This window comes from Streptomyces sp. NPDC058470, from assembly GCF_042721055.1.
GTDB lineage: Bacteria > Actinomycetota > Actinomycetes > Streptomycetales > Streptomycetaceae > Streptomyces.
In genome coordinates this window covers 1-56,834 of sequence record NZ_JBHXMF010000003.1, presented here as the reverse complement: position 1 = coordinate 56,834, position 56,834 = coordinate 1, and the positions used below count along the sequence as shown (strand labels likewise).

The window sequence follows — 56,834 nt, the reverse complement described above, 5'->3', positions numbered from 1 at the left end:
TCCAAGTCGGTCCTCACGGATCAGCTGGAGGCCGTGGAGCGCGTCTCGGCCAGTCGCGGTCAGGACGCCCCCGACCTCGCGCTCCTCACCGACGGTCTGCGCGCCGAGCGTGAGCAGGGCATCACGATCGACGTCGCCTACCGCTACTTCGCCACCGCACGCCGCCGGTTCATCCTGGCCGACACCCCCGGGCACGTGCAGTACACGCGGAACATGGTCACCGGCGCCTCCACCGCCGACCTGGCCGTCGTCCTCGTGGACGCCCGCAACGGCGTCATCGAGCAGACCCGCCGACACGCCGCCGTCGCCGCCCTGCTGCGCGTGCCACACGTCGTCCTCGCCGTCAACAAAATGGACCTCGTCGAGTACAAGGAGTCCGTCTTCGCGGCGATCGCCAAGGAGTTCACGGCATACGCCTCCGAGCTGGGCGTCCCCGAGATCACCGCGATCCCGATCTCGGCGCTCGCCGGTGACAACGTGGTGGAGCCCTCCGCGAACATGAACTGGTACGGCGGTCCGACGGTCCTTGAGCACCTGGAGACGGTCCCGGTCAGCCACGACCTGGCGAGCTGCCACGCCCGGCTGCCCGTGCAGTACGTGATCCGCCCGCAGACCGCCGAGCATCCGGACTACCGGGGTTACGCGGGTCAGATCGCGTCCGGTACCTTCCGCGTCGGCTCCCCCGTCACGGTTCTGCCGTCCGGGCGTACGTCGACGATCGCCGGGATCGATCTGCTGGGCACGCCGGTCGACGTGGCCTGGACCCCGCAGTCGGTGACCCTCCTCCTCGATGACGACGTCGACATCTCGCGCGGCGACCTGATCGTGCCGACCACGGACGCGCCGCCGATCACCCAGGACGTCGAGGCGACGGTCTGCCATGTCGCCGACGCGCCCCTGGTCGTCGGCCATCGCGTGCTGCTCAAGCACGGCACCCGCACGGTCAAGGCGATCGTCAAGGACATCCCGTCCCGGCTGACCCTCGACGACCTGTCCCTGCACCCGCACCCCGGACAACTCGTCGCCAACGACATCGGCCGCGTGAAGATCCGTACCGCCGAACCGCTGCCTCTCGACTCGTACGCCGACTCGCGGCGCACCGGCGCGTTCATCCTGATCGACCCGGCCGACGGCACCACGCTGACCGCGGGCATGGTCGGCGAGTCGTTCGCCTCGCCGGAGCCGGTCAAGTCCGAGACCGACGACGACGGTTGGGACTTCTGACATGAGCCTCAGAGACTTCTACTCCACGTTCGCGAAGGAGGGCGGCCGCGTCGGCAGCGGCGCCCTCGGCAGCGGGCAGGGCGGAGTCGCGCGATGTGCGCGATGACGTACGCGCACCGCTTGCGCGCCCCGTCCCCCCACCCGACGTCGCGGACGCGACGAAGACCTGTCGACCTTCCCGGCCACGCACCGAACCCGTGACCGCCGGGCCAACGAGGGGAATACCTCCCGTGCCTGCCATCCGCTCAGCTTCAGTGAAGCGCGGCCTCGCCCTGCTAGCCGCCTTGCCCCTGCTCACCCTGGCCGCCTGCGGCTACGGTTCCGACTCCAAGGACGCGGGAACCTCGAAGGTCGCCGCCGGCGCCGAGAAGATCGACGGTCTCGACTCCGTGAAGATCGGCTACTTCGGCAACCTGACCCACGCGACCGCGCTGGTGGGCAACCAGAAGGGCTTCTTCCAGAAGGAGCTCGGTGCCACGAAGGCCGAGTACGCAATCTTCAACGCAGGTCCCTCCGAGATCGAGGCGCTGAACTCGGGCTCCATCGACATCGGTTGGATCGGCCCCTCGCCGTCCATCAACGGCTACACCAAGTCCAAGGGCACGGACCTGCGCATCATCGGCGGCTCGGCCTCCGGCGGTGTGAAGCTGGTGGTCAACCCGGACAAGATCAAGTCGCTGGCGGACGTCAAGGGCAAGAAGATCGCCACCCCGCAGCTCGGCAACACGCAGGACGTGGCGCTGCTGAACTGGATCGCCGACCAGGGCTGGAAGGTCGACGCGGAGAGCGGCAAGGGCGATGTGTCGGTCGTCCGGACGGACAACAAGGTCACCCCGGACGCCTACAAGAACGGCTCCATCGACGGCGCCTGGGTGCCGGAGCCGACCGCGTCCAAGCTGGTCGCCGCGGGCGGCAAGGTGCTCCTCGACGAGGCGGACCTGTGGCCGGACAACAAGTTCGTGATCACGAACATCATCGTGTCGCAGAAGTTCCTCAAGGCGCACCCGGACGTGGTCGAGGCCGTGCTGAAGGGCTCGGTCGAGACCAACAAGTGGATCAACGCCAACCCGGACGAGGCGAAGGCCTCCGCGAACGCGCAGCTCAAGATCGACTCCGGCGCTGAGCTTCCGGCGAATGTGCTCGACCCGGCGTGGAAGTCCATCCAGATCCTCAACGACCCGCTCGCCTCCACCCTCAACTCGGAGGCGGACCACGCGGTGAAGGCGGGTCTGCTGGAGAAGCCCGACCTTGACGGCATCTACGACCTGACGCTGCTCAACAAGGTCCTCAAGGCCGAGGGCGAGAGCCCGGTCGACGACGCCGGTCTCGGCGTCAAGTAAGCCCGGTCCCCGATGAGTTCCCAGGAGGTGACGACCATGGCCACCACACTCGCCAAGGCTGCCGACGGCGCCGAAGCGGTGGAGCACGCCGCCCGTATCGAGCACGTCTCGAAGTTCTTCGCCGGGCCCGCCGGGCAGCAGCTGGTCCTCGACGACATCACCCTTGATGTCGCGCCGGGCGAGTTCGTCACCCTCCTGGGGGCCTCGGGCTGTGGCAAGTCGACGCTGCTGAACCTGGTGGCGGGGCTCGACGCCCCGTCCGCCGGCAGCATCTCGACGAACGGCCGCCCGGCCCTGATGTTCCAGGAGCACGCGCTCTTCCCGTGGCTGACCGCGGGCAAGAACATCGAACTCGCCCTGCGGCTGCGGGGCGTTGCCAAGACCGAGCGGCGCGAGAAGGCCGAGGAACTGCTCGGACTCGTCCGTCTCAAGGGCGCGTACGGCAAGCGCGTGCACGAGCTGTCCGGCGGTATGCGCCAGCGTGTCGCGCTGGCCCGCGCACTCGCACAGGACAGTCAACTGCTCCTGATGGACGAGCCGTTCGCGGCTCTCGACGCCATCACACGAGATGTGCTGCACGACGAACTGACCCGCATCTGGCGCGAGACGAACGTGTCGGTGCTGTTCGTGACGCACAACGTGCGCGAGGCGGTACGGCTCGCGGAGCGCGTCGTCCTGCTCTCCTCACGTCCGGGGCGGATCGCGCGCGAGTGGACGGTGGAGATCCCGCAGCCGCGCCGCATCGAGGACACCGCCGTGGCGGAGCTGTCCGTCGAGATCACCGAAGAACTGCGTGGGGAGATCCGCCGTCATGGCCAGCACTGAGACCAAGACCGACGCGGTCGTCAAGGACACCCACGACCTCGCCGGTCTGGAGGCGGGCCTCGACGCCCTGGAGACGACCCACACGGGCCGAACTCCCTTCCGGCAGACCTTCGTCCAGAAGATCCTGCCGCCGATCATCGCCGTAGCGCTGGTGCTGTTGGTGTGGCAGGCACTGATCTCGTTCGAGGTCGTCACCGACCCGAGCAAGCTGCCCTCACCGGGCGCCGTCTGGGACCAGATCCAGCAGGCCTGGCTGGAGGGCAAGCTGCTCGGCTACATCTGGACGAGCGTCTCGCGCGGCCTGGCCGGCTTCGTCCTCGCACTCGCCATCGGTACCCCACTGGGTCTCGTGGTGGCGCGCGTGAAGTTCATCCGCGCGGCGATCGGCCCGATCCTGTCGGGCCTGCAGTCCCTCCCCTCGGTCGCGTGGGTCCCGCCGGCCGTGATCTGGCTGGGCCTGAACAACTCGATGATGTACGCGGTGATCCTGCTCGGCGCGGTCCCCTCGATCGCCAACGGCCTGGTCTCCGGCATCGACCAGGTCCCGCCGCTGTATCTGCGCGCGGGACGCACGCTGGGCGCGACGGGTCTGCGCGGCACCTGGCATGTCGTCATGCCCGCCGCCCTGCCCGGCTATGTGGCGGGACTGAAGCAGGGCTGGGCGTTCGCGTGGCGTTCGCTGATGGCGGCGGAGATCATCGCGAGCTTCCCCGATCTGGGCGTGGGGCTCGGCCAGTTGCTGGAGAACGGCCGCAACAACAGCGACATGGCGACCGTCTTCCTCGCCATCCTGCTCATCCTGTTCGTCGGTATCGCCATCGACCTGCTGCTCTTCAGCCCGCTGGAGCGGTGGGTACTGCGCAGCCGTGGTCTGCTGGTGAAGAGCTGATCCGATGATGCGCCATCAGCCGGTCCTCCTGGTCATCGCCCACGGCAGCCGCGACCCGCGGCATGCCGCGACGGTGCACGCCCTGGTGCGGCGGGTAAGGGCAAAGCGCCCCGGCCTCCGCGTCGAGACCGGCTTCCTGGACTTCAACATCCCGTCGGTGAACGGGGTGTTGGAGTCCCTGGCGGCCGAGGGCGTACGGGACGTGGTCGCCCTCCCGCTGTTGCTGACCCGGGCGTTCCACGCGAAGTCGGACATCCCGACGGTCCTGCGCGCCGCACCGCGACACCTCCGCATCCGCCAGGCGGAGGTGCTCGGCCCATCGCCGCTGCTGCTCTCCGCCCTCGAACGACGTTTGTACGAGGCCGGGTTGACGCCCGCCGACAAGTCCTCGACCGGGGTCGTGCTGGCCTCGGCGGGATCCACGGACCCGGAGGCGCTCGCCGTGATCGCCGACCTCGCGCGGAAGTGGCGGCAGACCGGCTGGCACGCCGTGCGACCCGCGTTCGCCTCCGCGTCGGGGCCCCGCACCGAGGACGCCGTACGCGCGCTGCGTGAACTGGGCTGCGCCCGGGTCGCGGTGGCACGCTACGTCCTCGCGCCCGGTTTCCTGCCGGACCGCATCGCACGGGGGGCGGCCGAGGCGGACGTGCTCGCCGATGTGCTCGGTCCGGCGCCGGAGGTGGCGCGGGTGCTGCTTGACCGGTACGACGAGGCTTCGCTGCCAGCGCTGGCAGCGGTGGGCTGAGCCCCGGCGCCTGACACAGTCGGCTGAGCCAGGCGCCGTCAGTGGTCCACGGCGGCCCGGCGCGGATCGCGTCCGCTCGCCGCCAGCGCGCGTTCGAAGGCGGGCGCGTCGGCGGGCACCGCCACCGGGTCGGCGAAACCGTCGTACTGCCGGTAGAGGTCGCCGTGGGTCTCGACGACATCCAGGACGAGCCGGCCCGCGCCGTCCGAGACGCGGAACTCCTGGCCGGTCGCCGTGGCGACGTCCCAGCCGTGCACCGCCATCTCCTTGACGATCATCGAGGCGAGTTCGCCGGCCGGCATCTTGCCCGCTCCGAGGTCGACCTCGCCCTCCCAGACCGCCGGGTCGGCCCAGGCGGCGACGGCCCGGTCGAGCTGGTCGGCGTATCGCTGCGCCCAGCCGGGGTCGGCCGTGAAGTCACGCCCGGTGAGCTCCTCGGAGAGCTGTTCGCGCAGCGCCCGGTGTTCCAGTCCGTGCGAGGTGTAGAGGACCCAGTGGTTGACCAGGGTCCGCAGGTCCCACTCCGCGCAGGGGGTGGGATCGGTCAGCCGTCCGGCCGTGACGCCGCGCGCGACGCGACCGGCTTCGGCGGCGCATTCGGTCATGTACGGGTACACGCTCTCTTGATTCATGCGTCTCACGCTAGGGACGCGGCCCGCGCTCCTCTTGAACAAACGCGACACACTCGCCTCTTACGGCGTGACAGCCGCGTCGGCGAGGCCCACCAGCTCCGCCATCGGCATCGACCCCGCCTCCCGCCGCTCGCGCGCGAAGGTGTTCGCCAGCCGCTGGAGCAGGTCGTTCAGCGGGGTCGGTACGCCGTGCAGGCGGCCCAGAAGGGCGATCTCGCCGTTGAGGTAGTCGGCCTCGATGGTGCCGGTGCCACGGCTGAGGGACTGCCAGGAGGAGCCCGCGCCGCGTGCGGAGTTGTGCGGGTCGAAGTGGACCTTGTCGCCGCGGGCCAGCCGCTCTTCCTCCTGGCCGGCGTACGCGATCCCGGCGGCGTCGAGCACCGCCTCGCCCTCCGCACGTACGCGTCCGAGGAACGCGAGCCCCTCCTCGCCGGACAGGACGCCGCTCACCGCCCCGATGGCGTTCCCGAGATTGCCGAGGAGCTTCGCGTACTGCCAGCGGGTCACGTCGGGCACGACCGGCGCTTCGAAGCGGGCGGTCGACTCCAGGTGGGCGGCGATCCGGCGGGCCGACTCGTCCGTGCCGTGGGGGTAGCGGCCGAGGCGCAGGATGCCGCTGAGCGGGCTGCTGGGGGCGGAGACGACGCCGGGTTCGACGAAGGTGGCGGGCAGCCAGACGCAGGCCCCGTACACCCGGCGGAATCGGCGCAGCGCCAGCCGCTGGCTCTCCACCCCGTTCTGCGCGCAGACCAGCGGCAGCCGCTCGGCGGCTGTGCCACCGCCTGCCACCGGGCGTGGGCTCCAGGCCTCCAGAGCCGCCTCGCTGTCCTGGGTCTTGACGGCGAGCATCAGTACGTCGTCGGCGCGTAGTTCCCCGAGCGCCTCGGGCCCCTCGACCGTGGGCAGCCGGTGTGTGGACGTGCCCTGCGGGGTCACGAGCCTCAGGCCGCCCTCGCGCAGTGCCTCGTAGTGGGCACCTCGCGCGACCAGCACGACCTCGTGCCCCGCCTCGGCCAGCCGGCCTCCGACGGTCCCGCCGACCGCACCGGCACCGATGATGATGTAGCGCATGGAGATCAGCCTCGCACAATCGTGTGTACTCTCCATCAAATGGTCGAGGAAAGATTCGGAGTCGGCGGGGAGCTGCCGGTACGACGGCTCGGCTACGGCACCGCTCAGCTGACCGGCCCCGGCTACTGGGGACCGCGCGGCGATACCCGGGACGCGGTGGCCGTACTCCGGCGGGCCGTCGCTCGCGGGGTCACGCTGATCGACACCGCCGACAACTACGGTCCCTCGATCGCCGAGGAACTGGTCGCCGAGGCTCTGCACCCGTACCCCGAGGACCTGGTGATCGCCGCGAAGGGCGGCGTCGTCCGCACCGGTGACAGTGCCTGGCACATCGCCGGACGACCCGAGCAGCTGCGGGCGATGTGCGAGGCAAGCCTGCGGAGACTGCGCCTCGACACGATCGACCTGTACCAGTTGCACCGGCTGGACCCGCATGTGCCGTTGCCCGAACAGCTCGGCGCTCTCGACGAGTTGCGCACGGAGGGCAAGATCCGGCACATCGGACTCGACAGCATCACCACCGAACAGCTCGAATCAGCAAGGGAGTCGACCGGCATCGCGTCCGTGCAGAACCGCTACAACCTGCTCGACCGGACGTCGGACCCGCTGCTGAAGCTGTGCGAGGCACACGGCATCGCGTTCCTCCCCTGGTTCCCCCTCGGCAACGGATCACTGACCTCCAACCCGGTCTGCGCCGAAATCGCCACCGCACACGGAGCAACACCGGCACAGATCGCCCTGGCCTGGCTGCTGCACCGCTCCCCCGTGCTGTGCCCGACGCCGGGTACCGGCTCGCTCGTACATCTGGAGGAGAACCTGGCCGCCCGCGCGGTTCACCTCACCGACGAGGACATGCGCCGCCTGTACACACTGGGTTGACCCCACGACGTACGGCGGCGAGCGGAAGGTCACTCTGCGGCAGCGGTGAGCTCCTCCAGTTTGATGACGGTGTTCCAGTTGCGGGTGGTGGCGGTGGTGCCCTTGAGGAGTCTGGGCCTGGAGAGGGCCTCCGCCAGTTTGGAGCGGCCGAGGCCGTCGGGGGCGTACAGGTAGAGGACGCGGTCGCCGAGGCGGAACTCCTCCGGCAGGAAGGCCGTTTGGCCGACCGCGGCGAAGCGCTCGGCGTCGACAGGGCCGGAGAAGTACGTGGCGTGCAGCTGCTTGCCCGCCAGTTCGGCGGCCGGGAACGGGCACGCCTCCCGTACGGCCTTCAGGTAGGCGTGGTCGCGCACCAGGACACCGACCGTGAAGCCGAAGTGCTTCTCGATGGCCGCCGCCAGCTCGGCGGCGAGGGTCTCCTCGTCGCCGTGACCGGCGGTGAAGACGGCGTTGCCGCTCTGGAGATACGTGCGTACGCCGCCGTATCCGAGCCCCTCCATCAGGGTGCGCAGCTCGGCCATCGGCACCTTCTTGCTGCCGCCCACGTTGATCCCGCGCAGCAGCGCCGCATAGGTCGTCGTCATACGTTCACGATAAGTCCGCACCGGATCCGTCCGCAGGCGGTGAAGCGGCAGGTCCCCACCCTGATCACGGTCCCGAGAAGCCCCCCTACTGGTGCATGTCGGCGGGCAGCTCGGCCTCGATGAGGTCGGCTGCCCGCCTTGTGCCGCCCTCCTTGGCCATCCCGTCCCGGATCTCCGCCAGGCGGCGTGCCACCTCGGGGTCCGCGTCCAGTGCGAGAACCGCCTCCCGCAGGGTCGTCGCGGTCGCCTCCTCCATCGGTACGTGCCGGGCGACGCCCAGCGCCTGGAGCATGTCGGCGTTCCCGAACTGGTCGACGGCCTGCGGTACGGCGACCATCGGCGTCCCGGTGGCCAGCCCCTCCTGGCTGCCTCCCGCCCCGGCGTGCGTGACGAACACGTCGGCCTGGCGGAGGACCGAGAGCTGCGGCACCCACTGGTACACCTGCACATTGCCGGGCACCTCGCCCAGCTCGGCGGGGTCGACGAACTTCCCGATCTGCAGCACGACATGCCAGCCCGGCAGTTCGCCGAACGCCTTGACGCACTCGCGGTAGAAGGCGGGCTGCTTGGTGAAACTGGAGCCCAGCGACACGAGCAGCACCTTTTCGGCGTCCGCGGGCCGCTGCCACTCGCCCTGTACCGACCGGTCCCCCTGGCAGGCGCCGACGAAGGTGTGGACCGTCTCGTCCACCCGGTCCGCGTGGGGCTGGAGTGCCTTCGGGATCAGGACGAGGGAGCGGGCGGGACGGCCGGCGAACGGGTCGGGGTGCTGCGTGATCCCGTTCTCCGTCAGCCAGGCCTCGAACCGCGCGTAGTACGCCCGTCCGCGCTCGGTCCGGCGCGGCTCCGCCCACATCGGCTCGGCGACCTCCTCCTCGTAACCGGTCCAGGCGACCAGGTTCGGCGACAGGGAGACGGCCGGGACGCCCCAGCGGTGCGCGAGGACACGCGCCGGGTACGACGTGATGTCGTGCAGCACGAGGTCCGGTTCGTCCCCCTCGTACGCCGTCACGAGCTGCGGCAGCGCCTGGATCGCGTCCGCCAGGAAGTGTTCGACGTTGTCGAGGAGGGTGGTCCCCCAGGCCTCGGGGTCGTCGTCGGGCGACGGCAGCGTCGAGGTGTAGAGGACGGGCTCGGCGCCGGTCGCGGCCACCTTGTCGGCGAAGACCGGCGGAATCGCGTACGTGACGCGGTGCCCGCGCGCGACGAGCTCCCGGATCACCTCGATGCTCGGGTTCACATGCCCGTGGGCGGCGATGGAGAACATGGCGATATGGGCACGTCGAGTGGTCATGCGATCAGGTTATGCGAGACGAGACGTCTCGTGCAATTTCATTTACGTACACCGGGGCGTCCTCGCCATCGAAGATCCCGTCCGCGTCGGGCTCATCTCTGATAGCGGGCCAGCACCAGGTTCCCGTCCTCCACCAGCCGCTTTCTCAGCTCAGCAAGCCCGATCGCCCCGCTGTAGTACTCCTGGAACGCGGGGGTCGCGACCTTGTCCTTCCATTCGGGGTAGCCGCGCACGGACTGGGCGGGCGCCGAGCGCAGGTGGGCGGCGAGCGCGGTGCCGGTCGCCCAGTGGTCCTTGGTGGTGTGCAGGGCAGGGTCCTTGAAGGCCTCGGTGCCGGTGGGCAGCATCCAGTCGCCGAGGGCGAGGCGGACCATGTTCTTCGGCTGAAGCAGGAAGTCGATGAACTCGACGGCCTCCTTCTTGTGCGGGCTGTCCTCGGCGACGGAGAGGGTCTGCGGGCTGACGCCCTGGGTGAGGCCGTCCGCGCCGGCCGGGGCGGGCAGCACCATCCAGTCGAAGCCCTTCGGCGCCTGCTGCACGATCTGCTGCCGGTAGGAGAAGCCGAGCGGGACCATCGCGTACTTGCCGCCGAAGAACCCGGGCAGCGTGTCGGAGCCGCCCATGCCGAGCGTGCTGCTCGACGCGCTCCCGTCCGTGTTCACCTCGTCGTGCACCGTCCTGGGCACCACCTCGTCGGCCGCGTCGAAACGGACGGTCACTCTGCCGTCCGCGCCGCGGTGGAACATCTGGCCGCCGGTGGAGAGGGAGAGGTTGAGTGTCGCGGAGACCGGTTCCTTGAGCGGCCAGGCGACCCCGTACTTTCCCCCACCGCTCAGTTCCTCCGCGATCGAGCGGAACTCCTCCCACGTCCAGGGGTTCTGCGGCGTCGGGATGCGGACGCCCGACTCCCTGAGCCACGTGGCGTTGGCGATGAGGACGCGCGGCTCCTGGAGGAACGGCACGCCGTAGATCCCGTCCCCGAAGGTCGTCGTCTCCCAACTGCGCTGCGGGATGTCGGACTTCAGCCGGGCGGGCAGCAACTCACCCAGATCGGCGAGGTAGCCGCCGTACGCGAAGTCCGCGAGGTCGTCCGAGGCGTCATGGATGATGTCCGGCGCCTCACCGCCCTCGAAGGAGGTGAGCAGCTGGTCGTGCACGCTGTCCCAACTTCCCTGCACGTACTCGACCTTGACGTCCGGGTGCGCGGCGTTCCACTCCTGCACCAACTCCTTGTTGGCGTCGACGGACTCCTGCTGCCAGGCCAGGGACTGGAACCGGAGAGTGACCCTTCCCTCGGAGCCGCCGTCGCCCGAAGAACAGGCCGTGAGCAGCAGCCCCACGACCAGTACGAAGATCCATCGCGTACGCATCAGCTCTTCACCGCCCCGGCGAGCATGCCGCCCGTGATCCGCTTCTGGATGATCGCGAAGATGACCAGCGAGGGGAGCGTCGCGAGGAACGCCGCCGCGGCGAGCGGCCCGAGGTCCGCGACCCCTTCAGCCCCGATGAAGTGCGTGAGGACGACCGGGAGCGTCTGTTTCTCCGGGGTCTTGAGGAGCACCAGCGCGAAGAAGAACTCGTTCCACGCGCTGATGAACGCGAACAGCGCCGTCGCCACGATGCCGGGCGCGAGCAGTGGCGCCGTGATGGAGATCAGGGTGCGCAGCCTCCCCGCCCCGTCCACCGCCGCGGCCTCCTCCAACTCGGTGGGCACGGCCCGTACATACCCCACCAGCATCCACAGAGCGAAGGGCAGCGCCCACACGACGTACACCATCACCAGTCCCGGCAGTGAGTTGATCAGCCGGAGGTTCTTGAGGACCAGGAACAGCGGGATGATCACGAGCACGAACGGGAAGGCCTGGCTGACCACGACCCACCCGGTGGCGGCCTTCGCGAGCCGTGTGCGGTGCCGTGCCATGACGTACGCCATCGGGGTCGCGATCAGTACGGCGATCACCGCCGCGCCGAGCGCCGCGATCAGCGAGTTGAGCGCGGCCCGCAGCAGTGGCTGCTCGTCGAACGCCTGCCGGAAGTTGGCGAGGGTGGGGTCCTTGGGGATCCAGGTGGGGTGCAGGCTCGCCAGCTCACCCGGAGGCTTGAAGGCGGTGGAGATCAGCCAGAGGAAGGGGAAGGCGAGGAAGACGAGATAGCCGAGCAGCGCGAGGTACTGGCCCGCGCGGGCGCCCTTGCTGGTCCTCATGCGTCCGCACCTCCCCTCAGCCGGCCGACGAGGAAGACGGCGAGGAGGACCGAGATCAATGCGACCATCACGCATCCCATCGCCGCCGCGTAGCCGAACTGGCCGTAGCGGAAGGCCTCTTCGTAGGCGAAGAGCATCGGCAGCCGCGTCCGGCCGCCGGGGCCGCCGTTGGTCAGCACGTAGACCAGCGCGAACGAGTTGAAGTTCCAGATGAAGTTGAGCGCCGTGACAGCGAGCGCGACCGGTCTCAGCGCGGGCCAGGTGACGGTCCGGAAGCGGCGCCAGGCGCCCGCGCCGTCCATCGCGGCCGCCTCGTGCAGTTCACGCGGAGTGTTCTGCAGGCCGGCGAGCAGGGCCACCGTCGTCTGGGGCATGCCTGCCCAGACACCGACCACGATGACGGCGGGCAGGGCGGTCGCCAGGCCGCTCAGCCAGTCACGGCCGTCCCCGAGTCCGAGGTCGCGCAGCGTCTCGTTCAGGATGCCCGCGTCCGGGTTGTACACAATGCGCCACATGACGCCCACGACAACCTCGGGCATCGCCCACGGGACGATGGCGAGGGCGCGTGCGAGCCAGCGCAGCCGGAGTTCCTGGTTGAGCAGGAGGGCGAGTCCGAGCGCGAGGAGGAACTGCGGCACGGTCACCCCGACCGCCCAGAGCAGCCCGATCCGGAACGAGTCCCAGAACAGTGTGTCGTGCAGCAGGTCCTGGAAGTTGAGCACACCGATCCACTGTGTGGACCGTGTCCGCCCCGACTGCGAGTCGGTGAACGCCAGCGTGATCCCGTACAGCAGCGGTCCGACGCTGAGCACCAGGATCGGGATCAGCGCGGGCAGCACCAGGAACCAGGCGCCGTGGTCGGCGGCGCGAGGGTCCGCGCCCGCGCCGGGCGCACGCTTCGCCGAACGTCTCGTCACGCTCGCCAATGTCACGGATTCGGCTCCCTTGGGCGGCTCGTGGAGATCCGGCCGCCCAGGCGGCCCCCGTCATCGTGCTGAGGAGCTGACTCCGCGTCAAGGCAGCGCGCAGCCCCTTTGTGACCGTCCCACCAGTGCGAATGCGACACTGGCCGACGTGAATGGCGTGATCGTGACGCCGTGTGCGGGAGTCGGCGAGAGCCATGGGAGGCGCGGGATGGACGAGGCACAGGCGCGGAACGTACTACGTGCGGCGGATGTGCTGCCGGAGCCGGTGCGGGAGGCGACTCTCCTCGCCCTGGGCGAGAACGCGGTGTTCGCGGCCGGTGACCTGGTCGTCAAGGTGGGGCGCGATGCCGAACTCCTCGACCGCGCACGGCGGGAACTGGAGATCGCGGCCTGGCTCGCCGACGTGGGCGTCCCGGCGGTGCGGGCGGCCGAGCCCGAGGCGCGGCTGGTCGACGGTCACCCGGTGACGGTGTGGCACCGGCTGCCCGATCCCGTGCGCCCCGCGGAGCCCCGCGATCTGGCCGAACTGCTACGGGTGGTGCACGCACTGCCTTCCCCTTCCTTCGAGTTGCCGCCCCGCGAACTGCTGGGCGGTGTGGAGCGCTGGCTGCGTCTGGCGGGCGACGCGATCGACCCCGCGGACGCGGCGTATCTGCGGGCCCGGCGCGACGGCTTCGCGACGGCCGCAGCCGCACTCACCCCGCATCTGCCGCCGGGCCCGATCCACGGCGACGCGCTGCCCCGCAACGTCCATGTCGGCCCCGAAGGACCGGTCCTGGTCGACCTGGAGACCTTCTCCGCCGACCTGCGCGAGCACGACCTGGTGGTCATGGCCCTGTCCCGTGACCGCTACGGGCTCCCGGCCGAGGCCTACGACTCCTTCACCAAGGCGTACGGCTGGGACGTCCGTGAGTGGGCGGGCTGTCCCGTGCTCCGGGGAGCACGGGAGACCGCCAGCTGCGCCTGGGTCGCCCAGCACGCACCGGTCAACCCCAAGGCACTGGCCGAGTTCGAGCGCCGGGTGGCATCACTGCGGGACGGCGACGAGACCGTGCGCTGGTACCCGTTCTAGAACGGGCGCTTCCTCGGACGGGGCCCCCGTTGTCCCCCCCTCGTCCGCCGGGTCCCGCAAGCCGGGCGGGCTCAGCCCTGTTCATCCGCCAGGTCCCGAAGCCGGGTCGGCTCAGACCCGCTCGTCCATCGAGTCCTGAACCCGGGCAAGCCCAGACCCGCAAGCCGGGCAGCTCAGACCCACACACCCACCAAGTCCCACAGCCGGACGGGCCCAGGCCCACTCATCCGCCGAGTCCCGAATCCAAACGGCTCAGACCCGCACACCCGCCAGATCCCACAGTCAGGCGAGGCCAGACCCACACACCCACCGAGTCCCACAGCCGGACGGGCCCAGGCCCACTCATCCGCCGAGTCCCGAACCCAAACGGGCTCAGACCCGCACACCCACCAAGTCCGCAGCGGGGCAGGCTCAGACCCGTTCGTCCGCCAGGTCCCGCAGGGGCCACACGCCGTCCACCACTGCGGCTGTGTCGCCCTTGCGGCGTAGGAAGCTCTGGAAGTCGGCTGCCCACTCGGCGTACCAGTCGATCTGGCGGCGGTGCAGTTCTGCCGGGCCGAGGGCGGCGACCTTCGGGTGGCGGTCGGCTATCGCGCAGGCCAGCCGGGCCGCGGCGAGGGCGTCGGCCGAGGCGTCGTGGGCGGTGTCCAGCGAGACCCCGTACTCCGTGCAGACCGCTTCGAGGTTGCGCTTGCCGCGGCGGTAGCGGTCCACCGAGCGGTCGATCGTGTACGGGTCGATGACGGGCGCCGGATCCACGCCGCCCAGTCGGTCGCGCAGGGACGGCAGACCGTACCTCTGCAGCTCGGCGGAGAGCAGGGTCAGGTCGAAGGCCGCGTTGTAGGCGACGACCGGGACGCCCGACTGCCAGGACGAGACGAGGACGCCTGCGATCGCGTCGGCGACCTGGTCGGCCGGCCTGCCCTCGGCCACCGCCCGTTCGTTCGTGATCCCGTGCACCGCCACCGCGTCCGCCGGAATCTCCACCCCCGGATCGGCCAGCCACTCGCGGTGCCCTTGCAGTCTTCCGTCCTTGACCTCGACCACGGCCCCCGTGACGATGCGCGCCTCGCGCGGATCCGTCCCGGTCGTCTCCAGGTCGAAGCCGGTCAGCAGCTCCTGGTGCCAGCCCATGGGCGGCCCCCCTTCTTCGTGGTGCTTTCCCCCAGTGGTCTCCACGATCCCATGCACCACTGACAATCCGAGGGCCGCATTCCGCTTCCCGGCCGCGAGGGTGTCCGGAGCGTCAGGAGACCGGCCGCGAATCCGCCCAGGCGATCTCGAACTCCTCGCGGTATGTCGGGAAAAGCCCTTCTTCGTCAATCTCGTCCGGTTTGACCAGCCGGCCCCCGCCGCGCAGTACGAAGACCGGCGCCTCCATCCCCCGCGTCCGGCGCAGATAGGACTGCACGACCGCTATGCCGTCCGAGCCGTCCCCGTCCACGAGGTACGCGGTGAAGCGGGGTGTCTCGTCGTAGACCTGGATCTCGAAGGCGCCCGGGTCGTGCAGCTTGGAGCGCACCCGGCGCATGTGCAGGATGTTCATCTCGACGGCGCGGCTCAACTCACCCCGTTTGATGCCGAGTTCCCGCTCGCGCCGCTTCACCGCGCTGGACGCCGGATTGAGGAACAGCAGCCGCACCCGGCAGCCCGACTCCGCGAGCCGCACGAGCCGCCGGCCGGAGAAGTTCTGCACCAGCAGGTTCAGGCCGATGCCGATGGCGTCGAGGCGGCGCGCACCGCCGAAGAAGTCCTCGGCGGGGAACTGGCGCAGCAGCCGCACCCGGTCCGAGTGCACGCCGACCACGTCCGCGTACCGGTCGCCGACCAGGTTCTCCACGGCGTCGACGGGCAGCCTGCGTGCGGAGGGCGCGTCACTGCCGGCGCCGAGTATCTCCAGGAGTTTCGACGCCGCCCGCTCGGCCTGTGCGAGGACCGCCTCGGACAGGGCACGGTTGCGCGAGACGACGTTCCGGGTGACTTCCAGTTCGTCCAGGGCGAGTTCGACGTCGCGGCGCTCGTCGAAGTAGGGCTCGAAGCACGGCCAGTGCTGCACCATCAGCTCGCGCAGCTGGGGCAGGGTCAGGAAACTGAGCACGTTGTCGTCGGCGGGGTCGAGCAAGTACCCCTTGCGGCGGCTGACTTCGCGTACGGCGACCGCGCGCTGCACCCATTCCTGTCCGGCGGGTCCGGCGGCGGCGACCACCCATTCGTCGCCGTGGACGGGTTCGTAGATGGGACGGAGAACAGCGGCCACGACCGCGCGCAGCCGCTGTTCGACCAGGTTCAGCCAGATGTAGGCGCGCCCGGCCCGCTGGGCGCGCGTGCGCACCTCGCTCCAGGCGTCGGCGCCCCAGTCCAGTTCCGGTCCGATAGATCCCATTTCCATCGGCCGTGCCAGGGACACCGCACCGGGTGGGACATCTGTGGAGTTCCCCTCGTGACCCTCGTCACCAGGAGGCAACTCCAGCCCTCCCGAGCCCACCCGCGCACCGCCTTCCGCTCCCCCGAGCTCTCGCGTGGAGCAAGCCCCCACTCAACGATCAAGGAAGGGTACTCCGGGAGTGGTCAGCGGTGCAGCCCGATGGACAGGTCGTTTCTCAACTACCGTTTTCCGCTTGCCCGTTCTGGTTGGCGAGGGCCGGCGGAGTGAGCGGGTTCATAGCGGTGACATCGCGCGGGGCGATGGAGAAGCCCTGCCAGTGAACCGGCATGGGCTGCTGGTCCTCGTCGCGTGCGATGTGGTGGAAGCCGACGTTGACCCAGGCGACGGGGTGGGTGAGCGTCTGTCCGTTGACCCACTTGTCGACGGACTTACCTGCTCCGGTACCGCAGTTGGCCAGGTTGTTGCTGGCGAACTGTTCGCACTTCTTGTACTCGGTGAAGTAGATGTCGTGCTTGGTGAAGCTGCGCCCCGGGTACTTGGTGGTGGCGCCGGGGACGATCTCGTACGAGCGCGCGTGCAGGTCCTTGTTCTTGCCGATGTCGCTGACGACGCGCCACCAGCGCATGTTCTTGGCGTCACCGGCGAGTTCCTTGGTGACCTTGGTGAGGGTGGTCTTGTTGGTCGGCCCGTCGTTGGCGTTCGCGGGCGGGCTGACCACGGAGTCGTACTGCTCGACCTTGTTCTTGGTGGAGCCGTCCAGAGCGAACTGGAGCCGCCAGAAGACGTTGTGGCTGTGGCTGGTGGCGTACGACCTGGCGCCCTTGCCGATCGGCCAGCCGCGGCCGTCGCCCGCGTTGTAGTCGCCGGGCGAGAGACTGCCGGTGGCGCCGACGTTCATGTTGACGGTGCCGTCGTCCTGGAAGCGCCACTCGGTGATGTACTCGTACCAGCCGACCTGGTTGACGGTGTAGACGAGCAGGTCCTTGCCCTGGGTCTGGTAGACCTTGCTCGCCGTGTCGCCCTGCATGCGGTAGGCGTGGCCGCGGGTACGGGTCGTGGTGCACAGGCCGTTGGCGGTGGGGTGCTCCGGGTCCCACGCATTGGGGATCTTGACCTTCTTGATCGTGCCGCCGGGACACTCGCCCGGGGCCAAATTCATCAGGCCCTGCCCGAAACCGGCGCCGGTGAGGTCGTCGTACTCCGCCTTGCCGTCGTCGTAGGGGACGTGGATCTGGGCGAGCTTGGCACTGGTGAGGACCTTGATGGGGCGGGCCTCGCCCTTGGGCTGGTACGAGATGTTCTCCAGGACGAGCCCGGCCTCGCTCTCGTAGTGCCAGCACATCCGCCAGGTGGTGCCGGTGGAGAGCTTCTGCTCGATCCGGTACGCCGCACTGCAGGCGGCGGCCGGCGCCGCAGCGGCCTTGGGCTGGGCGACCGCGGGTCCCGCGGTGGTGGCCGCGCCGACGAGCAGCGCGGCCACCGAGAGGCCCACCGCCGTCCGACTACGGACCCGGCTGATTCCCCGCGGCCGGACGCCACTGAGCAAACCGTTTACGCGCATGACGAAGTGACTCCTTGCGAAAGCAGAAAAGGAGGTGAGTGGGAGAAGTGAGCTGACGGCGGCGCCGGCTAACCGAGCTTGACGGCCCTGCGGGCGCTCAGGTCGATCACCAGGTCACGGCTGTCGATCCAGGGCCCGTTCCTGACCTTCGGGAAGAGCCGTACACAGCGGTGGGTGCCGCAGTCCGCGAGCGCGGCGGGCCGGGCGCCCGGGGCCGCGCGGAAGACCATGCTGTTGAGGATCAGCTGGTCGGGGGAGGTGAGCTCCTTCCCCGTGGCGTCCTTGTAGTCGGCCTTGAGGCCCGCGCCGAGCGGGTCGGCGATCAGCAGCTGCGCGGCTTCGGTCATCTCGTCGCGGCTGATGGGCGGCTGGACACCGTGCTGGGTGCCGGTCCTCTCGACCTTCCCGGTGTCGAGGTTGACGGTCTTGGTGACGAGCGCGTCGTCCTTGTAGTCGTAGAACCGGACCTCGGCGCGGCGAGGCGCGCTCGCGTCACCCAGTTCGTCTTCGGCGGGCTCGGCGAGGTCGACGCCGATCCGCTGCGGGCCGCGGTCCCCTTCGACGTCCTCGGCGGACCTGAGGAGCTGCTGGTTCAGCGCGATGCGCTCGACCCGCTCGGTCTCGTCGTCGGTCAGCGAGTCGCGGCCGATGCCTTTGTCACCCTCGTCCGGCACCTGCTCGACGACGCCCGGCTGCACGGCCGCCTGCCCCTGCTGCCCCTGCTCTCCCGTCTCCTGCGCGGTCCGGCCGCCTGCCCCGCTGCCACCAGAGTCGTCGGCCCCCGCCGAGCCCGGCAGCGTGATTGCGATCATCACCGCTGTCCCGGCCACCGCGATGGCCGTACCCGCCACCACTTTGCCCAGATGGCGGCGCACTGTCCTGCGCACATTTCCCCCTGCTCCCCTGGTCCGTCCAGGAGTGTTTTCGAGCCCCACCGGTTCGGCACACGACGTATGCCTGGTCATTGGGTAAGAGGGACGTAAGTCATAGGAGGTTCCGCCACTTTCGGGGAGACTCGGCTCGGAGCGGCCCCCCGGGGCACGGCACTACTGGAAGAGTCATATCCATGCAGGTCTGGCCTGGAGAGGCGTATCCACTCGGTGCCACGTACGACGGTGCCGGTACCAACTTCGCGGTCTTCTCGGAGGCCGCCGACCGTATAGAGCTGTGTCTGCTGCACGACGACGGCTCGGAGACCGCGGTGGAACTGCGCGAGAGCGACGCGTTCGTGCGGCACGCCTATCTGCCCGGCATCATGCCCGGACAGCGCTACGGCTTCCGTGCGCACGGGCGGTACGACCCCGGGCACGGGCAGCGCGTCAACTCCGCGAAGCTGCTGCTCGACCCGTACGCGCGGGCCATCAGCGGTGCGGTGGAGTGGGGCGAGGAGGTGTACGGCTACCGCTTCGGGGAGCCCGACAAGCGCAACGACCTGGACTCGGCGCCGCACACCATGACCTCGGTGGTGGTCAACCCGTACTTCGACTGGGGCGACGACCGCCCGCCGCGCACCGAATACCACCACACGGTGCTCTACGAGGCTCACGTCAAGGGCCTCACCATGCAGCACCCGGAGCTGCCCGAGGAACTGCGCGGCACGTACGCGGCGCTCGCCCACCCCGCGATCATCGAACACCTGACCAAGCTGGGCGTCACCGCACTGGAACTGATGCCCGTACACCAGTTCGTGAACGACCACCGTCTGGTGGACATGGGCCTGAACAACTACTGGGGCTACAACACGATCGGCTTCTTCGCCCCGCACAACGCGTACGCCTCCTGGGGCGACCGCGGCCAGCAGGTCCTGGAGTTCAAGTCGGCGGTCCGGGCGCTGCACGAGGCCGGTATCGAGGTCATCCTGGACGTCGTCTACAACCACACGGCCGAGGGCAACCACCTGGGCCCCACGCTGTCCTTCAGGGGCCTCGACAACGCCTCGTACTACCGTCTCGCGGAGGACCAGCGCTACTACACGGACACCACGGGGACCGGCAACTCCCTGCTGATGCGCTCCCCGCACGTGCTCCAGCTGATCATGGACTCGCTGCGCTACTGGGTCACCGAGATGCACGTCGACGGTTTCCGCTTCGACCTCGCGGCGACCCTGGCGAGGCAGTTCCACGAGGTGGACCGGCTGTCGTCGTTCTTCGACCTGGTGCAGCAGGACCCGGTGGTCTCCCAGGTGAAGCTGATCGCCGAGCCCTGGGACGTCGGCGAGGGCGGCTACCAGGTGGGCAACTTCCCGCCGCTGTGGACCGAGTGGAACGGCAAGTACCGCGACACCGTAAGGGACATGTGGCGCGGCGAGCCCCGCACACTGGCCGAGTTCGCATCCCGGCTGACGGGCTCCTCGGACCTCTACCAGGACGACGGCCGACGCCCCCTCGCGTCCATCAACTTCGTGACGTGCCACGACGGCTTCACGCTGAACGACCTCGTCTCCTACAACAACAAGCACAACCAGGCCAACGGCGAGGACAACCGCGACGGCGAGAGCCACAACAGGTCCTGGAACTGCGGGGTCGAGGGCGAGAGCGACGACGAGTCGATCCTGGCCCTGCGGGCACGCCAGCGGCGCAACTACGTCGCCACACTGATGCTCTCCCAGGGCGTGCCGATGCTCAGCCACGGCGACGAGTTCGCGCGCACCCAGGAGGGCAACAACAACGGCTACTGCCAGGACAGCGAGCTGTGCTGGGTGCCGTGGCCGGAGGAAGGCGGGGAGCTGCTGGAGTTCACGCGCGCGATGGTGTGGCTGCGGCGCGACCACCCGGTCTTCCGGCGCCGCAGGTTCTTCCACGGGCGCCCCGTCCAGGGCACGCACGACGAGCTGTCCGACATCGCGTGGTTCACCCCGGAGGGCGGGGAGATGACCGAGCGTGACTGGGGCTCGGCGACGGCCCGCGCCCTGTCCGTCTTCCTGAACGGCAACGCGATCTCCGAACCCGGCCCGCGCGGCGAGCGCATCGCCGACGACTCCTTCCTGCTGATGTTCAACGCCTCGCCCCAGGCCCTGGAGTTCGTGGTGCCGGTCGACCACGGGCGCCAGTGGCAGGTGATCGTCGACACAGCACTCCCCGAGGGAGTGGCGCCGGGAACGGGCGCGAAGGTCGAGGCCGGGGACCGGCTGACACTGGTGGACCGGAGCATGACGGTGTTGCAGCGGCCCGCCTAGGCGGTCGCGTTGCCGTTCCCGGGGCACGCGCGTGGGGAGGGCCTTTTGGCGCCCGCGCGTGCCCGTTTGCAGGCGCCGGTGACACGAAAGGCGGCAGGGCGGGTACGTAGGCTCCATGACATCTGAGCGTCCAGAACCGGTGACTCCCGGGCCCGGGGCCGAGCCCGTGATTCCCGTCGTGCCGACCGCCACGTACCGGTTGCAGCTCCAGCCGGAGTTCCCCTTCGGGGCCGCCGAGGCGGCCGTGCCCTATCTGGCCTCGCTCGGCGTCTCCCATCTGCACCTGTCCCCCGTCCTGGAGGCGGTTCCCGGCTCGACGCACGGCTACGACGTGGTGGACCACGCGCGCGTGCGGGACGAACTGGGCGGGGAGGACGGACTGCGCTCCCTGGCGCGCACCGCGCGGGAACACGGTCTTGGTCTGGTCGTGGACATCGTGCCGAACCACATGGCGATGTCTCCGCGTCACAACCACCCCCTGTGGGAGGTGCTGCGCGAGGGACCCGGGTCGCCCCATGCACGCTGGTTCGACATCGACTGGGACGCCCAGGGCGGACAACTGCTGCTGCCGGTGCTCGGAGGCCGGCTCGGCACGGAGATCGTCCACCTGAAGGTGGACGGCGACGTACTGCGCTACTACGACCACGTGTTCCCGCTGCGCGAGGGCACCGCGAACCTGCCCCTGCCGCAACTGCTCGACGCGCAGTGGTACCGCCCGGTGTGGTGGCGGCTGGCTCGTACCGAGCTCAACTACCGCCGGTTCTTCAGCATTTCGGAGCTCATCGGGGTGCGTGTCGAGGACCCGGAGGTGTTCGCGGCGACCCACGCGAAGATCCTGGAGCTGCTCGACGAGGGCGTGGTGGACGGGCTGCGCGTCGACCACCCGGACGGGCTCGCGGACCCGGACGCGTACCTGCGCCGGCTGCACGAGGCGAGCGGCGGGCGCTGGACGGTGGTCGAGAAGATCCTCGCGGACGGCGAGCCGCTGCCCGCGGCGTGGCCCGTGGCGGGCACCACCGGCTACGACGCGCTGCGGCATGTCGACGGCCTCTTCACGGACCCGGCGGGCGCGGGCGAACTCCTCGGCCAGTACCGGCGTTTCGCGGCCCCTCAGAGCGACCGTGGCGGCCACTGGGAGGCGACGGTGCGCCGGGCGGCGTACAAGGTGGTCACGCACGAACTGGCCACCGAGACCGACCGCCTCACGCGCGTGGCGAGCCGTCTGTGCGCCGCCTCCCCGGACCCGGCGCTGCGCGACCACGCCTCCTGGGCGCTGGCCACCGCGCTGCGGGAGCTTCTCGTCCGCCTGGAGGTGTACCGGCCCTACCCCTCCTCGGACGCCGCCCTGGTGGTCACCGAGGAGGCGGCCTCCGAGGCCCGGGCGGTCTTCACGGTGCCGGAGGAGGCGCATGCCGTGGACGTCGTACGGGACCTGGTGCTCGGGCGGGCCGGTGACGGGTCCGGGCACGCCGAGTTCCGGGCCCGGTTCGCGCAGACCTCGTCCGCGCTGCGGGCCAAGTCCGTGGAGGACACCGCGTTCTACCGCTATGTGCCCCAGCTGTCGGCGAACGAGGTGGGCGGGAACCCCGGGAGCCCGGCCGTGTCCCCAGAGGACTTCCACGCCTACTGCGCGCGCGTGCAGCGCGACTGGCCCGCCACCGGAACCGCCCTGTCCACCCACGACACGAAACGCAGCGCCGACGTACGCGCCGCCCTCTCCGTGCTCACCGAGTGCCCCGAACGGTGGGCCGACGTCCTGGCCGAGGTGACCCGCGACGGCGCGGGCGTGCCCGACCCGCAGGTGGCGTGGGCCGCGTGGCAGACGGTGTTCGGACTCGGCCCGGCCGACGTCGAGCGGGTCCAGGGAGCCCTGTTGAAGCACATCCGGGAGGCCGGCCTGCACACCGCCTGGACCGAGCAGGATCCCGCGTACGAGGAAGCAGTGGCCGCGTTCGTCGCGGAGGGGCCGTGCGGGGCACCCGGGCGGCGCGTGGCCGACTTCCGGGCCTCGCTGGCTCCGCATGTGCGGGCGAACGTCCTGGGGGCCGCTCTGGTCCATCTGACCATGCCCGGGGTGCCGGACGTCTACCAGGGCACCGAGGGTGAGTATCTGGCGCTGGTGGACCCGGACAACCGGCGGCCGTTCGCACCTCGGGAACAGGCGTCGGCGAAGGTCGCCCTGACCACGGGGGCCCTGCGGCTGCGCGGGCGGCGCCCGGCCGTCTTCGGCGACTCGGCGACGTACACACCGCTGACGGCACAGGGCCCCGGCGCCGCGCACTGTGTGGCGTTCGTACGCTCCGGGGAGGTGGTCACGGCCGTCACCCGGCTGTCGCTGCGGTTGGCGGAGGCGGGCGGCTGGCGGGACACCGTGCTCCCGCTCCCCGAGGGCCGGTGGACGGATGTGTTCTCTCCTGGGCGGGAGTTCACGGGGCACGCGCGCGTGGCGGAGCTTTTCGAGCAGTTGCCCGTGGTGCTGCTGGAGCGGGTCAGCGCAGGCGCACCGGAAGGCTCCGCGGTGAGCGGCTGATCAGGCCCTCCGGGGTGGGCCGGAAGCCCGGGGCCCACCGGATGCCCGGCAGAACCGTCAGCAGGGCGCGCAGGCCGTGCTCCGCGGTGAGCCGGGCGAGCAGGGCGCCGGGGCAGAAGTGCCGTCCGGAGCCGTGGGCGAGCTGTCCGGGGTCGGGGCGGAAGGCGTCGTAGCGGTCCGGGTCGGCGAACCGTGCGGGGTCCCGGCCCGCGGATCCCACCAGACACGCCACGGTGGCGCCCACGGGTATCGCGCCGACCGGCTCGACGGCCCTCCGCAGCACCACCTGCAGCGGCGGATCGCGGCGCAGCGACTCGGCCCAGGCACCGGCCGCGAGCGCGGGACGGGCCCGGACGACAGCCAACTGGCCCGGGTGGTCGAGGAGGTTGGCGAGGAACGACGCGAGGCCCCGTGCGCTCGCCTCGCCGCCCGCGCCGAGGAGAGACCCCGCCAGGCCCGCCACGACCTCGTCCGACAGGGGTCGCCCGTCGGCTCGCGCCGTGCACAGCGCCGACAGCAGGTCGGCACCCGGGTGAGCGCGGCGGCGGGCGATGTACGGGCGCAGGAAGGCGTCGAGTTCGGAGTGGTGACCGCCGAGATGATCGAGGCCCGTACGGCACCACGCGTGCACGCGCGCGGTGTCCTCGTACGGCAGCCCGAGCGCGGCGACGGCCGCCGCGGTGGGCAGCCACTGGCAGAACTCGGTGACGAGATCGGCCTCCTGGCGGGCTGCGAGGCGGCGGGCGAGGACGAACGCCGTCCGCGCGACACCCGCGGTCAGGACGGCCAGCGCGGCCCCGCGGAACGCCGGGGAGACCACGGCCCGGTGGGCGCTGTGCGTCCCGCCCTCCAGGTGGGCCAGGGTGCGTCCGGGCGGCACGGCGACGAGCCGCGGGTCCGCGAGCGCGGCGCGCACATCGGCGTACCTGCTGACCAGCCAGGCGCCGAACGGCTCGTCGTACACGAGGGGGTGGCGCTCACGGAGGACGCGATACAGCGGGTAGGGGTCACGCTCGGTGGCGGGGGCGAGGAGGCTCGGGGGTGGCGGCAGGCTCTCCGACGGGGGTCGGGCCGTGGTGGTCGAGCCGGACGTCGTGGTCGAGCCGGTCGTGATAGGGGCGCCCGCCGTCACGGGCGAGCCGGACGTCATAGGTGCGCCCGCCGTCATAGGCGAGCCCGCCGCCGTCGGTGCGCCCGCACTCGTCGACGATTCCGTCCTCGGCGCAGGGCCGGTGCGCGGCGCAGGGCCGGTGCCAGGCGCAGGGCCGGTGCCAGGCGGCGAGCTGGCACCAGACGCCAAACCAGTACGAGGCGGCGAGCTGGCACCAGACGCCAAACCAGTACGAGGCAGCGGGCCACTGGCAGACGTCAAGGCGGTGCCGGACGGCGGGTCGGTCAAGGACGCCGAGCCGGTACGAGACGACGGGCCAGTGCCAGGCGCCCGGCTCGGTGTCTGAGCCGGCGCGGAAGCGCTCCCGCTCCACTCCGCCTCGGACGCCGCCCCGTGCCCCGTCCGGAGACCCTCCGCCGCGGAACGGAGCGCAGGGCAGTGACTCGGCGTCGCGGACACGCTCTCCGGCCACAGGCTCGGCAGCGCAGACGATTCCGCCGGCCAAAGGCTCCGGCGCTCGGGCTCGGCGCCGGGAACCGGCGGCAGCGGTGCTGTCCGTGCGGACGCCGGGACGCCTTCGCCGGGAAGACCGAGAAGACCAGAAGGGCCAGGGGGACCGGAAAGGCCGGAAAGACTGGAAAGACCGTAAAGACCAGGAAGACCGTGGGGACACAGCACCGCCGGCCTCCCACCTAGGGTCTGCGCGCTGGACCCGCGCGCGATTGGTCCCAGCCGACCATCGCGACGCCCGGACCGCAGGCCTCGTACACCCATACGAGTGAAGCCGGTGCCCCCCCTGTCCGATCCCACGCCGTCGGCGAGAGGTTTCCCGACACTCGCCGGGCGCAACCGGCATCAGCACTGAATGGCCGTCCGCTGGTGCACACCCCCTGCCAGCGGTAAATGCCATTTGGCGCCCCCTGGAGCCGCCCCTTCATCTCCTTGACAGTTCACTCAGTCCGTGGAGTACTGCGGAAAGCGACGCAGGGCTGACAAGTCGGGGGTGAGTCTCCTGCCGGAGTTGCGCTACCCCACTGTGACCGAAATCGTCTCGTCCGCCCGGGCGTTGGCGGCTCACCGGCCCGGCCTGTGCGCGCTCAGACAGGTCGGCGTCTCGCGCGGGGGCAGGCCTCTTCATCTGCTGTCCATGGGCCACGCACGGCGCGGCGTCCTCGTGGTGGCGGGCGCCCACGCGAACGAGCCGACCGGCGGCTCGACCGTGCTCGCGGTGGCCGAACGGGTCATGCACGACCGGGATTTACGGGCCGACACCTCCTGGCACTTCCTGCTCTGCGCGGACCCGGACGGGGCGAGTCTCCATGTGACGCCGGCGCCGCGCACCCTGCTCGACTACCACCTCGGTTTCTTCCGCCCGGCCGGGCCCGAGCAGCCGGAGTGGTCCCCGTCCGTCCTGCCGCCCGACCGGCTGCCCCCGGAGACCCGCGCCCTCATCCGGGTCATCGACGAGGTGCGGCCCTACCTCCAGGTCAGCCTGCACGGCACCGATCTGGGCGGCAGCTGGGTCCAGTTGACCAGGGACGTCCCCGGGCTCGCCGAGCCGTTCGCCAAGTCCGCGGCGGAGCTGCACATCCCGGTGGAGACGGCCGCGTCGGACGCCGCGGGCTGGCCCGCCTCCGGGCCCGGGGTGCATGTGATGCCGGCTCCCGGCCTGGACACGGCATACCCGAGCATGCCCGACGACGCACGGCACAGCACCTGGTACCACGCCCACCGGTACGGCGGTCTCACCGCGGTCGTCGAGGTGCCGATGTGGGCCGGCGATCTGGTGGACGACCCGACACCGCACCCGGCCCCCGCGGCGGCGATGCGACGGCTGGCACGCAGGCTGCTGCGGGACACCCTCCAGGTGGAAGCGGTACTCACGGAGGCGCTGCCGCGGCTCCGGGGCCCCGACGGGCCGCTCCTGCGCGCCGCCAAGTGGGCGCTGGAACTGGTACCGGGCCTGGCCGACGACTGGGTCAGGACACCGCCTCCGAACACGACGACGGCGTACGTCGGCAGTGTCGACGCGTTCGGCCGCCGGCTTCCGCTGCGGGCCGCCGCGATGCTGCTGCGGGTTCTCCGGGAGACGGGGGACCGCGAGGCGCCACACCTCGAACGGCTCGTCGCCGACTGGAGCGACGCCTTCGCCGACCGCTTCCGTGCCCGCTGGGTTCCGCTGGACCACCAGGTCGAGCATCAGACCCGTACGGTGATCGCGGCGGCCCGCCACGCGCGCGACGCCTCGGCCTGAGGATTCAGTGCCCGAGGTCCCCCAAGTCCCCCGAACCCCCGAGGCCCTCGAAGTCTCCGGGGCCCCCGAGGGCGAACACCGACCCCGTCTCGACTCCCATCATGCAGGTGTTCGAAAAGGTGCGGGTGTACTCGGTCCGTCGGCCGTTCCACTCGCCGCGTGCGGAGGCGGTGACCGGTGCGTAGAGCATGGGGCAGAGGACGTCGGCCCTGACCGGAATCCGGGTGATGTCCCCTCCGGCGGTGCGGAGTTCCGCGCAGGCCTGTGCCGCGTGGGCGTGCCCCTGGGGCGGATCGCAGAGCAGGAGCGTGCCGCGTGTGTCGCTGGAGCGGGCGTCGCCGGTGGTGACCGTGAGGTACAGCCAGTTGCCCTGGAACGCCTGCCGCGGCATCGCCTGAGCCAGGGCCGGGTCCGGGACCGCGCCCACGGTGAGGAGGGCGACCGCCGCGAGCAGGCCGCCCCGTACCGCTTGAGTGGTTTTCGTCATTCCCGATGCATCGGCACCGCGGCCTGCGAACCCCACCCTGTCTCACTCGAACGGGACGGCACGCGCGCGTGGCGCCCGGCGAGGTCGAACACGGCGAGTACCACGCGTGCTTGGTACTCGACCTGACGCGCGACCGGGATCCAGTGTGCCCCGCAGCCGTCTCGGTAGTCGGCGCACCACTCGTCGATCAGCCGGTCGAGCTCCGGCAGCACTCCACGCGGGTCGTGTCCCGAGCCGGTCACGAGCTGGTGCAGCAGCCCGGCGGTGCGCAGGGCGACCCGGCGTCCGGCGAGGCGCAGGGCGGTGAGGCGCGCAATGGTGAGCGGCGGCAGGGGTCGCGCTCCGGCATGGCACAGGTCGGGATCCCACGAGTCGGCGAGACCGGGGCCGACCAGTAAATAGTCGTCCACGGGGGCGAGGAGTCGGGCCACGTCCGGGGAGCCACCGAGAACGGGGCGCACGCGCGCGAGGATCCCTTCCAGGAGCCCGGTGTCGCGGCGCAGCGTGTGGCTGACGGTGCGCAGCGCCGTGGCGGCGTCGGCGGGGCGTGTGGGGTCCTCCACGGCGGCCACGCCCCACATGGGGGCTTCGACGACCGCTGTCACGGTGCCGTACGGGTGCGGGTGGAACCAGGTGGACTCGACCGCGGCCTCGGTGATGGCGGCCGCCAGGTCTCCCCGGCGCGGCGGTGGGATGCGGTAGACGGCGGGGCCCAGCGACGGCCAGTACAGGGTGTCGTACGGGCCGAGTTCGCGCGGGATGCCGAGACGTGTCGCGGTGTGCGCGACGCGCTGGGCGATTCCGGGCAGTTCACGGGTGAGCTCGACGAAGGCGCCGCCCACGTCGACGCCGTGCAGGGAGCACTGCAGAAAGGGCCGCAGTTCGTCCTGGAGGTCGAGGAGGGCGCGGGTCTCGGGCAGGGTGGCCCCGTCCACGCCCTCGGGCAGCCACTCGGGCTGTTCCAGGAAGCCGGGCCGGAAGAAGTGCCTGAAGTAGTTGCCGAGGGTGTACGGGCCCGACAGCCAGGCCTCGTTGCGGCGGGCGCCGTCGGGGTCGAGGCAGAGCAGCAGGTTCCAGGTGGCGTCCGCGCCCTCGCACAACCGGGGGTCGGCGAGCGCCCGTTCGGCCACCCGCAGGACCGTGGCGCCACCCACGGGTTCGTTGGCGTGCGGTCCGGCAACGACGAGGGCCTGACGGCTGCCGTGCCCGACGGAGAGGAGCCACAGGGGAGTTCCCTCCCGTGACGTGCCCACGCGGCGCAGGCGGGCGTCGCGAGGATGACGGGCGACGAGCGCGGCCGCACGGGCTCCCAGCTCGTCCACGGTCGGGTAGCGAGGGAGCGGCGGCAGGGCACACCTCCACCTATGTGGTGCCGTCGGTTCACCTGATGTGCATGGTGTACGCACAGTCAGTCACGCCTGTGGGGGTACGTCAACACCATGGAAGGTAAGGAGAGTCGAGGAAAACGGTGTGCGAAACCCAGGCCAGGGCTCGGTCGGCCGCCGTCCGGACGGCCGCCCGCGCGATCAGTCCGACGCGAGCCGGAACGTCATCCGTCCGAAGCCGATCTGGTCGCCGTCCCTGACGACGGCGGCGCCGATGACGCGCCGCCCGTTGACGGTCGTGCCGTTGGTCGAGCCGAGGTCGCGCAGGACCCACGACCCGCCCTGTCGGCTCAGTTCGGCGTGCACCCGGGAGACCGTCTCGTGGTTGAGCCGCAGACCGCTGGCGGGGTCACGGCCGATCCGCAGCGGGGACAGGCCCGCGGGGTGCGGCAGCAGCAGCTTCGGGAGCTTCTCGGCCTGCCAGGCCCTGCGCACCCGTACGGAGAAGCCGGAGATTGCCTCGACGGTGCCGAACACCACCTTCGACCAGCGGCTCTCGGTGGGCAGGTCGGCGGTGAGCACGGCCAGTTCGTCGGACCTCCGGGCGGTGAGCGCCAGCTCCATGCGCCGGATGAACGTGTCGTGCGAGAGCCGCCCGAGGGCGACGCCGTCACGGAGCGCCTTCAGCGCCCGGTCGCGCTCCGCGTCGGACAGCCGCGCGGGGTACGTGTGGAACTCGAAGGACGACGTCACGTTGGTGATTGTCGGGCAGCGCGGGCGGGGTGTCCAGAACACACAGAAACGGCCACTGCGGCCGACCGGACCGTTCGCGGCGGCGGACACGCGGCAAAACGGGAGATTCGAAAGCGAATTGATCTCACGTCTTGCACCATGGACGAGCTACGTCACGGAAACCAGATCACGGTGAGCGGACAAGGGGGAACCGTCTGTGCGGTTCGAGGTGTGGGCACCGCAGTCCGAGCGGGTGGCACTCCATTGCGAGGGCACCACGCGCGCGTTGGAGCGCGATCCGGAGCGTGCGGGTTGGTGGACGGGTGACGCGGAGGCGCGGGACGGGACGCGGTACGGCTTCGCACTGGACGCCGGCCCCGTGCTGCCCGATCCCCGCTCTCGGCGACAGCCGGACGGCCCCGACGGGCTGAGCGCGGTGGTCGACCCGGAGGGCTACGACTGGCGCGCGCACTGGGCGGGGCGTCCGCTGCCGGGCGCGGTCCTGTACGAGTTGCACGTGGGGACGTACACCCGCGAGGGCACGCTGGACGCGGCTGCCGAGCGGCTCGGTCATCTCCAGGAACTGGGCGTCACCCACGTCGAGTTGATGCCGCTGTGCCCCTTCCCGGGGCGGCACGGCTGGGGGTACGAGGGTGTGTCGCTCTGGGCGGTGCACGAGCCGTACGGCGGCCCGGAGGCGCTGAAGCGCTTTGTCGACCGGGCGCACGAACTCGGCCTCGGTGTCGTCCTCGACGTCGTGCACAACCACCTCGGCCCGTCCGGCAACTACCTGCCCGCGTTCGGCCCGTACTTCACGGACACCCATCAGACGCCCTGGGGTTCGGCGGTGAACCTGGACGCGCCCGGCTCGGACGAGGTGCGCGCGTATCTCGTCGGCAGCGCGCTGGCCTGGCTGCGCGACTACCGGCTGGACGGGCTGCGGCTGGACGCGGTGCACGCGCTGCGGGACACACGCGCGCTGCACTTCCTGGAGGAGCTGTCGACGGCCGTGGACGGCCTCGCCACCGATCTGGACCGGCCGCTCTTCCTGATCGCCGAATCGGATCTGAACGACCCTCGGCTCATCACCTCCCGCGAGGAGGGCGGCCTCGGACTGCACGCGCAGTGGAACGACGACTTCCACCACGCGCTGCACACCGCGCTGACCGGTGAGGCGCAGGGCTACTACGGGGACTTCGCACGCGCCCCGCTCCCGACGCTCGCGAAAACGCTGACGTCCGGCTTCGTCCACGACGGCACGTACTCCAGTTTCCGCGGGCGGTCGCACGGCCGCCCGCTCGACCGTACGCGCGTCTCGGCGCACCGGCTGGTCGGCTACACGCAGACCCACGACCAGATCGGCAACCGCGCCCAGGGCGACCGTCTTTCGGCCTCCCTCTCCCCCGGTCTGCTGGCCTGCGCCGCCGCGCTGACGCTCACCGGGCCCTTCACGCCGATGCTGTTCATGGGCGAGGAGTGGGCGGCGGGCACACCCTGGCAGTTCTTCACCGACCACACCGATCCCGAGCTCGCCGACGCCGTACGGCGGGGCAGGCGCCGGGAGTTCGCGGCGCATGGCTGGGCCGAGGAGGACGTCCCGGATCCGCAGGACCCGGCCACCCGGGACCGCTCCTGTCTGGACTGGTCGGAGCCCGAAAAGGCACTCCACGCGCGCGTACTGGCCTGGTACCGCGACCTGATCACCCTGCGGCAACGTCAGGCCGACCTCTCTGACCCCGACCTCGCCGCGGTGAAGGTCGCCTACGACGTGGAGGCCGGCTGGCTCGCCCTGCGGCGCGGTGACGTCCGGGTGGCTGTGAACCTCGGCAAGGAGACCGCGACCATCCCCCTCGGCGTCCGTAACGCGCACGTGCTGGCCGCCTGGGAGCCGGTCAGGCCGCCGGGCGAGGACGGGGTGCTGAGTGTGCCGGGCGAGTCGTGTGTGGTGCTGAGGCAGGGGTGAGCCCGCGGTGACTCATCCGTCTCGTGTGTGGTGCCGAGCCCGTGGCGGCTCAGTCGTCGCCCGTCAGTTCCGTGACCCGTTCCAGCAGGATCGCCTCCCAGGCGCGGCGCAGTTGGATCCGCAGGAGGGTTACGGGGCTGTCACCGTGTCCCTGGAGGCGGTCGGCGAGCCGGATCACGGTGTCGCAGCGGGACAGCCACAGGCCGCGCAAGCAGGGGCGGGCGCCGTAGCCGGCGAGGGTGGCGGCGCGTACGGCCGCGGGGGCGCCGACGGCGACGGCGAGCCCCGCGATGTCCTCGGTGGGGTCGCCGAGCACCGCGTCGGTCCAGTCGAGGACGCCGCGCACCCGCCCGTCGGCGCTGACGACGAGGTGCTCCCCCGTGAGTCCGTGGTGCACGAGGAAGGCGGCCCCGGGCTGTCCGGCGAGCTGGACGGCGGCGGCCGCGGTGAGCTGGGCAAGGCGGCCGGGGTCGAACTCATCGGCGGCGGCCAGCTGTTGGGCGGCCCGTTCGGCGGACGTCCGCAGCGCCTCCAGGGAGCGCGGCGCGGCGCGCGGAACGCCGAGTGCCTCTGCCTGGCGTACGGGCACCTCGCGCAGCCCGGTGAGCAGCGCGGCGAGGTCGGCCTCGCCGATGGCGGAGACGTCCTGTTCCTCGCTGGTGACGCCGACCAGTCTGGTGTCGAGGGTGTAGCCAAGGCCGGCGGCCCAGTCGCCGTGCGCGACGCTCACCGGGACCGCGACCCCGACGTGCGGGCGGACCAGGTCACGCACGCGCAGTTCGCGGCGCCGGCGGGCGGAGGCCTCGCGGTCCGGGGCGAGCCGCATCACGTGGCGCGTGCCGACCCACCAGGTGGAGTGTTCGCCGTCCTCGGCGACGGGCCGCACGTCGGGTCCCGGGCCCGGCGCGGGGGCGTCGGTGAGCAGGGAACGGACCAGCCTGCGGACGGTGTCCGCGGTCGGTGTCGGTGCCTGGGTCATGTCGCGCCGCTGTCGTTCGGGGGTGTGGGGTGCCGGGCGGGGTCGGGTCGGGTCAGCCGGGTGGGGTGGGTCAGTCGACGATCACCAGCTCGCGGGAGGTGGTGTTGAGGCGGCGTCCGCCGTCCTCGGTCACTGTCACGATGTCCTCGATGCGCACTCCGAAGCGGCCGGGCAGATAGATGCCGGGCTCCACCGAGAAGCACATTCCGGGGACGAGGGGCAGTTCCTCGCCCTCGATCATGTACGGCGGTTCGTGGGTGGTGACGCCGATTCCGTGCCCGGTGCGGTGGATGAAGTACTCGCCGTACCCGGCCTCGGTGATGACCGCGCGGGCCGCCCGGTCGACGTCCTGGCAGGCGGCGCCGGGCCGTACCGCGCGGAAGCCCGCCTCCTGTGCCTCGCGCACGATGTCGTGCACCTTGCGCTCCTCGTCGTCCGGTTCGCCGACGTGGACGGTGCGCGAGGTGTCGGAGCCGTAGCCGTGCTTGAGGCCGCCGAAGTCGAGGACGACCATGTCGCCGCGTTCGATGACGCGGTCGCCGGCCTCGTGGTGCGGGTTGGCTCCGTTCGGACCCGAGGCGACGATGGTGAAGTCGACCTGGGAGTGCCCGAACTGCCGCAGCAGGGCGGCGACATCGGCGGCCACGTCCGTCTCGCGGCGGCCCGCGAAGGGAACCTTCCGGATCTCCTCGTACGTCGCGTCCGCAGCGGCGCCGGCGGCCGCGAGCCGGTCCAGTTCCGCCTCGTCCTTGACGCCCCGCAGCATCGGCAGGGCCTCGGTGAGCGCGAGGTGGCGGGTGTCCGGCAGCCGCTGCTGGAGGCCGAGCAGGTGCAGGGCCCAGGTGTTGTCGCTGACGCCGTAGCGGCCGTAGCCGGTGAGGAGGGCGCCGGTCGCCTCGTACGGGTCCTTGCCGTCGGTCCAGTCCCGGAGGGCCAGTGTGGGGGCCGCCGCTGCCGCGTCCGGGGCCTCCAGGGTCGGCACGACCAGGACGGGATCCTGACCGGGCCGGAGCACCAGCACGGTGAGCCGTTCGGTCTCCACGGGCCGGTATCCGGTCAGCCACACCAGATCGGGCCCCGGCGCGACCAGGACGCCGTCCAGCCCCGCGTCCGCCGCGGCCTCGGCGGCGCGACGCATACGGGCCTCGTAGTCACCGGCGGTGAAGGGCGCGGGCGTGCCGGTCATCCATGCCTCCGTCTGTCCCGGTTTCCTCAGGGGCTACGGGCAGCATCCTGCCCCTCCGAGGGGACGGGCGCGAGCCGGTTGGCGCCGTCACGTCAGCCGACCTCTTCCGGGAACCTCAAAACAATGGTCAGCCATTACCTTTCCATTAGATCCAATGGTTTCCAATGGCTAGATCCCATTAATTCATTACGCCGATGAGGGCGGGGCACTGCTCGCCAGGAGGTCGACGGCGGCTCAGGTCACGACCCCGGGGGTCGTGGACAGCTGCTGCTGGTTGCCGTTCGCGTGCCGCACCGTGAGGGTGACGGCGGTGCCGGGCTTCGCGGTGCCAACCGCCCGTGCCAGGTCGGCGGCCGCGTCGATACGGGTCTCGCCGAAGGCGAGCAGGACGTCACCGCGGACCAGGCCCGCCGTGTAACCCGGGCCGGGGACATGGACACCGACGACGAGTGCACCCGTGCCCTCGGGGACGTCGACGGCCTCGACGCCGAGCGTTGCCCGCACGGACTCCTTCTTCTCCGGTTGTTCCGACGGTTGCGCCGACGGTTGCGCCGACGACTCCTTCGCCGGGGTCGGGCTCCCGCCGCCCGGAGCCGACTTGGACCCGGACGGAGGTGGGGCCGCGGCCGCCTGTTTCTGCAGATCCGCCAGCTTGCTCATCCCGATCACGGTGGCGCCCACGGTGCCGAGTCCGACGCCCGACAGCACCAGCACGGCCCCCACGAAGAGGCCGAAGAGGAGGGTCATCAGCCGTTTGCCGCGTCGCCGCGCGGCGTGCGGACGCTTGTTGCCGCCGGCCGGACGGTCACCGCCCGGCTCCTGACCGGGCATCGGCTTGGGACGCAACGCGGTCTGTTCCATGGATCGCCTCCGGCAGCTGCTCTGTGGATCGCCCCCGGCTGTTGCTCTACCCGGTGCCTGGGCACGCGACGATTCACGAACGAGTGAGACTGCCAAGCACGTTCGAAAAAAAGACCGCCCCGGGGAGCTGCTCGCGGAATGCGCGGAGCTCTCCGGGGCGGCACCGGTGAGTGTCAGACCGACGCGGACACCGGATTCCCCGGCAAGTTGAACGGGAGCGCGGGAACCTGGTCCGGCAGGAAGCCGTGGGCGCGGCGGGCCAGGTCCGCGGCGCCGTAGCGGTGGCAGTCCTGGTGCCACTTCAGGATGCCGGCCATCCAGTTCTGCAGCTCCACGACGTAGCCCTGCATGATCCCGCGCACCTCCTCCGAGAGCTTGAAGTCCTCGTAGAGGATGGGCAGTTCATGGGTGGCGACGTGCTGGAACTGCTGCATGCGCTGGGTCATCAGGTCGTGGATGACGTTCAGCGCGGTCGGGTAGTCGCAGCCGAAGAAGTTCTGCACGACGAGGATGCCGTTGTGCACCTCGCCCTCGTACTCGATCTCCTTCTGGTACGAGAAGACGTCGTTCATGAGCATCGCGTAGTCCACGGCGGCGTTCTCCAGCGACCGGACGGGGCCGCTGCGGTAAACCTCCGGCGGTACCTTCGGGCCATGTCCCAGGCGGCACAGGCCCATGGTGAGGTCGGCGCCGAAGGTGGCGCGGCGCATCTCCAGATAGTCGACCGGGTCGGGGATGCGGTTCTGGATCTGGTTGACCAGCTCCCAGACCCAGCTCTCGGTCATCTTGTCCACCGCGGCCCGGAGCGGGCGCCGGGCGTCGGGGGTCATCTCCGCCGTCGTGCGCTGCCACAGGTCGGCGAGTCCGCGCTCCATGCCGTTGACCGGGACCGGGATCTCCTCGCCGTCGACAGGCATGCAGGCCGACAGGCGTGCGGTGCTGAGCTTGGCGGCGGCCAGGTCGCGGCGGTGGCCGAAGACGAGCGGGTAGTAATCGTCGCCGTACGTGCCCCAGGCCAGCCACTGCGACCCCAGGTCGAGGGCCTCGGGCGTCGCGTCCGGGTGGATGCCCGCAGCGCACAACGGCAGGTCGTAGGCGAGGAGTTTGTCCTCGTCCCAGACGCCCTCCTGGAGCATGCCCATGTCGTACATCCAGCCGGTGAGCCGGTCCCTGGCCCCCTCCAGGTGCGGGCTGAGCGTCAGCTCGAACGGCATGTAGAAATCGGGGAGTTGAGAGGGTCCGACCTTCTGGAACGGGACATGGGTGTACGAGCACAGCCGCTCCGCCCCGGCCGCCGAGAGCAGCGCGCCCACGTCGACGGCGGACGTCCCGAACCCGGCGGCACCGAAGGGCTCGCCCTGCGACAGTGCCCCCTCGTTCATGTAGCGACTGGACCGCATGTGCCACTCGTGGCCGCCGGACTGCCAGTCCTGGAGCCCCTGTGTGTACGCGGCGACCGCCACGACCTCCTCCGGAGTGAGCCCCTTCTCCACGGCCAGCGCGGGCACTTCGGTGAACGCCGTGTGCTCGAACTGGTGGAGCCGGGAGGTGAGCACGTCGTTGACGATCTCGGCGGCCTCCTGGGTCGTGCAACCGAAGAAGGTCTCCAGGACGAGGACACCGTTGCTCAGCTCCCCCTCCTCCTCGACCTCCCGCTGGTAGGAGAAGAGGTCGTTGCGCAGATGCACCCCGTCGGAGAACGTCTCCATCAGCACCCGCAGCGGCCTCGACTCGGCGACGGCGGCGGGCACTTCACGGGTCGCGTACTCGACGAGCCCCGCCGACCAGGGGGCGCCGCCCACCTTGCGGCGCATCTCGATGTACTCGACGGGGTTGGAGATCCGCCCTTCGTTGATGTTGGAGAGCTCCCACAGCGACTCGTTCAGCAGATGCTCGGTGGAGACCGCGAACCGCCTGCGCCACTCGACGGACATCGAGGGCACCGTGCGCGCCCAGAGGTCGGCGAGCCCCGCCTCTACGGGATTCTCCGGCTCCGGTACGGGAGTTGACAGGTCGAGCGGCATGAAGAGCGGCAGCCGGTCGAGGTAGGCCTTGCCGCCGTCGCGGTCCTGGCTGCGTTTGAAGATCTCCAGGAAGTGGTCGTCGAAGAAGAACACCCAGACGTACCAGTCGGTGATCAGCGAGAGTGCCGGGCCGTCGCAGTCGGGGTGCGTGTACGCGCAGAGCAGTCCGTAGTCGTGCGCGTCGAGGTCGGACTGTTCCCAGATGCCGGAGCCCTCCAGCATGCCCATTCCGCGGGCCCATTCGACCGAGTGGGCCCGCGCCTCGTCGATATGCGGGTTCAGCCGCGCGGGATACGGCATGTAGAAGTGCGGGAGTTGGAACGGCTGCGTCATGGCCCGGCCCTACCCACACCCCTCCGGGGGCATCCACAGGCCGGGACATGATCACACCATCGCGTGAATCAGCGTGCGAACGTACGCCATACCGGCAAAGGCCGTGCGTAATGCCCGCTCCGCTCCCTGTCGTTCGGCCGAGGGCTCAGCGCCTGGCCTGGATCAGCGCATGCGTGCCGCTCGTGCGCCACCGCTGTTCCTCGGCGGCGTCGAGCGTGGCCTCGGTGCGGGCGTCGAGACCGACGGTCACGTCGGACTTGAGGGTGCGCAGGGCGGCGACCGGGCCCGGGAAGTACGCGGTGGGGGTCGTGAAGGGCGTCGTGGCAGGCCAACGTCTGTCGCCGATGAGGCGGCGGTAGTTCAGGTCGCCCTTCATGATCGTCACGTCCGACGCGGCGAACTCCTCACGCAGGTCGTCCGGCATGTCGGCGTACGGCAGAGGTGCGCAGGAGAAGGGATGGGCGCGGACCGTGAGGCGGCCGTCGGTCATGGCCGACCAGAGGCGGTGTCCGGACTCACCGGCGGCGCCCTTCGCCGCGGTGAGACGGCGCAGGGCGTCGACCACGTCGGCGGTCGTGGCGTCGGAGACGTAGTACGGGTACGGCTTCACGTGCAGGACGGCCCGCCCTGCGCGGCGGTGAAGGAGGAGGTGGTCGATGAGGAGCAGGTCGGGGACGAGTTCGCGGCCGGCGTTGTCCGCGACCACGCAGAGGGTGCCTCCGGCGAACAGCGACCGCAGCAACTCGCTCTCATCGGCTACGAGTTGTGAGTCGCCGGCCGTTCCACCGTCGGCGCCGGCCAGCCGGAAGCCGAGGTCCGCGCGGTTGCCCCACAGCGATCCGTGCAGCAGCGCCAACTCCTGCTCCTCGACCGGCTGGTGCACGAGTTCGTCGAGGGCGGCGAGCTCCTCGTCCGCCTCCGTGGTGTCGAGCTCGGCGAGCTTGAAGGGCCGGAAGGGGTCGATACCTCGCCAGGGCCCGGGGGCGAAGTACCCGACCGCCTCCAGAAGTTGGCGGTAGAAGTAGCTCTCGGACCACAGGAAGGGCACGTCGAACCAGGACCGGCCGAAGTACTCCCGCCCCCACGCCTCCCACTGCTCACGGCCGTCCGCCCGCGCACCGAGCGGTTCGATGACGCCCTCGGTGCAGTCCTTCAGCAGCGCGTCGAGCGCGCGGTGCTGCTCGGGTCCGTACGGGAAGGCGTCCCGCACCTTCCGGATGAGCGCCGGATGCCGCTCGGCCAGCACACTCCAGGGGAACGAGCCCCGCACGTTGCTGAGGATCACGGGTGCTGCGGGGGCTTCAGACATGGTGGTGCGTTCCTCCCGGGCTGGGCAGGGCCTCGGCAGGCACACTATCCGGCGTGCCACGGCCTCGCGGCGCCCCGGAAACCCGGGGCGGCCCGGGAGGCCCGGAAACGATGCGCGGCGTTACGGAACGAACGGAACGGTGGACGGGTTTTTAGTGAGGGGGGGGTGGGGCCGGGCCGCGGCTGGCAAACTAGCGGGGGTCCCCCGGCCGGGCGGCGCCCCGCAACCCGGGGGCGCCGCGAGACGCCGTACGACATGAGGCCGTGTGACCGTCAGAAGGTCAGTTTCCAGCTGTTGATCGTGCCGGTGTCCTGGGCGGCGGTGTCCTGCACGCGGAGCTTCCAGGTGCCGTTCGCGGTCTCGCTGGAGGCGTCGACCGTGTAGGAGGCGCTGACGTTGTCCGCGGAGTCGGAGGAGCTGGCGGCCTTGAGGCGGTAGGTCGAACCGTCCGGGGCGACCAGGTCGATCACCAGGTCACCGCGGTAGGTGTGGGTGATGTCGACACCGACCTGAAGGGCGGCGGGCGCGTTGCCGGTGCGGCCGCTGACGGTGATCGGCGACTCGACGGCGGCACCCGCGTCCGGGATGGACACGGCCGACGTGCTGGTGAAGGTGGTGCCCCCCGTGGAGCCGCCGGACCCGCTCACCGCCTGCACCGTCTTGGTCGCGTCCGCCAGACCGGCACCGCAGCCGCCGGTGCAGGAGCCGGGCAGGGCACGGGCGTTGGTCTTGATGGCCGACTCGATCTGCGCCGGGGTCAGCGAGGAGTTCGCCGACTTCATCAGCGCGACCAGGCCCGCGATGTGCGGAGTGGCCATGCTGGTGCCCTGGTAGTACGCGTACGACTCCGTGGACGGCGTCTTCGTACCGGAGTTCAGCGTGGAGAGGATGCCGTTCGCGGTACCGGTGCTGGTCTGGCCGCCGGGGGCCGCGATGTCCACGAGGGTGCCGTAGTTGGAGTACGAGGCACGGGCGCCGGTGCGGTTCGTCGCGGCGACGTTGATGACGTTGCTGCAGCTCGACGGGGAGTAGCCCGAGGTGTTGGAGTTCTCGTTGCCGGCGGCCACGACGACCGTCGTACCGCGGTTCACGGCGGCGGTGATGGCGGTCTGGGTGGCGGAGGTGCAGGCACCGGAGCCGCCGAGGCTCATGTTGATGACCTTGGCGACGTTGGCGTTGGCGGGAACGCCGGAGACCGTGCCGCCGGACGCCCAGGTGATCGCGTCGATGATGTCGGAGTCGTAGCCGCCGCACTTGCCGAGCACGCGCAACGGGGAGATCTTCGCGTTGTACGCGATGCCCGCGACGCCCTTGCCGTTGTTGGTGACGGCGGCGATGGTGCCCGCGACGTGCGTGCCGTGCCAGGACGAGTTGCTGGCACCGGTACCGGTACCGCACTCGTCTGTGGCGTACCAGTCGCCCGGGTCGGCCGGGTTGCTGTCACGGCCGTCGCCGTCGACCGAGACCGCGGTGTCGGAGATGAAGTCGTAGCCGGCGACGATGCTCCCGGCGACGTCGGAATGCGTGACGTAGCCGGTGTCGATGACGGCGACCGTCACACCGCTGCCGGTGGAGGTGGCCCAGGCGCCCGGGACGTTCATGCCCGCCGTGGACTCGAACAGGTCCCACTGCTTGCTGTATTCGGTGTCGTTCGGGTCGGCCTGCGGCTTGTTGAGGCGGTCCGGTACGACGTACGCGACCTGCGGGTCCGCCTGGTACCGCGCGATGACGTCGGCGACGTCCGCCTTCTTGAGCTCGGCACCCAGATCGACCAGGGCCGCACCGGTGCCGAGGCGGCGCTGGAAGTCGAGGTCCTCGCCCGTCTCCTCGCCCTTGGCCCGGGCATCGGCGTCGGCGGCCGTGTTGGACCTCGCCTCGGCGGCGCCGGACTTGTAGCCGACGATCAGTCGCTCCGCCGGGGCGGCGACGGCCTGCGCGGCGGGGCCGGCCCCGACGGTGGCCGCGGGGGTCTGGGCGACGGCGACCGAGGTGGTCGTACCGGCCAGCAGGGCGGCGGATATCGCGGCGACGGATATCAGCTTCCGTCGGGCGCCGCGGGAGGGGGAGAACAAGGGCGAGGAACGCAAGGGCTTGCCTTTCGGGGCCGGCTCCGGGCAGCGCGATGCGAGGCGGAGCAGCGGTCGATTCGCTTCGTCGTCGAAGCGGCGGGGGGTGCAGAACCAGAAAGCGGCGCGGTGGCCGGCCATGCGCAAGCGACCCGGTCAGGGGTTTCCTGTGGGGTCACTGTGATCGAACGATAAGCAAACCGCAGGTGAGAGGGATACAGGGGAAACCCTCGATCTGGCCGGTAACCAACCCTCGAATGCGGGTAGTTGGAGGAGAACATCCCGTTTCACCCGAGTTGGGCATCTGAACGCGGCGCGCCTGGCTCCCGTACTTCACCGTGCGGTGCGGCCGCTCAAGTGATGCGGTGCGGCCGCACCGGCTTTCTCTCTTGCTTTCCCGCTTGATCCGTTGCTTTCCCGCTTGATCCGTTGCTTTCCCGCTTGATCCGTTCTCCCGCTTAACCCGGTTGACTCCCTACCGCCTCACCCGCGTTCCCGACCCGCCGAGGAGACCCACCGATGACCGCACTCCGCACCGCCACCGCGGCCGCCGTCGCCGTGGGGCTGCCCCTGCTGCTCACCGCCCTGGCCGCGGGACCCGCTCAGGCACACGGTGCGCCGACGGATCCGGTCAGCCGGGTGGTGGCGTGCTCGCCCATAGGCGGGGGCAACACACGTACAGCGGCCTGCGCGGCGGCGATCGCCGCGAACGGCGCGCCCTTCACCGCCTGGGACAACCTCCGGGTCGCCGGTGTCAACGGCCGCGACCGCGAGGTCATCCCCGACGGGCAGCTCTGCAGCGGAGGCCTTCCCGAATACAAGGGCCTCGACCTCGCCCGCGCCGACTGGCCCTCGACAACCCTGACTCCCGGCGCGTCCTTCACCCTCACGTACAGCTCGACGATCGCGCACACCGGCACCTTCAAGCTGTATCTGACCAAGCAGGGTTACGACCCGAGGTGGCCCCTGAAGTGGTCCGACCTGCCCACGCAGCCGTTCGCCACCGCCACCGACCCGGCTCTCGTCAACGGCGCCTACCGCATCAGGGCCACGCTGCCGTCCGACCGCACCGGCCGCCAGATGCTCTACACGATCTGGCAGAACTCCAGCACCTCGGACACCTACTACTCGTGCTCGGACGTGGTCTTCCCGGCGAAGAGCGCGGGAGGGGGCGGGGCCGCCACGCCGACGGCCCTCTCTCCTGCCCAGCAGACACCTTCGCCCGCCGCGTCGAAGACGCCGGAGCCACAGAAGTCGGCTCCTCCGGCCGAGCAGACGCCGACACCCACTCAGGCGAGCCCTTCGCCACCCCAGGAGAACGCCCCCGACGACCTCACCCCCGTCGCCGACAGCAACACCGGCGGCAACACCGGGCTCCCTCTGGTCGCGGGCGGAGCGGCGGCGCTCCTCCTCGCCGCGGGCGTCGCTTTCACTGCCTGGCGTCGCCGCTGAATCCCCCGGAGGCCTGACCAGCCGCGCCGGCGCGCCGCAACTTCCGTACCGCGAGGGCCAGTTGCAGACGCAGGCGACCCTGTGGAGGGTGCACGTCCCAGCCGAGGCTGTGCTCGGCCTGTACGAGGCGTTCCTGGAGCGTCGAGTGATGCACCGTCAGTTCGGCGGCGGCCGCGCGCAGGCTGGGCGTCGAGGCCACCGCGTGGAGTGTCGCAGCCGCCCAGGATGCCTCCGCGAGGGCGCGTTCCAGGGCGAGTTCGTCGGGGATCGGCGGGGTGTCCGGGCCCACCGCCGCGGCGAGCAGTGCCAGACCGCCGAGTTCGTCGGCGTACACCGTGCGGGGCCCGGGATCGTGCGCCGTGCCCCGGGCGGTGAACCGGAGTGCGGTCCGCGCGGCGGCCCACGACCGCGGGAGCTCGGCCGGTTCCACGGCAGGCCCGACACCGGCCCGCCGTGCCTCGGACCCGGGCCGCCCGGCGGGCACGATCTCCGCGCCGCCCCCTTCCAGCGCCACCGCGCGCACCGACTGGCCCCGCTTCAGCCCCAGTTGCGCTGCGGCATGCGTACGCGTGGCATCCGGTGCGGAGGCGTCGAGGACCACCTCGACCAGCGCGGGATCGGAGGCGGGTGCGGCCGGAGGCGCCCACCCACGCGTCCGCTCCAGGACCGCCCGTACGGCACCCGCGGCCCGCTCCAGAATCATCGCGCGTACGCCGTCAGGCGAACCGGGCAGCTCCAACCAGAGAGCGGCTGCGACCTCCGGACCCGGCATATCCGCGTGGCTGACGGTCACCGGGGAGCCGACGGTGACCGGGGCGGCGCCGGAGCTGTCGAGCAGCGCCCGCGCCGGGGCGGAGCGGGGGATTTCGAGCGACGTCGCCGCCGAGGTCGCCTCCGAAGCACCCGCCCGCTCCCGCGTCCCGGCCACGCCCGACCCATCGAGCGGCACCCCAGGCGGGGCGGCATGAGGCGCGTCGAGCGACGCCGCCGCCGAGGCCGCCGCCTCCGGAGTAACCGCCCGCACCTGGAGCCCGGCCACGCCGGGCGTATCGCCGGGCGAGGCGGCGTGTGGGGTGCTGAACGACGCCGACACCGAGGCGGCCTCCGAATTACCCACTCGGGCCTGCGGCCCGACCACACCCGACGCGTCATGCAGCAGCCGCGGCGGAGTGGCGTGCGGGGTGTCGAGGGAATCCGACACCTGGGCGTCCATTCGCCCTTGCGGCCGGACCGCGCCGGACGCATCGAGCGGCACCCCGGGCGAGGCGACGTCGGAGGCGTCAAACGACTCCGGCGCCGAGGCAACCTCCGAATTCCCCGCCCGCACCCCCGACCCGACCACACCCGACGCATCGAGCGACCCTCCAAGCGGGGCGGCATAAGGCGCGTCGAGCGAAGACGACACCGAAGCCACCTCCGAAGCACCCGCCCGCACCCCCGGCCCGACCACACCCGACGTATCGAGCGGCACCCCAGGCGGGGCGGCATGAGGCGCGTCGAGCGACGCCGCCGCCGGGGCAGCCTCCGGGGTGCCCGCCCGTCCCCGCGGCCGACCCCCCGCACCGGACGTATCGATCTGCGCCCGGGCCGGGGCGGCGCCCGGTGTGTCGGGCGAGGCCCATGGTCGGCGAACCTCGGAGGCGTCGAGCGGTACCCAGGGCCACGCCGGATCCACCGGGCCTCCGGAGTCCTCGCGCCGTCCGTTCGGCTCGACGCGGATCCGGACGCCGCGTCGCTCGTCGACCAGCCGGGCGGGGTAACCGGAGAGTACGGCGGCGCCTCGTACCAGCGCCTCCAGGCCGACCCGGCCCTCCATCAGACGGTCGAAGTAGGCGATGGCCTGTAGCGCGGCGCCCGCGTCCGGGTCGAGCTCCGCGAGCCGTCCTGCCAGCTCTCTCACGGACACCATCCTGCGTCCGTGGGGCCGCCCTGCCAAGCGCCGGGAGCGCCGCGGACCGCGGACCTGCCTCTCAGACGCCCAGGAGCCGACGCAGCCAGCGCAGCTTGGCCCCCCGGCTGTCCTGGGACAGCTGAGCCTGCGGGGCGAACTCCTCGAAGCCGTGGAAGCCGCCCGGCCACACATGGAGCTCGGCGCGACCGCCCGCCTGCCACAGGCGCGCGGCGTACGCGACGTCCTCGTCGCGGAAGGTCTCCGCCGAGCCCACGTCGATATAGGCCGAGGGCAGCCCGGACAGGTCGGTGGCCCGGGCCGGGGCCGCGTACGGCGAGACGTCGGGCCCGCCGCTCGCCTCCCCGAGCAGCGCGCCCCAGCCCATCGCGTTGGCCGTCCGGTCCCAGAGGCCGAGTCCGGTCATCTGGTGGGTGGACACCGAGTCGTTGCGGTCGTCCAGCATCGGGCACATCAGCAGCTGGCCGGTCAGCTCCGGGCCGCCGCGGTCCCGGGCCAGCAGCGCGAGGGCCGCGGCGAGTCCGCCACCCGCGCTGGCTCCGGTGACGACCATGCGCTCGGGGTCGATCCCCAGCTGGTCGGCGTTCTTGGCCGTCCACACCAGACCCGCGTAGCAGTCCTCGACCGGGGCCGGGTGCGGGTGCTCGGGCGCGAGCCGGTACTCCACCGACACCACCACCAGCCCCAGCTCCTCGGCCCACCCGAGCAGTTCCGGCACACCCATCCGGTTGTTGCCGACGACCATGCCGCCGCCGTGGACGTAGTACAGGGCAGGCAACGGTGCGCTCACCCCGGCCGGCCGGCAGATGAGCAGCGAGACGTCGGGCGCTCCGTCGGGCCCCTGCACCGACCGCTCCTCGACCTGGAAGGCGCCGCCGCGCCGCAGGTCCTCGACCGAGGGCCGCATGGCACTCGCGCCCTCCCGCAGCTGAGGAATCACCTCGGGTGTGAAGGTGGTCGGCAGGAACTCCGCGACCATTTCCAGGGCGGCGGCCAGCTCCGGGTCGAAGGGCGGCGGCGGAGGGACAGGACCGGTGGGTGCCGGTGGAGTGGCGGGCGTCGGCTCGGCAGTCATGGCGGCTCCTCGCGTTCTGGCCACCGCGGTGTGACCAGTGCGTTCATGGTGCCCCGCGGACGCGCACCCATGTACGCGCCGTTCGGCTGGAATCCCCCGCCGAACGGCGGGGCGACATCCCGTGGTCTCCCCCGCCCGCAGGCCGTGGCAACCACCCCGCCGCGGCTTCAGATGGGCTGCGGGGTCAGGCGTTGCAGGCCCTTGCGGTCGTAGTAGCGGGTCATCGCGAAGCCGAAGAGCAGTGCGAGGGCGGCACCGATCACGATCCACAGCCACGCGCGGGTGAGGCCTGCGTCGGCACGCGCGTCGAAGAAGAGGATGGCGCGGACGCCGTCGCTGAGCTGGCGCATGGGCTCGAAGAGGGACAGAAAGCGGTAGAAGCCCGGAACGGCCTGCAGCGGAACGGTGGCTCCGGACGACGGCAGGCCCAGGACGATGAACACGAACATGGCCACGAGCTGGCCGATCCCGCCGAACGCGGCGTTGATGGCCTGGACACCGAGCCCGACCGCGCAGCTGGCGCAGTAGGAGTAGATCCACAGCAGGGGCAGGTGGGAGGCGTCCATGCCGAGGATCGCCACCGTGGCGACCATGATCAGGGTGGTGGTGAGAACGGTGATCCCGGCGGTCATGGCCATCTTCAACAGCAGCGTCTGGGTGCGGCTGACGGGCACGGTCGGGCGGCGGGTGTGCCAGGGACCGATCTCGGTGTCCGCGTAGCCGAGGGCGCTGTCGACACCGGTACCGATGATGTTGGCGCCCATGAAGCCGGCCAGCACGAGCAGCAGGGTGTAGTAGAACGCGGTCAGGCCGAGGCCGGTGTTCTCGCCGATGGGGTGGCCGACCTGGGTGGTGACGGTGACCGGGTCGGCGAGCAGCAGACGTTCGGTGGAGCCGGCCTTTGCGACGGCGGGAGCTGCCGTCAGCTGTCTGCCGATGGTCAAGGAGGCTTGCTGGGCGGCCTGTTGGGTGATTCTGCTCGCCAGTGAGGAACCGAAGCTACCCATGCCCGGATTGGTCAATACGGTGATCGCCGGTCGGGTCGTGGCGTTCGTGGTGGTGAGCGCGGCGACCGAGCCGGTGAAGTCGGCGGGGATGACCAGGGCGCCGTAGATCTTCGCGGAGGCCAGCTGGTCGTGGGCCTGCGCGGCGGTGAGCCGGCGCCAGCCGACCGTGTCGGAGGTTCCGGAGGTGACGGAACGGGTGATCTGCGTCCCCAGGTTCTCCTGCTGGCCGGGCAGCGGCTTGCCCCGGTCCGTGTTGACGATGCCGATGGGCAGGTCGTGCAGGGCACGGTTGGGATTGACGATGCCGCCCATGTAGAGCAAGGACAGCAGCAGGGCGAGCAGCCCGGTCAGGACGGTGGGCATCAGCCACAACTTGGGACGGCGCAGCAGCTTCACGGCGCGCGCCAACGCGGGGGCCGACGCCTGTGTACGGGCCTCGCGGTGATCGCTGTCCTCGGCCATGGTTCTCCCTGGGTGGACCTGGGTTGATACGACCAGCAGTAGTAATGGTGACCATTCTTCTACACAGGGTGACAATGCCGCGCGGCGGAAGGTACGCGATCACAGCCGGTGACGCCACGGCGCCATGACGCCATGACGGTCGCGGGAGCAGCTAGCGGTAGCGGCAGCGGTCACGCCACCGCACGACGGAGAAAATGTCCACGCGGTGATAAACAGACAGATACCGATCCCCTGATGCCGGGTCCGGAACCGATCCGAACAAGCAGGTCAGGGTGTCCGCGTCGCCCATCCTCCGACGCCGCTTCGGCTCCCGGACACCCTGCGGTCACACGGAAGGGGAACGCTCCCCGCGTCCCCTCTTGCCTCGCCTTGTATCCGTCCGACCCGCGACCGCGCGGGGCGCGACGCGGAAGGACGACGTGCGCCGTGTCCCAGATCCGGATCGACGAGTTGCCAGGGCCGCTCACCCTGGCACACTCCCCCTCCCCTTCCCCCGACCTCTCATCCCGCTCCTTCCCCTCCCCGGCCCGCCATCTCCGTCTGGCACTCAGCCTGGTCCCGCTGCTGCTGATCGGCGGGTGGGCCGCGGTCGACTGGCGTGCGGTGCACGACGGCTCCGCACGGCTGGTCTCCGCCGACCCCTGGTGGCTACTGGCCGGAGTGGTGTTCACCTGCCTGTGCTGGGTGGGCGCCTCCGTGACCCGACAGGGAGCCATACCGGAGAGGCTTCCGCCAGGACAGCTGCTCGCCTCGCAGTTCGCCGCCGGCGCCGCCAACCACGTCCTGCCGGCCGGGATCGGCGCTCACGCGGTCACCCTGCGCTTCCTCCAGGGCCGCGGCATATCCCTCGCGCGGGCCACCGCCTCGCTCGCCCTGTACTCGCTGGTCAAACCGATCGCGAAGACGGTGCTGATCCTCGCGTTCCTCGTCGCCTTCCCCGGCACGCTGCGTATCGGCCAACTCGTCCCGGACGAGCAGATGTTGCTGCTGCTCGCCGCGGGTGCCCTCGTCGGCCCCGCCGCGACGGTCCTGGTTCTGACGGTCGTGCGCCGGTTGCGTCGCCCCCTGTTCGAGTTCGTCCGCACCGCTCTCACCGACGCGCGGATCCTGCACACCCGGCCCAGCCGGGTGCTCGCGCTCTGGGGCGGGGCGACCGTCTTCCCGCTGTTCCAGGCGGGCGTGCTCGCCTCGGTCGGCGCCTCGCTCGGCCTGCCCTTGCCCTGGCCGCACGTGGTCTTCGCGTACCTTGCGGCCAGCGCGGTGGCCGGGGCCGTGCCCGCCCCGGGCGGCATAGGGCCGGTGGACGCGGCGCTGGTGATCGCCCTCGTCGTGTTCGGCGCGCCGATGACACTCGCCACCGCGAGTGTCATCGGCTACCGCGTCCTGACCGTCTGGCTGCCCCTGCTCCCGGGTGCGCTCGTACTCTCGGCGCTGGTCCGGCGAAAGGTGCTGTAAGCGGCACCGGCCCTCGCACGCCAGCCCCAGGCGCCAGCCTCGTACGCCAGCCCCAGGCGCCAGCCTCGTACGCCAGCCCCAGGCCTCAGCCCCAGACACCAGTCCCCAGACGTCAGTCCTCAGACGTCAGCCGCAGCGAGATGGAGTTGATGCAGTACCGCTGGTCGGTCGGGGTCGCATACCCCTCCCCCTCGAACACGTGCCCGAGATGCGAACCGCACCGAGCGCACCGCACCTCGGTCCGCACCATCCCGAGCGACCGGTCCGTGATCAGCTCGACCGCGTCGGTGTCCTTCGGGTCGAAGAAGGACGGCCATCCGCAGTGCGACTCGAACTTCTCCCCGGAGGTGAAGAGTTCGGCGCCACAGGCACGGCAGGAGTAGACGCCCGTCGCCTTGGTGTCGGTGTACTCACCGGTGAACGCCGACTCCGTGCCCGCCTTGCGCAGCACCTTGTACTCGGCCGGGGTCAGCTCCGCGCGCCACTGCTCGTCCGGCTTCTCGATGTCGTACGACATGATGCTCAACCCCTCGCGCAAACGGTGATGACTACTTCGGCAGACGCGCCAGGATCTCGGGACCAAGGTCCGTGACGTCGCCCGCGCCCATGGTGAGAACGAGATCACCGGGCTTCGTCATTCCCGCGATCACCGACGGCACGTCCGCCTTGTCGTGGACCGGCGTCACATCCGCGCCCGCCGCCCGTGCCGCCTCGATGATCAGCTCGCTCGTGACACCGGGGATCGGGTCCTCGCGGGCCGGGTAGATGTCCAGGACGAGCGAGGCGTCCGCCAGGGACAGAGCCTGGCCCATCTCCTTGCCCAGCTCCTGGGTCCGGGAGAACAGGTGCGGCTGGAACACCACCAGGATGCGGCCGGAGGCGCCCGCGCGCATCGCCTCCAGGTCCGCCGTCATCTCGGTCGGGTGGTGCGCGTACGAGTCGACGACCTGGACGCCGGCCTCCTCGCCCTTCAGCTGGAGGCGGCGCTTCACGCCCGTGTAGGAGGCGAGCGCGGGGGCCAGTTCGGCGGCCGGGATGCCGAGCGCGACGCCCGCGGCCAGTGCGGCGACCGCGTTGTGGGCGTAGTGGCGGCCGGGGACCGAGACCGCGAAGGTGAGTTCGGCGCCGTCAAGCAGCACCGTCACCTCGCTCTTCAGCCCCTGGGGGACGACGGAGAGCACCCGGACGTCCGCGTCCGCCGACTCCCCGTACGTCACCACCTCGACGTCGCAGGCCGTCACGCGCCGGGTCAGCTCTCGTGTGCCCTCGTTGTCCGCCGAGATCACCAGCGTGCCGCCCTCGGTGATGCGCTCCACGAACGTCTCGAAGGACTCGTAGATCTCGTCCAGGGACGCGTAGTTGGCGTGGTGGTCCAGCTCCGCGTTGAGGATGATCGCCACCTCGGGCGCGTACTTGTGGAAGCTGCGGTCCGACTCGTCGGCCTCGGCGACGAAGATGTCACCTTCGCCGTGCAGGGCGTTCGAGCCGGGGGCGTCGAGGTCGCCGCCGATCGCGTACGACGGCTTCAGACCCAGCGTCGAGAGCGACACGGCCAGCATCGAGGTCGTCGTCGTCTTGCCGTGGGTGCCCGCGACCGCGATCGGGCGCAGACCGTCCATCAGGCGGGCGAGCGCGTCCGAGCGGTGGACCACCGGGATGCCGAGCTCGGCGGCGCGGGCCAGCTCCGGGTTGTCCGCGCGGATCGCGGAGGAGACGACGACACAGGTGGCGTCGGCCGCGAGGTGATCGGCCGCATGCCCGATGTGCACCGTCGCGCCCAGCGCGCGCAGGGCCTCGGCGGTCGCGGACTCCTTCGCGTCACTGCCCGCCACCGTGGCCCCGCGCTGCGCGAGGATCTTCGCGATGCCCGACATCCCGGCGCCGCCGATGCCGATGAAGTGCGGTCGGTCCATGGCGGTAGGAAGGCCGGGTGCCATGCGTGTGTCTCCCAAGATCCGGTACGAGGCTGAGCGCCCTCACGGACAGAGCGCCTCCCCAGCCTATTGCGTACACCGCCCGGCACCTCGCAAGGGGCGCCGGCAGTGATGCCGGCAAGGGGCGCGGGGAACTGCGCGACCAGCCACGAAGCCCCCGCACCCCGAAATGCACCTCACCTTCACAGCGCTCCACGGCCAACCCGGCGGCAGGGGCACCGCAGCGAACCGTCACACCTTGCTGTGCGAGAACAGCTTCAGCACCGGCACGCCCACCTTGTGGCGTGCCCGCGAGGCCCAGTCACGGTGGAAGAACTCCTCCACGTAGTGGGGGTCCGTCAGCACGATGACCTCGTCGGCGTCGATCTCCTCCACCAGGCCCTTCAGCGCGTCCAGCGGGTGGTCCTCGATGAGCCGCCCCTCGGCCTGGTTGCCGGTCGAGCGCAGCGCCACCAGGGACACGTCCAGCGCCTGCTGCCCCTGCCCGGCCGCCTCGTCGCCCTCGGGGGTCTCGTCCTCGTGAGCCGCCTCGTCCAGCTCGCCGAGCGCGACGTCGTCGATGGCCCTCAGCAGCCGGTCCGCCTGGTCGCCCCGTGGCTGGAGCAGCACGTGGAAGCCGACCGCCTCGTCACCGTGCAAGGTGGTGACGAACTCCACGTCAGCGGACGTCAGGGCCTTCTCGATCATCAATACGCTTGTGAACACGACAGGCGCCCTTCTCCTCCGTGGGCCGTTCCCAGGCCCCTGCGGAAACCATCCTGCCCCGTAACCGCACGGGGTCTGCGAGATTTAGTGTGCCCAGCCGAAGAAAAACGGAACGGAGTATTCCGCTGACTTGTCAGGGCCGACGGTATCGGGTGTAGAGGAACCCGGCCTCCTCCAGCAGGGACATCAGTTCGAACCGTTTCGGAACGGCGATCGTAGGCCCGCCGGCGATCCGCTGCGCGTCCCCGACGGTGAGCATCGGAGAGACGGCCAGGCAGAGCTCGTCGAGCACGCCGGCCGCGACCAGCTGGCCCAGCAGCCGCGGGCCGCCCTCGGTCAGCAGCCGGGCCATGCCGAGGTCGGCGAGCGCACGTACGGCCCGGGCCGGCTCCACGCCCATGCCGTCCCCCGCGATCACGACCCGCGCGCCCGCCTTCTCGGCGGCCGCCACCCGGTCCGGGGCCGCCCCGGCGCCGGTCAGGATCAGCGTGGGCACCAGGGGCGAGGTGAAAAGCGGAAGCGTGAAGTCCAGGTTGAGACTGGCGGTCACGACCGCGATCGCGGGCGCCGGGCCCTGTCCGGCCGCCTGCCGCTGCTCCGCGAAGTCCGCACGCGCGCGTGCCGGACGATAACCCTCTTGGCGTACCGTTTCCGCACCCACCAGGACGACGTCCGCCAGCGCGCGCAGCACACCGAAGATCCGCATGTCGGTGGCGCTGGAGATGGGCTGGGAGCGCCCGTCGTGCTGGGCGGCGCCGTCCAGCGTCGACACCATGTTGGCGCGCAGCCAGGGCTCCCGGACGTCCGGATAGGCGTACGCCTCCGCCAGCTCCTGGAGCCCCCACTCCCGGTCCGTCACATCCGCATCCGTCGCCCCACCGGAGGCTTGGGCCGCTGTTTCGTACGTCACAGGGAACAGGCGTCGCATGACGTGCAGTGTGGCACGGCCCCTAGACTGGGCAATCGTGTCGACCTCCACCACCTCCGCCGGGTTCGGCCCGATAGCCGGAGCGACCCCGCCGTCCCTGTGCGCCCGCGAGCCGCATGTCCCCGCGGACCGGCTCGTCGCCGAGATGGTGCCGCCGCCGCGCTTCGACTCGGTCCGCTTCGCCACGTACCTCCCGGACCCGAACCAGCCGAGCCAGCCCGAGGCCGTACGCGTCCTCAGCGCCTTTGCGGCCGGACTCGGCGCGCCGTACTCCGCGAGCTCCGGCAGGCGCGGGCTGTTCGGCTTCGGGAAGGCCCCCAAGAAGGCCCCCGCCGCTCCCCGCGGCGTCTACCTGGACGGCGGCTACGGCGTCGGCAAGACCCACCTCCTGGCCTCCCTGTGGCACGCGACTCCGGCGGAGCCCGAGCTCAAGGCCTTCGGCACGTTCGTGGAACTGACGAACCTGGTCGGCGCGCTCGGCTTCCAGAAGACCGTGCAGACGCTGAGCGGCCACCGGCTGCTGTGCATCGACGAGTTCGAGCTCGACGACCCCGGCGACACGGTCCTCGTCTCCACCCTGCTCGGCAAGCTGGTCGACGCGGGCGTGGCGCTCGCGGCCACCTCGAACACGCTGCCGGGCAAGCTCGGCGAGGGCCGGTTCGCGTCCGTCGACTTCCTCCGCGAGATCCAGGGCCTGGCCGCGCACTTCCGCCCACTGCGCATCGATGGCGAGGACTACCGCCACCGCGGGCTGCCCGAGGCCCCGGCGCCCTTCTCGGACGAGCAGGTCACCAAGGCGGCGTACGCCACCGACGGCGCGTCCCTCGACGACTTCCCGCATCTGCTCGACCACCTCGCACGCGTCCACCCGAGCCGTTACGGCGCCCTGACCGACGGTCTCAAGGCCGTCTGCCTCACCGACGTCCAGCCGATACCGGACCAGTCGACGGCGCTGCGGCTGGTGGTGCTCGCGGACCGGCTCTACGACCGCGAGGTGCCGATACTCGCCTCCGGAATGCCCTTCGACCAGTTGTTCAGCGAGGAGATGCTGAACGGCGGCTACCGCAAGAAGTACTTCCGCGCGATTTCCCGGCTCACCGCGCTGGCACGGGACGCCAAGGGGCTCGTAAACGGCTGAATTCCGCCACGCTCCCCTCCTTTTCAGGCTCTCTTCAGGGTGAAACGTAGAATTAACCCTGCAAACAACTGGCCGCGTTACCTTAGATCTTGATACTGACTGTTGACATGTGTGAGCAGCCGGGAGGGGGCTTGAGTTGCGAGCTAGGACAGCCCGGTCCCTGTTCGTGGCCCTCGCCACGATCCTGATGAGCCTTCAGTTCTTCGTTCCCATAGAGACGTTCGCTTCCGCGCAGAAGAACGAGATCGTCTCCTGCGGCGAGTCCGAGCATCAGCAGAAGCAGAAGGTGGCGCCGCCGCTCCGGTCCCGCGACCGGAACCGTGACGAGGACCTCGTTCCCGAATCCCCCTCCCGTGCCCTGCTGGAATGCGATCCGGCGGCCGGTCATCCCCTCGGCACGCCGGACGCGGCCTTTCTCCGCACATCGTCGAGATCCTCAACCGCGCTTTCCCCAGCCACACTTCAGATCTTCCGCTGCTGAGCCGAGCGCATCTCCCCCCACGCTCCGTTCTGTAGGCCGACGCGCCGTCCGAGGCGCGCCAGGAGGAACTGACAGATGCAGCCCCTCATCGAACACGCCCGCGCGCACGGAAAGCGCCCCGAGCGGTTCGCACAGCTGGCCCAAGGCCAGTCCCCCCAAGTCCTGTTCATCACCTGCTCCGACTCACGTGTCGTCCCGGCACTGATCACCGGCGCCCGACCCGGCGAGCTCTTCGAACTGCGCACCGCGGGCAACATCGTCCCGCCGTACGTCCCCGGCCGGCCGTCCGCCGAGGCCGCCACCGTCGAGTACGCGGTGGACGTACTCGGTGTCACCGAGATCGTGGTCTGCGGGCACTCGCACTGCGGCGCCGTCGGCGCCATGGTGCGGGGCGACGACCTGACCGCCGTACCCGCCGTACGCGACTGGCTGGCACAGGCCGAACCCCCGTCCGACGCACCGGACAACGACCCGGCGGTGGCCGAGCCGGTGCGCAACCACGTCCGCGCACAACTCCTCAGGCTCCGCGCGTACCCATGCGTGGATCGGGCCCTGACGGCAGGCCAACTACGCCTGCACGGCTGGTACTACGAGGTCCACACCGGCGCCGTACAGGCGCACCGTGCGGACACCGGCACCTTCGAGGCGCTGTGAGGGGCGCGATGAAACTCCCCCACCTGCGGCAGGACTTCGCCGCGTCCGTCGTCGTGTTCCTCGTCGCCCTGCCCTTGTGTGTGGGCGTCGCCGTCGCCTCCGGAGTCCCGGCCGAACTCGGCCTGGTCACCGGCATCGTGGGCGGTCTCGTCACCGGGCTGATGCGTGGCAGCAGCCTCCAGGTGTCGGGGCCGGCCGCGGGAATGACCGTGCTGGTCTTCGAGGCCGTGCGGGAGTACGGCCTTCCGGTCCTCGGTGTCATCGTGCTCGTCACCGGCCTCCTCCAACTCCTCATGGGCGCGCTGAAGTTGGGGCGCTATTTCCGGGCCATCTCGGTGGCCGTCGTCGAAGGCATGCTGACCGGGATCGGCCTGGTGCTGATCGCGGGGCAGCTCTACTCGATGGCGGGACTGAAGGCACCGGTCTCCGGTCTCGACAAGCTCGGCGGACTGCCGGCGGCGCTCGTGGACGCCGTGCACAGCCCGGAGGCACTGGCGTCGGTCGCGATCGGCACGGGGACCATAGTCGTCCTCGTGCTGTGGAAGCTGCTGCCGCGGCGGGTGCGTACGGTGCCGGGGGCGCTCGGCGCGGTCGCGCTGGCCACCCTCGTCTCGTGGGGCTTCGCACTGCCGGTGGCGAAGGTCGAGGTACAGGGACTGCTGGGCTCGATCCAGCTGCCCTCCCTCGACGCCTTCGGGGAACTCGCGAGCGTGGGTGTGCTCGCCACGATCCTCGCCTTCACTCTGATCGCCTCCGCCGAGTCGCTGTTCAGCGCGGCGGCCGTGGATCGGCTGCACGACGGCCCGCGGACCGAGTACGACAAGGAGCTGATGGCGCAGGGCGCGGGCAACACCATATGCGGGCTGCTCGGCGCACTGCCGATGACCGCGGTGATCGTACGCAGTGCGGCGAACGTCCAGGCAGGCGCGCGGACGAAGGCGTCCCGGGTGCTGCACGGCGTGTGGCTGCTGCTGTTCGCGGCGCTGCTGCCCGCCGCGCTCGGCGTCATTCCGCTGCCCGCCCTCGCGGGCATCCTGGTGTACGCGGGGTGGAAGCTGATCCCGCTGCGGGAGATCGCGTCGCTGTGGCGTGAGCACCGGGGCGAGGCGCTGATCCTCGTCGTCACCGCGGTGTCGATCGTCGCGATCAGCATGTTCGAAGGCGTTCTGATCGGCCTCGCGCTGGCCGTCGCCAAGACGGCCTGGGAGGCCTCGCACGTACGCCTCGACGTCATAGACAAGGGAGCCGGGCCCGTCCAGGCGTACCTGTCGGGCAACGCCACGTTCCTCCGGCTCCCCAAGATCCTCGACAGCCTGGAGGCACTGCCGCAGGACCGGCCCATCGAGCTGGACCTCTCCGGCCTGCACCACCTCGACCACGCGTGCCGGACCGCACTGGAGAACTGGTCGGTCCGGCACAGCTCGGCGGGGACCGACCCGGTGAAGGTCACTTCGAGGTCCTGACCTCGGGTCTGCGTCGCAGATCGACAAGGGCTGGGCTCGCTTCGCCGCGGGCCCAGCCCTTCGACGTACAGTGGACATATTGGTCTTACCGGGCGGCTCGAAAGGGGGTCGTCATGCTCCAGGAGCTGTTGATCGCCGGGGTGGCAGTCGGTTCCGCGGGGTTGGTGTACGCCGGGGCGGCAGCCCGGGTCATCAAGCAGTACGAGCGAGGCGTGGTCCTGCGGCTCGGGCGGCTCCGCGGAGAGGTGCGCACCCCGGGGTTCACGATGGTCGTCCCGGGCGTGGACAAGCTGCGCAAGGTCAACATGCAGATCGTGACGATGCCGGTGCCCGCACAGGACGGCATCACGCGGGACAACGTCACGGTCCGGGTGGACGCCGTCATCTACTTCAAGGTGATCGACGCCGCTGACGCCGTCATCCAGGTCGAGGACTACCGCTTCGCGGTCTCGCAGATGGCGCAGACGTCGCTCCGCTCGATCATCGGCAAGAGTGATCTCGACGATCTGCTCTCCAACCGCGAAAAGCTCAACCAGGGCCTGGAGTTGATGATCGACAGCCCGGCGATGGGCTGGGGTGTGCAGATCGACCGCGTCGAGATCAAGGACGTGTCCCTGCCGGAGACGATGAAGCGCTCGATGGCCCGGCAGGCGGAGGCCGACCGTGAGCGGCGGGCCCGGATCATCAACGCGGACGCGGAACTCCAGGCGTCCAAGAAGCTGGCGGAGGCCGCCGGGGTGATGTCCGAGCAGCCCGCCGCGCTCCAACTGCGCCTGCTGCAGACGGTGGTGGCGGTCGCGGCTGAGAAGAACTCCACGCTCGTACTGCCCTTCCCGGTGGAGCTGCTGCGGTTCCTGGAGCGGGCGCAGCCACAGCAGGGGCCTGCGCAGGAGCGGGCGCAGCCGGAGCCCACGCGACCGCGCGCCGCGGCCCTTCCGACCGATGCCGGGCCCGCACCCCTGTCCCGCGACGCCGAGGCGGAGGCCCTTCCGCCTGGCGAGGCCGGAACCGGGGTCGGCGGATGACGCGGGTGGTTCCGGCAGTCCCTCTTCCGTCACACACAGCCAGGCCACCACCCTGTCCGCCGACGGGAAGGGAAGAAGGCCCGACCGCGAGTAGCGGCTCCCGGCCACTCCCCGCACCATCGAGGGACACGGCCGGAAGGGGCGCACGGTGACGAAGAAGGACGGCAAGAAGCACCACGGTAGGAGCGGGGGCAAGGACGGCGGGCGGCAGGACAGCGGCAAGGCGCCCGCCCCGCTCCGTGAACTCCTGCGCGTCCCCGGCGGCGCGAAGGTCGACCTCTCCTCCTACGAGGCCGGGGCCACGCCCACCGGTCCGCAGGACAAGGCCGCCGGTCTCGCCGCCACCGCCGGAATGGGCGAACGCCTGGCCGACCTGCAAGAACGCCTGTGGGCCGCGAGCACGGCGGGCGACCGGCGGCGCGTTCTCCTGATCCTCCAGGGCATGGACACCAGCGGCAAGGGCGGCACGGTCAAGCACGTCATCGGGCACTTCAACCCCTCCGGCTGTCGCATCCGGGCGTTCAAGGCACCGACCGCCGAGGAACGGAAACACTCCTTCCTCTGGCGGATCAGGAGGGCGCTCCCCGAAGTCGGCGAGATCGGCATCTTCGACCGCTCGCACTACGAGGACGTCCTGATCGCCCGAGTCCGCGAACTGGCCCCGCACAAGGAGATCAACCACCGCTACGGCGAGATCAACCGCTTCGAGAAGTCACTCGCGGACGACGGCGTCACCGTCGTGAAGGTCTTCCTCCACATCTCCTACGAGCAGCAGCGCCGCCGTCTCCTCGAACGCCTGGACAACCCCGACAAGTACTGGAAGTTCAACGTCGGCGACATCGACGAGCGCGCGCTGTGGCCCGCGTACCAGAAGGCGTACGAGATCGCCCTCGACCACTGTTCCACGCCGGAGGCGCCCTGGTTCCTGATCCCCGCCGACCGCAAGTGGTACCGGAACTGGGCGATCAGCAAGCTCCTCCTGGAGCACCTCGAAGTCCTGGACCCGCAGTACCCGAAAGCGGACTTCGACGTGGAGGAGAGCCGGAAACGACTGCTCGCACAGACCCTGGACCCACCTGCGCGGCTCTCGGTCCTGTCGTGCCAATACCCGCAGGCACGCGAACCCAAACGGGCGGCGACAGGGAATTTACAACACGGCCAAACCCGGGGTCAAACCGAG

General features: G+C 70.8%; 47 protein-coding genes and 1 pseudogene (1 of these 48 running past the window's edge). 19 read left to right on the top strand and 29 right to left on the bottom strand.

The genetic code is table 11. The annotated features are described in order from the left end of the window. The 5 genes from ACFWP7_RS02890 to ACFWP7_RS02870 form a co-directional block, all read left to right on the top strand. On the top strand, positions 1–1,224 hold the 3' portion of the coding sequence (locus ACFWP7_RS02890) for a sulfate adenylyltransferase subunit 1 (RefSeq protein ID WP_384374991.1). The gene continues 132 nt to the left of window position 1, outside the view; 1,224 of the gene's 1,356 nt are visible here — the last part of the coding sequence; the start codon falls outside the window, past its left edge; its stop codon occupies positions 1,222–1,224. A 230-nt stretch (positions 1,225–1,454) separates the two neighbouring features. Beyond that, positions 1,455–2,564 carry an aliphatic sulfonate ABC transporter substrate-binding protein gene (locus ACFWP7_RS02885; protein WP_384374988.1) on the top strand — a complete coding sequence of 370 codons (1,110 nt, stop codon included), beginning with the start codon at positions 1,455–1,457 and terminating at the stop codon, positions 2,562–2,564. A 36-nt stretch (positions 2,565–2,600) separates the two neighbouring features. Next, entirely contained in the window at positions 2,601–3,389 is a 789-nt protein-coding gene (locus tag ACFWP7_RS02880) for an ABC transporter ATP-binding protein (protein ID WP_384374985.1), read from the top strand. After that, on the top strand, positions 3,376–4,278 hold the full coding sequence (locus ACFWP7_RS02875; RefSeq protein WP_384374982.1) for an ABC transporter permease: 903 nt from the start codon (positions 3,376–3,378) through the stop codon (positions 4,276–4,278). The genes ACFWP7_RS02880 and ACFWP7_RS02875 overlap by 14 nt, the downstream gene beginning before the upstream one ends. A gap of 7 nt (positions 4,279–4,285) precedes the next feature. Beyond that, positions 4,286–5,023, top strand: coding sequence for a sirohydrochlorin chelatase (locus ACFWP7_RS02870; protein WP_384375408.1), 738 nt, complete (start codon positions 4,286–4,288; stop codon positions 5,021–5,023). A gap of 38 nt (positions 5,024–5,061) precedes the next feature. Here the strand turns inward: ACFWP7_RS02870 and ACFWP7_RS02865 are convergent, their stop codons facing one another. Both ACFWP7_RS02865 and ACFWP7_RS02860 read right to left on the bottom strand, forming a co-directional pair. Beyond that, a complete protein-coding gene (locus tag ACFWP7_RS02865) occupies positions 5,062–5,655 on the bottom strand; it encodes a TIGR03086 family metal-binding protein (RefSeq protein ID WP_384374980.1) in 594 nt (197 codons plus the stop codon). Positions 5,656–5,715: 60 nt separating this feature from the next. Further along, positions 5,716–6,726 carry a ketopantoate reductase family protein gene (locus tag ACFWP7_RS02860; protein WP_384374977.1) on the bottom strand — a complete coding sequence of 337 codons (1,011 nt, stop codon included), beginning with the start codon at positions 6,724–6,726 and terminating at the stop codon, positions 5,716–5,718. A gap of 39 nt (positions 6,727–6,765) precedes the next feature. Between ACFWP7_RS02860 and ACFWP7_RS02855 the strand changes: the two genes are divergently transcribed. Further along, a complete protein-coding gene (locus ACFWP7_RS02855; RefSeq protein WP_384374974.1) occupies positions 6,766–7,605 on the top strand; it encodes an aldo/keto reductase in 840 nt (279 codons plus the stop codon). Positions 7,606–7,634: 29 nt separating this feature from the next. Here ACFWP7_RS02855 and ACFWP7_RS02850 read toward each other — a convergent pair whose 3' ends face one another. The 5 genes from ACFWP7_RS02850 to ACFWP7_RS02830 form a co-directional block, all read right to left on the bottom strand. Further along, the gene (locus ACFWP7_RS02850; protein WP_384374971.1) at positions 7,635–8,189 is read right to left on the bottom strand and encodes a DUF1697 domain-containing protein; all 555 of its coding nucleotides are present in this window, start codon (positions 8,187–8,189) and stop codon (positions 7,635–7,637) included. An 85-nt stretch (positions 8,190–8,274) separates the two neighbouring features. Then, positions 8,275–9,483: a macrolide-inactivating glycosyltransferase gene (gene mgt, locus ACFWP7_RS02845; RefSeq protein ID WP_384374968.1), complete on the bottom strand. Its 1,209-nt coding sequence runs from the start codon at positions 9,481–9,483 to the stop codon at positions 8,275–8,277. A gap of 92 nt (positions 9,484–9,575) precedes the next feature. Beyond that, on the bottom strand, positions 9,576–10,853 hold the full coding sequence (locus ACFWP7_RS02840; protein WP_384374965.1) for an ABC transporter substrate-binding protein: 1,278 nt from the start codon (positions 10,851–10,853) through the stop codon (positions 9,576–9,578). Beyond that, positions 10,853–11,686, bottom strand: a complete 834-nt coding sequence (locus tag ACFWP7_RS02835) for a carbohydrate ABC transporter permease (RefSeq protein ID WP_384374962.1) — start codon at positions 11,684–11,686, stop codon at positions 10,853–10,855. The genes ACFWP7_RS02840 and ACFWP7_RS02835 overlap by 1 nt, the downstream gene beginning before the upstream one ends. After that, entirely contained in the window at positions 11,683–12,618 is a 936-nt protein-coding gene (locus ACFWP7_RS02830) for a carbohydrate ABC transporter permease (protein WP_384374959.1), read from the bottom strand. Before ACFWP7_RS02830 ends, ACFWP7_RS02835 begins: the two co-directional genes overlap by 4 nt. A gap of 202 nt (positions 12,619–12,820) precedes the next feature. Between ACFWP7_RS02830 and ACFWP7_RS02825 the strand changes: the two genes are divergently transcribed. Then, positions 12,821–13,684, top strand: a complete 864-nt coding sequence (locus ACFWP7_RS02825; RefSeq protein WP_384374956.1) for a phosphotransferase enzyme family protein — start codon at positions 12,821–12,823, stop codon at positions 13,682–13,684. Positions 13,685–14,095: 411 nt separating this feature from the next. On the opposite strand, the gene ACFWP7_RS02820 is transcribed toward ACFWP7_RS02825, so the two are convergent. The 4 genes from ACFWP7_RS02820 to ACFWP7_RS02805 form a co-directional block, all read right to left on the bottom strand. After that, on the bottom strand, positions 14,096–14,818 hold the full coding sequence (locus ACFWP7_RS02820; RefSeq protein ID WP_384374953.1) for a 3'-5' exonuclease: 723 nt from the start codon (positions 14,816–14,818) through the stop codon (positions 14,096–14,098). 112 nt (positions 14,819–14,930) lie between these two features. Next, the gene (locus ACFWP7_RS02815; RefSeq protein ID WP_384374950.1) at positions 14,931–16,169 is read right to left on the bottom strand and encodes an SAV2148 family HEPN domain-containing protein; all 1,239 of its coding nucleotides are present in this window, start codon (positions 16,167–16,169) and stop codon (positions 14,931–14,933) included. Positions 16,170–16,284: 115 nt separating this feature from the next. Next, positions 16,285–17,631: a copper amine oxidase gene (locus tag ACFWP7_RS02810; RefSeq protein ID WP_384374947.1), complete on the bottom strand. Its 1,347-nt coding sequence runs from the start codon at positions 17,629–17,631 to the stop codon at positions 16,285–16,287. 68 nt (positions 17,632–17,699) lie between these two features. Beyond that, positions 17,700–18,518: a Tat pathway signal sequence domain protein gene (locus tag ACFWP7_RS02805; RefSeq protein WP_384374944.1), complete on the bottom strand. Its 819-nt coding sequence runs from the start codon at positions 18,516–18,518 to the stop codon at positions 17,700–17,702. Positions 18,519–18,697: 179 nt separating this feature from the next. Between ACFWP7_RS02805 and glgX the strand changes: the two genes are divergently transcribed. Next, positions 18,698–20,806: a glycogen debranching protein GlgX gene (gene glgX / locus ACFWP7_RS02800; RefSeq protein ID WP_384374941.1), complete on the top strand. Its 2,109-nt coding sequence runs from the start codon at positions 18,698–18,700 to the stop codon at positions 20,804–20,806. Between the two features lie 115 nt (positions 20,807–20,921). Then, positions 20,922–23,336 (top strand): malto-oligosyltrehalose synthase, encoded by a 2,415-nt coding sequence (treY, locus tag ACFWP7_RS02795; RefSeq protein WP_384374938.1) that lies wholly within the window; start codon positions 20,922–20,924, stop codon positions 23,334–23,336. Here the strand turns inward: treY and ACFWP7_RS02790 are convergent. Then, entirely contained in the window at positions 23,296–24,300 is a 1,005-nt protein-coding gene (locus tag ACFWP7_RS02790; RefSeq protein ID WP_384374935.1) for a cytochrome P450, read from the bottom strand. The genes treY and ACFWP7_RS02790 overlap by 41 nt on opposite strands. Before the next feature lie 43 nt (positions 24,301–24,343). After that, positions 24,344–24,820, bottom strand: coding sequence for a hypothetical protein (locus ACFWP7_RS02785; protein WP_384374932.1), 477 nt, complete (start codon positions 24,818–24,820; stop codon positions 24,344–24,346). Between the two features lie 630 nt (positions 24,821–25,450). On the opposite strand from ACFWP7_RS02785, the gene ACFWP7_RS02780 reads away from it, so the two are divergent. After that, positions 25,451–26,701 (top strand): M14 family zinc carboxypeptidase, encoded by a 1,251-nt coding sequence (locus ACFWP7_RS02780; protein ID WP_384374929.1) that lies wholly within the window; start codon positions 25,451–25,453, stop codon positions 26,699–26,701. 4 nt (positions 26,702–26,705) lie between these two features. On the opposite strand, the gene ACFWP7_RS02775 is transcribed toward ACFWP7_RS02780, so the two are convergent. The 3 genes from ACFWP7_RS02775 to ACFWP7_RS02765 all read right to left on the bottom strand — a co-directional run bounded on the left by ACFWP7_RS02775 (position 26,706) and on the right by ACFWP7_RS02765 (position 29,266). Beyond that, positions 26,706–27,188 (bottom strand): SSI family serine proteinase inhibitor, encoded by a 483-nt coding sequence (locus tag ACFWP7_RS02775; RefSeq protein ID WP_384374926.1) that lies wholly within the window; start codon positions 27,186–27,188, stop codon positions 26,706–26,708. Beyond that, positions 27,185–28,510 carry a M14 family zinc carboxypeptidase gene (locus ACFWP7_RS02770; protein WP_384374923.1) on the bottom strand — a complete coding sequence of 442 codons (1,326 nt, stop codon included), beginning with the start codon at positions 28,508–28,510 and terminating at the stop codon, positions 27,185–27,187. Before ACFWP7_RS02770 ends, ACFWP7_RS02775 begins: the two co-directional genes overlap by 4 nt. Positions 28,511–28,714: 204 nt before the next feature. Beyond that, positions 28,715–29,266: an FHA domain-containing protein gene (locus ACFWP7_RS02765; protein WP_384374920.1), complete on the bottom strand. Its 552-nt coding sequence runs from the start codon at positions 29,264–29,266 to the stop codon at positions 28,715–28,717. Positions 29,267–29,462: 196 nt separating this feature from the next. On the opposite strand from ACFWP7_RS02765, the gene treZ reads away from it, so the two are divergent. Further along, positions 29,463–31,208: a malto-oligosyltrehalose trehalohydrolase gene (gene treZ / locus ACFWP7_RS02760; protein WP_384374917.1), complete on the top strand. Its 1,746-nt coding sequence runs from the start codon at positions 29,463–29,465 to the stop codon at positions 31,206–31,208. 49 nt (positions 31,209–31,257) lie between these two features. On the opposite strand, the gene ACFWP7_RS02755 is transcribed toward treZ, so the two are convergent. From ACFWP7_RS02755 to ACFWP7_RS02730, 6 genes are all read right to left on the bottom strand, one after another. After that, positions 31,258–32,187, bottom strand: coding sequence for an aminoglycoside phosphotransferase family protein (locus tag ACFWP7_RS02755; RefSeq protein WP_384374914.1), 930 nt, complete (start codon positions 32,185–32,187; stop codon positions 31,258–31,260). Between the two features lie 70 nt (positions 32,188–32,257). Then, positions 32,258–33,373, bottom strand: a complete 1,116-nt coding sequence (locus ACFWP7_RS02750) for a M24 family metallopeptidase (RefSeq protein ID WP_384374911.1) — start codon at positions 33,371–33,373, stop codon at positions 32,258–32,260. 234 nt (positions 33,374–33,607) lie between these two features. After that, entirely contained in the window at positions 33,608–34,234 is a 627-nt protein-coding gene (locus ACFWP7_RS02745) for a PDZ domain-containing protein (RefSeq protein ID WP_384374908.1), read from the bottom strand. A gap of 173 nt (positions 34,235–34,407) precedes the next feature. Then, positions 34,408–36,591 (bottom strand): germacradienol/geosmin synthase Cyc2, encoded by a 2,184-nt coding sequence (gene cyc2, locus ACFWP7_RS02740; protein WP_384374905.1) that lies wholly within the window; start codon positions 36,589–36,591, stop codon positions 34,408–34,410. Between the two features lie 145 nt (positions 36,592–36,736). Further along, on the bottom strand, positions 36,737–37,900 hold the full coding sequence (locus ACFWP7_RS02735) for a damage-control phosphatase ARMT1 family protein (RefSeq protein WP_384374901.1): 1,164 nt from the start codon (positions 37,898–37,900) through the stop codon (positions 36,737–36,739). A 272-nt stretch (positions 37,901–38,172) separates the two neighbouring features. Next, positions 38,173–39,987: a S8 family serine peptidase gene (locus ACFWP7_RS02730; RefSeq protein WP_384374897.1), complete on the bottom strand. Its 1,815-nt coding sequence runs from the start codon at positions 39,985–39,987 to the stop codon at positions 38,173–38,175. Positions 39,988–40,485: 498 nt separating this feature from the next. Here ACFWP7_RS02730 and ACFWP7_RS02725 point away from each other — a divergent pair, with 498 nt between their 5' ends. Then, complete coding sequence (locus ACFWP7_RS02725; protein WP_384374894.1) at positions 40,486–41,418, top strand: lytic polysaccharide monooxygenase; 933 nt, start codon at positions 40,486–40,488, stop codon at positions 41,416–41,418. Here the strand turns inward: ACFWP7_RS02725 and ACFWP7_RS02720 are convergent. From ACFWP7_RS02720 to ACFWP7_RS02710, 3 genes are all read right to left on the bottom strand, one after another. Then, positions 41,396–43,318, bottom strand: coding sequence for a helix-turn-helix domain-containing protein (locus ACFWP7_RS02720; protein ID WP_384374891.1), 1,923 nt, complete (start codon positions 43,316–43,318; stop codon positions 41,396–41,398). The two genes, ACFWP7_RS02725 and ACFWP7_RS02720, sit on opposite strands and share 23 nt — an antisense overlap. A 70-nt stretch (positions 43,319–43,388) precedes the next feature. Then, entirely contained in the window at positions 43,389–44,402 is a 1,014-nt protein-coding gene (locus ACFWP7_RS02715; protein WP_384374888.1) for an alpha/beta hydrolase, read from the bottom strand. 167 nt (positions 44,403–44,569) lie between these two features. Next, complete coding sequence (locus ACFWP7_RS02710; protein ID WP_384374885.1) at positions 44,570–45,871, bottom strand: YhgE/Pip domain-containing protein; 1,302 nt, start codon at positions 45,869–45,871, stop codon at positions 44,570–44,572. 426 nt (positions 45,872–46,297) lie between these two features. On the opposite strand from ACFWP7_RS02710, the gene ACFWP7_RS02705 reads away from it, so the two are divergent. Then, on the top strand, positions 46,298–47,326 hold the full coding sequence (locus ACFWP7_RS02705; RefSeq protein WP_384374882.1) for a YbhN family protein: 1,029 nt from the start codon (positions 46,298–46,300) through the stop codon (positions 47,324–47,326). A 112-nt stretch (positions 47,327–47,438) separates the two neighbouring features. Here ACFWP7_RS02705 and msrB read toward each other — a convergent pair whose 3' ends face one another. The 4 genes from msrB to ACFWP7_RS02685 all read right to left on the bottom strand — a co-directional run bounded on the left by msrB (position 47,439) and on the right by ACFWP7_RS02685 (position 50,893). After that, entirely contained in the window at positions 47,439–47,843 is a 405-nt protein-coding gene (gene msrB / locus ACFWP7_RS02700) for a peptide-methionine (R)-S-oxide reductase MsrB (RefSeq protein ID WP_384374879.1), read from the bottom strand. Positions 47,844–47,874: 31 nt separating this feature from the next. Next, positions 47,875–49,263: a UDP-N-acetylmuramate--L-alanine ligase gene (gene murC, locus ACFWP7_RS02695; RefSeq protein ID WP_384374876.1), complete on the bottom strand. Its 1,389-nt coding sequence runs from the start codon at positions 49,261–49,263 to the stop codon at positions 47,875–47,877. A gap of 228 nt (positions 49,264–49,491) precedes the next feature. Then, positions 49,492–49,965 carry an indole-3-glycerol phosphate synthase gene (locus ACFWP7_RS02690; protein ID WP_384374873.1) on the bottom strand — a complete coding sequence of 158 codons (474 nt, stop codon included), beginning with the start codon at positions 49,963–49,965 and terminating at the stop codon, positions 49,492–49,494. A gap of 133 nt (positions 49,966–50,098) precedes the next feature. Continuing rightward, positions 50,099–50,893: a pyrimidine reductase family protein gene (locus ACFWP7_RS02685; protein WP_384374870.1), complete on the bottom strand. Its 795-nt coding sequence runs from the start codon at positions 50,891–50,893 to the stop codon at positions 50,099–50,101. Between ACFWP7_RS02685 and zapE the strand changes: the two genes are divergently transcribed. The 6 genes and pseudogenes from zapE to ACFWP7_RS02655 form a co-directional block, all read left to right on the top strand. Then, positions 50,892–52,031 (top strand): cell division protein ZapE, encoded by a 1,140-nt coding sequence (gene zapE, locus ACFWP7_RS02680; RefSeq protein WP_384374867.1) that lies wholly within the window; start codon positions 50,892–50,894, stop codon positions 52,029–52,031. The genes ACFWP7_RS02685 and zapE overlap by 2 nt on opposite strands. A gap of 166 nt (positions 52,032–52,197) precedes the next feature. Further along, positions 52,198–52,512: a hypothetical protein gene (locus tag ACFWP7_RS02675; RefSeq protein WP_384374864.1), complete on the top strand. Its 315-nt coding sequence runs from the start codon at positions 52,198–52,200 to the stop codon at positions 52,510–52,512. A 75-nt stretch (positions 52,513–52,587) separates the two neighbouring features. After that, positions 52,588–53,166 (top strand): carbonic anhydrase, encoded by a 579-nt coding sequence (locus tag ACFWP7_RS02670; RefSeq protein WP_384374861.1) that lies wholly within the window; start codon positions 52,588–52,590, stop codon positions 53,164–53,166. 8 nt (positions 53,167–53,174) lie between these two features. Then, positions 53,175–54,629, top strand: coding sequence for a SulP family inorganic anion transporter (locus tag ACFWP7_RS02665; RefSeq protein ID WP_384374858.1), 1,455 nt, complete (start codon positions 53,175–53,177; stop codon positions 54,627–54,629). A gap of 113 nt (positions 54,630–54,742) precedes the next feature. Beyond that, the gene (locus ACFWP7_RS02660; RefSeq protein WP_384374855.1) at positions 54,743–55,654 is read left to right on the top strand and encodes a slipin family protein; all 912 of its coding nucleotides are present in this window, start codon (positions 54,743–54,745) and stop codon (positions 55,652–55,654) included. Positions 55,655–55,802: 148 nt separating this feature from the next. After that, positions 55,803–56,714: pseudogene (locus tag ACFWP7_RS02655) on the top strand (PPK2 family polyphosphate kinase); the annotation flags it as partial. Positions 56,715–56,834: the final 120 nt, after the last annotated feature.

What these genes read in the sequence shown, in the direction of transcription:
- ACFWP7_RS02880 (WP_384374985.1), top strand. Translation starts at nt 2,601, where the DNA reads ATGGCCACCACACTCGCCAAGGCTGCCGACGGCGCCGAAGCGGTGGAG.
- ACFWP7_RS02875 (WP_384374982.1), top strand. Translation starts at nt 3,376, where the DNA reads ATGGCCAGCACTGAGACCAAGACCGACGCGGTCGTCAAGGACACCCAC.
- ACFWP7_RS02870 (WP_384375408.1), top strand. Translation starts at nt 4,286, where the DNA reads ATGCGCCATCAGCCGGTCCTCCTGGTCATCGCCCACGGCAGCCGCGAC.
- ACFWP7_RS02865 (WP_384374980.1), bottom strand. Translation starts at nt 5,655, where the DNA reads ATGAATCAAGAGAGCGTGTACCCGTACATGACCGAATGCGCCGCCGAA.
- ACFWP7_RS02860 (WP_384374977.1), bottom strand. Translation starts at nt 6,726, where the DNA reads ATGCGCTACATCATCATCGGTGCCGGTGCGGTCGGCGGGACCGTCGGA.
- ACFWP7_RS02855 (WP_384374974.1), top strand. Translation starts at nt 6,766, where the DNA reads ATGGTCGAGGAAAGATTCGGAGTCGGCGGGGAGCTGCCGGTACGACGG.
- ACFWP7_RS02850 (WP_384374971.1), bottom strand. Translation starts at nt 8,189, where the DNA reads ATGACGACGACCTATGCGGCGCTGCTGCGCGGGATCAACGTGGGCGGC.
- mgt (WP_384374968.1), bottom strand. Translation starts at nt 9,483, where the DNA reads ATGACCACTCGACGTGCCCATATCGCCATGTTCTCCATCGCCGCCCAC.
- ACFWP7_RS02840 (WP_384374965.1), bottom strand. Translation starts at nt 10,853, where the DNA reads ATGCGTACGCGATGGATCTTCGTACTGGTCGTGGGGCTGCTGCTCACG.
- ACFWP7_RS02835 (WP_384374962.1), bottom strand. Translation starts at nt 11,686, where the DNA reads ATGAGGACCAGCAAGGGCGCCCGCGCGGGCCAGTACCTCGCGCTGCTC.
- ACFWP7_RS02825 (WP_384374956.1), top strand. Translation starts at nt 12,821, where the DNA reads ATGGACGAGGCACAGGCGCGGAACGTACTACGTGCGGCGGATGTGCTG.
- ACFWP7_RS02820 (WP_384374953.1), bottom strand. Translation starts at nt 14,818, where the DNA reads ATGGGCTGGCACCAGGAGCTGCTGACCGGCTTCGACCTGGAGACGACC.
- ACFWP7_RS02810 (WP_384374947.1), bottom strand. Translation starts at nt 17,631, where the DNA reads ATGCGCGTAAACGGTTTGCTCAGTGGCGTCCGGCCGCGGGGAATCAGC.
- glgX (WP_384374941.1), top strand. Translation starts at nt 18,698, where the DNA reads ATGCAGGTCTGGCCTGGAGAGGCGTATCCACTCGGTGCCACGTACGAC.
- treY (WP_384374938.1), top strand. Translation starts at nt 20,922, where the DNA reads ATGACATCTGAGCGTCCAGAACCGGTGACTCCCGGGCCCGGGGCCGAG.
- ACFWP7_RS02775 (WP_384374926.1), bottom strand. Translation starts at nt 27,188, where the DNA reads ATGACGAAAACCACTCAAGCGGTACGGGGCGGCCTGCTCGCGGCGGTC.
- ACFWP7_RS02755 (WP_384374914.1), bottom strand. Translation starts at nt 32,187, where the DNA reads ATGACCCAGGCACCGACACCGACCGCGGACACCGTCCGCAGGCTGGTC.
- ACFWP7_RS02750 (WP_384374911.1), bottom strand. Translation starts at nt 33,373, where the DNA reads ATGACCGGCACGCCCGCGCCCTTCACCGCCGGTGACTACGAGGCCCGT.
- ACFWP7_RS02745 (WP_384374908.1), bottom strand. Translation starts at nt 34,234, where the DNA reads ATGGAACAGACCGCGTTGCGTCCCAAGCCGATGCCCGGTCAGGAGCCG.
- cyc2 (WP_384374905.1), bottom strand. Translation starts at nt 36,591, where the DNA reads ATGACGCAGCCGTTCCAACTCCCGCACTTCTACATGCCGTATCCCGCG.
- ACFWP7_RS02735 (WP_384374901.1), bottom strand. Translation starts at nt 37,900, where the DNA reads ATGTCTGAAGCCCCCGCAGCACCCGTGATCCTCAGCAACGTGCGGGGC.
- ACFWP7_RS02725 (WP_384374894.1), top strand. Translation starts at nt 40,486, where the DNA reads ATGACCGCACTCCGCACCGCCACCGCGGCCGCCGTCGCCGTGGGGCTG.
- ACFWP7_RS02715 (WP_384374888.1), bottom strand. Translation starts at nt 44,402, where the DNA reads ATGACTGCCGAGCCGACGCCCGCCACTCCACCGGCACCCACCGGTCCT.
- ACFWP7_RS02710 (WP_384374885.1), bottom strand. Translation starts at nt 45,871, where the DNA reads ATGGCCGAGGACAGCGATCACCGCGAGGCCCGTACACAGGCGTCGGCC.
- msrB (WP_384374879.1), bottom strand. Translation starts at nt 47,843, where the DNA reads ATGTCGTACGACATCGAGAAGCCGGACGAGCAGTGGCGCGCGGAGCTG.
- murC (WP_384374876.1), bottom strand. Translation starts at nt 49,263, where the DNA reads ATGGCACCCGGCCTTCCTACCGCCATGGACCGACCGCACTTCATCGGC.
- zapE (WP_384374867.1), top strand. Translation starts at nt 50,892, where the DNA reads ATGACGTGCAGTGTGGCACGGCCCCTAGACTGGGCAATCGTGTCGACC.
- ACFWP7_RS02685 (WP_384374870.1), bottom strand. Translation starts at nt 50,893, where the DNA reads ATGCGACGCCTGTTCCCTGTGACGTACGAAACAGCGGCCCAAGCCTCC.
- ACFWP7_RS02670 (WP_384374861.1), top strand. Translation starts at nt 52,588, where the DNA reads ATGCAGCCCCTCATCGAACACGCCCGCGCGCACGGAAAGCGCCCCGAG.
- ACFWP7_RS02665 (WP_384374858.1), top strand. Translation starts at nt 53,175, where the DNA reads ATGAAACTCCCCCACCTGCGGCAGGACTTCGCCGCGTCCGTCGTCGTG.
- ACFWP7_RS02660 (WP_384374855.1), top strand. Translation starts at nt 54,743, where the DNA reads ATGCTCCAGGAGCTGTTGATCGCCGGGGTGGCAGTCGGTTCCGCGGGG.